Source organism: Ligilactobacillus aviarius subsp. aviarius DSM 20655 (assembly GCF_001436315.1).
In the GTDB taxonomy this organism is placed as follows: Bacteria; Bacillota; Bacilli; order Lactobacillales; family Lactobacillaceae; genus Ligilactobacillus; species Ligilactobacillus aviarius.
In genome coordinates, this window is the sequence record NZ_AYZA01000022.1 from 58,118 (window position 1) to 115,788 (window position 57,671).

Annotated in this window: 62 protein-coding genes, 2 tRNA genes and 1 pseudogene (2 of these 65 running past the window's edge); 51 read left to right on the top strand and 14 right to left on the bottom strand. The window is 39.9% G+C overall.

Annotated elements, in window-relative coordinates; all coding sequences use genetic code 11:
- Window positions 1-393: the 5' portion of a helix-turn-helix domain-containing protein gene (locus FC33_RS05710; RefSeq protein WP_057827656.1), read on the bottom strand. The gene continues 372 nt to the left of window position 1, outside the view; 393 of the gene's 765 nt are visible here — the first part of the coding sequence; it begins with the start codon at window positions 391-393; the stop codon falls past the left edge of the window.
- Window positions 394-515: 122 nt separating this feature from the next.
- Between FC33_RS05710 and FC33_RS05715 the strand changes: the two genes are divergently transcribed.
- The 21 genes and pseudogenes from FC33_RS05715 to FC33_RS05795 all read left to right on the top strand — a co-directional run bounded on the left by FC33_RS05715 (window position 516) and on the right by FC33_RS05795 (window position 16,990).
- Window positions 516-734: a helix-turn-helix domain-containing protein gene (locus tag FC33_RS05715; protein ID WP_235803897.1), complete on the top strand. Its 219-nt coding sequence runs from the start codon at window positions 516-518 to the stop codon at window positions 732-734.
- Between the two features lie 13 nt (window positions 735-747).
- Window positions 748-1,119 carry a Rha family transcriptional regulator gene (locus FC33_RS08480; RefSeq protein ID WP_235803898.1) on the top strand — a complete coding sequence of 124 codons (372 nt, stop codon included), beginning with the start codon at window positions 748-750 and terminating at the stop codon, window positions 1,117-1,119.
- A 53-nt stretch (window positions 1,120-1,172) separates the two neighbouring features.
- Complete coding sequence (locus FC33_RS08485; protein WP_235803899.1) at window positions 1,173-1,394, top strand: hypothetical protein; 222 nt, start codon at window positions 1,173-1,175, stop codon at window positions 1,392-1,394.
- Window positions 1,395-1,411: 17 nt separating this feature from the next.
- A complete protein-coding gene (locus tag FC33_RS08525) occupies window positions 1,412-1,546 on the top strand; it encodes a hypothetical protein (protein ID WP_268888912.1) in 135 nt (44 codons plus the stop codon).
- Window positions 1,547-1,569: 23 nt separating this feature from the next.
- The gene (locus tag FC33_RS05725) at window positions 1,570-1,845 is read left to right on the top strand and encodes a helix-turn-helix domain-containing protein (protein ID WP_057827658.1); all 276 of its coding nucleotides are present in this window, start codon (window positions 1,570-1,572) and stop codon (window positions 1,843-1,845) included.
- Window positions 1,846-1,991: 146 nt separating this feature from the next.
- Window positions 1,992-2,180 (top strand): hypothetical protein, encoded by a 189-nt coding sequence (locus FC33_RS05730; protein WP_057827659.1) that lies wholly within the window; start codon window positions 1,992-1,994, stop codon window positions 2,178-2,180.
- On the top strand, window positions 2,180-2,968 hold the full coding sequence (locus FC33_RS05735) for a bifunctional DNA primase/polymerase (RefSeq protein ID WP_057827660.1): 789 nt from the start codon (window positions 2,180-2,182) through the stop codon (window positions 2,966-2,968). Before FC33_RS05730 ends, FC33_RS05735 begins: the two co-directional genes overlap by 1 nt.
- Window positions 2,968-4,521 (top strand): DNA primase family protein, encoded by a 1,554-nt coding sequence (locus FC33_RS05740; protein WP_057827661.1) that lies wholly within the window; start codon window positions 2,968-2,970, stop codon window positions 4,519-4,521. Before FC33_RS05735 ends, FC33_RS05740 begins: the two co-directional genes overlap by 1 nt.
- A 286-nt stretch (window positions 4,522-4,807) precedes the next feature.
- Window positions 4,808-5,035 (top strand): sporulation protein Cse60, encoded by a 228-nt coding sequence (locus FC33_RS05745; RefSeq protein WP_057827662.1) that lies wholly within the window; start codon window positions 4,808-4,810, stop codon window positions 5,033-5,035.
- A complete protein-coding gene (locus tag FC33_RS05750; RefSeq protein WP_057827663.1) occupies window positions 5,022-5,270 on the top strand; it encodes a hypothetical protein in 249 nt (82 codons plus the stop codon). Before FC33_RS05745 ends, FC33_RS05750 begins: the two co-directional genes overlap by 14 nt.
- A gap of 323 nt (window positions 5,271-5,593) precedes the next feature.
- The gene (locus FC33_RS05755) at window positions 5,594-8,839 is read left to right on the top strand and encodes an SNF2-related protein (RefSeq protein WP_057827664.1); all 3,246 of its coding nucleotides are present in this window, start codon (window positions 5,594-5,596) and stop codon (window positions 8,837-8,839) included.
- Window positions 8,820-9,193, top strand: a pseudogene (locus FC33_RS05760) (TnpV protein). The gene FC33_RS05755 and the pseudogene FC33_RS05760 overlap by 20 nt, the downstream one beginning before the upstream one ends.
- Window positions 9,194-9,560: 367 nt before the next feature.
- Entirely contained in the window at window positions 9,561-11,480 is a 1,920-nt protein-coding gene (gene tet(O), locus FC33_RS05765) for a tetracycline resistance ribosomal protection protein Tet(O) (RefSeq protein WP_057827665.1), read from the top strand.
- Between the two features lie 54 nt (window positions 11,481-11,534).
- Window positions 11,535-11,705, top strand: coding sequence for a cysteine-rich KTR domain-containing protein (locus tag FC33_RS08205; protein ID WP_004614788.1), 171 nt, complete (start codon window positions 11,535-11,537; stop codon window positions 11,703-11,705).
- A gap of 487 nt (window positions 11,706-12,192) precedes the next feature.
- A complete protein-coding gene (locus FC33_RS05770; RefSeq protein ID WP_000241709.1) occupies window positions 12,193-12,705 on the top strand; it encodes a sigma-70 family RNA polymerase sigma factor in 513 nt (170 codons plus the stop codon).
- Window positions 12,706-12,799: 94 nt separating this feature from the next.
- Window positions 12,800-13,225, top strand: a complete 426-nt coding sequence (locus FC33_RS05775) for an RNA polymerase sigma factor (protein WP_000323895.1) — start codon at window positions 12,800-12,802, stop codon at window positions 13,223-13,225.
- A gap of 83 nt (window positions 13,226-13,308) precedes the next feature.
- On the top strand, window positions 13,309-13,479 hold the full coding sequence (locus FC33_RS08595) for a hypothetical protein (RefSeq protein ID WP_000331638.1): 171 nt from the start codon (window positions 13,309-13,311) through the stop codon (window positions 13,477-13,479).
- 90 nt (window positions 13,480-13,569) lie between these two features.
- Window positions 13,570-14,061 (top strand): RNA polymerase sigma factor, encoded by a 492-nt coding sequence (locus FC33_RS08600; protein WP_235803900.1) that lies wholly within the window; start codon window positions 13,570-13,572, stop codon window positions 14,059-14,061.
- Window positions 14,004-14,153: an AAA family ATPase gene (locus tag FC33_RS08605; protein WP_268888913.1), complete on the top strand. Its 150-nt coding sequence runs from the start codon at window positions 14,004-14,006 to the stop codon at window positions 14,151-14,153. Before FC33_RS08600 ends, FC33_RS08605 begins: the two co-directional genes overlap by 58 nt.
- Window positions 14,154-14,190: 37 nt before the next feature.
- Window positions 14,191-14,952: an AAA family ATPase gene (locus FC33_RS05785; protein ID WP_268888914.1), complete on the top strand. Its 762-nt coding sequence runs from the start codon at window positions 14,191-14,193 to the stop codon at window positions 14,950-14,952.
- An 814-nt stretch (window positions 14,953-15,766) separates the two neighbouring features.
- A complete protein-coding gene (locus FC33_RS05795; protein WP_004897277.1) occupies window positions 15,767-16,990 on the top strand; it encodes an IS110 family RNA-guided transposase in 1,224 nt (407 codons plus the stop codon).
- A gap of 651 nt (window positions 16,991-17,641) precedes the next feature.
- Here FC33_RS05795 and FC33_RS05800 read toward each other — a convergent pair.
- A tRNA-Gln gene (locus FC33_RS05800) sits at window positions 17,642-17,714 on the bottom strand.
- 138 nt (window positions 17,715-17,852) lie between these two features.
- On the opposite strand from FC33_RS05800, the gene FC33_RS05805 reads away from it, so the two are divergent.
- Window positions 17,853-18,119, top strand: coding sequence for a hypothetical protein (locus FC33_RS05805; protein WP_057827666.1), 267 nt, complete (start codon window positions 17,853-17,855; stop codon window positions 18,117-18,119).
- 44 nt (window positions 18,120-18,163) lie between these two features.
- Here the strand turns inward: FC33_RS05805 and FC33_RS05810 are convergent, their stop codons facing one another.
- Window positions 18,164-18,496 (bottom strand): hypothetical protein, encoded by a 333-nt coding sequence (locus FC33_RS05810; protein WP_057827667.1) that lies wholly within the window; start codon window positions 18,494-18,496, stop codon window positions 18,164-18,166.
- Between the two features lie 128 nt (window positions 18,497-18,624).
- On the opposite strand from FC33_RS05810, the gene FC33_RS05815 reads away from it, so the two are divergent.
- The 5 genes from FC33_RS05815 to FC33_RS05835 all read left to right on the top strand — a co-directional run bounded on the left by FC33_RS05815 (window position 18,625) and on the right by FC33_RS05835 (window position 23,463).
- On the top strand, window positions 18,625-19,308 hold the full coding sequence (locus FC33_RS05815) for a histidine phosphatase family protein (RefSeq protein ID WP_057827668.1): 684 nt from the start codon (window positions 18,625-18,627) through the stop codon (window positions 19,306-19,308).
- Window positions 19,289-20,278, top strand: a complete 990-nt coding sequence (locus FC33_RS05820; RefSeq protein ID WP_057827669.1) for a serine hydrolase domain-containing protein — start codon at window positions 19,289-19,291, stop codon at window positions 20,276-20,278. Before FC33_RS05815 ends, FC33_RS05820 begins: the two co-directional genes overlap by 20 nt.
- Window positions 20,279-20,348: 70 nt before the next feature.
- Window positions 20,349-21,314, top strand: coding sequence for a mannose-6-phosphate isomerase, class I (gene manA, locus FC33_RS05825; protein WP_057827670.1), 966 nt, complete (start codon window positions 20,349-20,351; stop codon window positions 21,312-21,314).
- Between the two features lie 133 nt (window positions 21,315-21,447).
- Entirely contained in the window at window positions 21,448-22,743 is a 1,296-nt protein-coding gene (locus tag FC33_RS05830) for an extracellular solute-binding protein (protein WP_057827671.1), read from the top strand.
- Window positions 22,744-22,818: 75 nt separating this feature from the next.
- Entirely contained in the window at window positions 22,819-23,463 is a 645-nt protein-coding gene (locus FC33_RS05835) for a hypothetical protein (RefSeq protein ID WP_057827672.1), read from the top strand.
- A 52-nt stretch (window positions 23,464-23,515) separates the two neighbouring features.
- Here FC33_RS05835 and clpP read toward each other — a convergent pair whose 3' ends face one another.
- A complete protein-coding gene (gene clpP, locus FC33_RS05840; RefSeq protein ID WP_057827673.1) occupies window positions 23,516-24,109 on the bottom strand; it encodes an ATP-dependent Clp endopeptidase proteolytic subunit ClpP in 594 nt (197 codons plus the stop codon).
- A gap of 240 nt (window positions 24,110-24,349) precedes the next feature.
- Between clpP and FC33_RS05845 the strand changes: the two genes are divergently transcribed.
- Window positions 24,350-25,759, top strand: a complete 1,410-nt coding sequence (locus tag FC33_RS05845; protein ID WP_081037073.1) for an MFS transporter — start codon at window positions 24,350-24,352, stop codon at window positions 25,757-25,759.
- A 138-nt stretch (window positions 25,760-25,897) separates the two neighbouring features.
- Window positions 25,898-27,118, top strand: a complete 1,221-nt coding sequence (locus FC33_RS05850) for an MFS transporter (RefSeq protein WP_057827674.1) — start codon at window positions 25,898-25,900, stop codon at window positions 27,116-27,118.
- Window positions 27,119-27,175: 57 nt separating this feature from the next.
- Here the strand turns inward: FC33_RS05850 and FC33_RS05855 are convergent, their stop codons facing one another.
- Window positions 27,176-27,424 carry a hypothetical protein gene (locus FC33_RS05855; RefSeq protein WP_057827675.1) on the bottom strand — a complete coding sequence of 83 codons (249 nt, stop codon included), beginning with the start codon at window positions 27,422-27,424 and terminating at the stop codon, window positions 27,176-27,178.
- Between the two features lie 280 nt (window positions 27,425-27,704).
- Between FC33_RS05855 and FC33_RS05860 the strand changes: the two genes are divergently transcribed.
- Entirely contained in the window at window positions 27,705-28,013 is a 309-nt protein-coding gene (locus tag FC33_RS05860) for a hypothetical protein (protein WP_057827676.1), read from the top strand.
- A 61-nt stretch (window positions 28,014-28,074) separates the two neighbouring features.
- Here FC33_RS05860 and FC33_RS05865 read toward each other — a convergent pair whose 3' ends face one another.
- Complete coding sequence (locus FC33_RS05865; protein ID WP_057827677.1) at window positions 28,075-29,427, bottom strand: SNIPE associated domain-containing protein; 1,353 nt, start codon at window positions 29,425-29,427, stop codon at window positions 28,075-28,077.
- Between the two features lie 271 nt (window positions 29,428-29,698).
- Here FC33_RS05865 and fba point away from each other — a divergent pair, with 271 nt between their 5' ends.
- A complete protein-coding gene (gene fba / locus FC33_RS05870) occupies window positions 29,699-30,565 on the top strand; it encodes a class II fructose-1,6-bisphosphate aldolase (protein WP_057827678.1) in 867 nt (288 codons plus the stop codon).
- 135 nt (window positions 30,566-30,700) lie between these two features.
- On the opposite strand, the gene asnB is transcribed toward fba, so the two are convergent.
- Window positions 30,701-32,590, bottom strand: a complete 1,890-nt coding sequence (gene asnB / locus FC33_RS05875; protein ID WP_057827679.1) for an asparagine synthase (glutamine-hydrolyzing) — start codon at window positions 32,588-32,590, stop codon at window positions 30,701-30,703.
- 183 nt (window positions 32,591-32,773) lie between these two features.
- On the opposite strand from asnB, the gene zapA reads away from it, so the two are divergent.
- The 5 genes from zapA (at window position 32,774) to FC33_RS05900 (ending at window position 38,055) form a co-directional block, all read left to right on the top strand.
- Window positions 32,774-33,031: a cell division protein ZapA gene (zapA, locus tag FC33_RS05880; RefSeq protein WP_057827680.1), complete on the top strand. Its 258-nt coding sequence runs from the start codon at window positions 32,774-32,776 to the stop codon at window positions 33,029-33,031.
- A gap of 8 nt (window positions 33,032-33,039) precedes the next feature.
- Window positions 33,040-33,549 (top strand): CvpA family protein, encoded by a 510-nt coding sequence (locus FC33_RS05885; protein WP_057827681.1) that lies wholly within the window; start codon window positions 33,040-33,042, stop codon window positions 33,547-33,549.
- Window positions 33,550-33,563: 14 nt separating this feature from the next.
- Window positions 33,564-35,924, top strand: a complete 2,361-nt coding sequence (locus FC33_RS05890) for an endonuclease MutS2 (protein WP_057827682.1) — start codon at window positions 33,564-33,566, stop codon at window positions 35,922-35,924.
- Window positions 35,925-36,032: 108 nt separating this feature from the next.
- Complete coding sequence (locus FC33_RS05895; RefSeq protein WP_057827683.1) at window positions 36,033-37,016, top strand: ribonuclease Z; 984 nt, start codon at window positions 36,033-36,035, stop codon at window positions 37,014-37,016.
- 226 nt (window positions 37,017-37,242) lie between these two features.
- Window positions 37,243-38,055, top strand: a complete 813-nt coding sequence (locus tag FC33_RS05900; protein WP_057827684.1) for a hypothetical protein — start codon at window positions 37,243-37,245, stop codon at window positions 38,053-38,055.
- 289 nt (window positions 38,056-38,344) lie between these two features.
- Here the strand turns inward: FC33_RS05900 and FC33_RS05905 are convergent, their stop codons facing one another.
- Together FC33_RS05905 and FC33_RS05910 are read right to left on the bottom strand one after the other, a co-directional pair.
- Window positions 38,345-39,076 carry an IclR family transcriptional regulator gene (locus tag FC33_RS05905; protein WP_057827685.1) on the bottom strand — a complete coding sequence of 244 codons (732 nt, stop codon included), beginning with the start codon at window positions 39,074-39,076 and terminating at the stop codon, window positions 38,345-38,347.
- Between the two features lie 187 nt (window positions 39,077-39,263).
- Complete coding sequence (locus FC33_RS05910) at window positions 39,264-39,797, bottom strand: DUF2507 domain-containing protein (RefSeq protein ID WP_081037067.1); 534 nt, start codon at window positions 39,795-39,797, stop codon at window positions 39,264-39,266.
- Between the two features lie 119 nt (window positions 39,798-39,916).
- Between FC33_RS05910 and FC33_RS05915 the strand changes: the two genes are divergently transcribed.
- The 9 genes from FC33_RS05915 (at window position 39,917) to FC33_RS05950 (ending at window position 44,160) form a co-directional block, all read left to right on the top strand.
- Window positions 39,917-40,519 carry an XTP/dITP diphosphatase gene (locus FC33_RS05915; RefSeq protein ID WP_057827686.1) on the top strand — a complete coding sequence of 201 codons (603 nt, stop codon included), beginning with the start codon at window positions 39,917-39,919 and terminating at the stop codon, window positions 40,517-40,519.
- Window positions 40,520-40,535: 16 nt separating this feature from the next.
- Window positions 40,536-40,727: a hypothetical protein gene (locus FC33_RS08500; protein WP_143453719.1), complete on the top strand. Its 192-nt coding sequence runs from the start codon at window positions 40,536-40,538 to the stop codon at window positions 40,725-40,727.
- Window positions 40,728-40,771: 44 nt separating this feature from the next.
- A tRNA-Glu gene (locus FC33_RS05920) sits at window positions 40,772-40,844 on the top strand.
- A gap of 118 nt (window positions 40,845-40,962) precedes the next feature.
- On the top strand, window positions 40,963-41,259 hold the full coding sequence (locus tag FC33_RS05925; protein WP_057827687.1) for a hypothetical protein: 297 nt from the start codon (window positions 40,963-40,965) through the stop codon (window positions 41,257-41,259).
- A gap of 215 nt (window positions 41,260-41,474) precedes the next feature.
- Window positions 41,475-41,753 carry an IreB family regulatory phosphoprotein gene (locus tag FC33_RS05930; RefSeq protein WP_057827688.1) on the top strand — a complete coding sequence of 93 codons (279 nt, stop codon included), beginning with the start codon at window positions 41,475-41,477 and terminating at the stop codon, window positions 41,751-41,753.
- Complete coding sequence (gene ruvX / locus FC33_RS05935) at window positions 41,741-42,184, top strand: Holliday junction resolvase RuvX (RefSeq protein WP_225354675.1); 444 nt, start codon at window positions 41,741-41,743, stop codon at window positions 42,182-42,184. The genes FC33_RS05930 and ruvX overlap by 13 nt, the downstream gene beginning before the upstream one ends.
- 9 nt (window positions 42,185-42,193) lie before the next feature.
- A complete protein-coding gene (locus FC33_RS05940) occupies window positions 42,194-42,502 on the top strand; it encodes a DUF1292 domain-containing protein (protein WP_057827690.1) in 309 nt (102 codons plus the stop codon).
- A 273-nt stretch (window positions 42,503-42,775) separates the two neighbouring features.
- Window positions 42,776-43,552 carry a sulfite exporter TauE/SafE family protein gene (locus FC33_RS05945; protein ID WP_057827691.1) on the top strand — a complete coding sequence of 259 codons (777 nt, stop codon included), beginning with the start codon at window positions 42,776-42,778 and terminating at the stop codon, window positions 43,550-43,552.
- Between the two features lie 59 nt (window positions 43,553-43,611).
- Entirely contained in the window at window positions 43,612-44,160 is a 549-nt protein-coding gene (locus tag FC33_RS05950) for a DNA-3-methyladenine glycosylase I (protein WP_057827692.1), read from the top strand.
- A gap of 59 nt (window positions 44,161-44,219) precedes the next feature.
- On the opposite strand, the gene FC33_RS05955 is transcribed toward FC33_RS05950, so the two are convergent.
- From FC33_RS05955 to FC33_RS05965, 3 genes are all read right to left on the bottom strand, one after another.
- Window positions 44,220-44,726 (bottom strand): universal stress protein, encoded by a 507-nt coding sequence (locus FC33_RS05955; RefSeq protein WP_057827693.1) that lies wholly within the window; start codon window positions 44,724-44,726, stop codon window positions 44,220-44,222.
- Window positions 44,727-44,792: 66 nt separating this feature from the next.
- Window positions 44,793-45,086 (bottom strand): hypothetical protein, encoded by a 294-nt coding sequence (locus tag FC33_RS05960; RefSeq protein WP_057827694.1) that lies wholly within the window; start codon window positions 45,084-45,086, stop codon window positions 44,793-44,795.
- 307 nt (window positions 45,087-45,393) lie between these two features.
- Window positions 45,394-46,689, bottom strand: a complete 1,296-nt coding sequence (locus tag FC33_RS05965) for a replication-associated recombination protein A (protein ID WP_081037068.1) — start codon at window positions 46,687-46,689, stop codon at window positions 45,394-45,396.
- Between the two features lie 113 nt (window positions 46,690-46,802).
- Here FC33_RS05965 and FC33_RS05970 point away from each other — a divergent pair, with 113 nt between their 5' ends.
- Window positions 46,803-48,806, top strand: coding sequence for a hypothetical protein (locus FC33_RS05970; RefSeq protein ID WP_057827695.1), 2,004 nt, complete (start codon window positions 46,803-46,805; stop codon window positions 48,804-48,806).
- A 23-nt stretch (window positions 48,807-48,829) separates the two neighbouring features.
- Here the strand turns inward: FC33_RS05970 and FC33_RS05975 are convergent, their stop codons facing one another.
- Window positions 48,830-49,297, bottom strand: a complete 468-nt coding sequence (locus tag FC33_RS05975) for a YueI family protein (protein ID WP_057827696.1) — start codon at window positions 49,295-49,297, stop codon at window positions 48,830-48,832.
- 90 nt (window positions 49,298-49,387) lie between these two features.
- Entirely contained in the window at window positions 49,388-49,993 is a 606-nt protein-coding gene (gene rpsD / locus FC33_RS05980) for a 30S ribosomal protein S4 (protein ID WP_057827697.1), read from the bottom strand.
- A gap of 347 nt (window positions 49,994-50,340) precedes the next feature.
- Between rpsD and ezrA the strand changes: the two genes are divergently transcribed.
- The 5 genes from ezrA to FC33_RS06005 form a co-directional block, all read left to right on the top strand.
- Window positions 50,341-52,059 (top strand): septation ring formation regulator EzrA, encoded by a 1,719-nt coding sequence (gene ezrA / locus FC33_RS05985; protein WP_057827698.1) that lies wholly within the window; start codon window positions 50,341-50,343, stop codon window positions 52,057-52,059.
- A 170-nt stretch (window positions 52,060-52,229) separates the two neighbouring features.
- On the top strand, window positions 52,230-53,378 hold the full coding sequence (locus tag FC33_RS05990) for a cysteine desulfurase family protein (protein WP_057827699.1): 1,149 nt from the start codon (window positions 52,230-52,232) through the stop codon (window positions 53,376-53,378).
- A 12-nt stretch (window positions 53,379-53,390) separates the two neighbouring features.
- Window positions 53,391-54,608: a tRNA uracil 4-sulfurtransferase ThiI gene (thiI, locus tag FC33_RS05995; RefSeq protein ID WP_057827700.1), complete on the top strand. Its 1,218-nt coding sequence runs from the start codon at window positions 53,391-53,393 to the stop codon at window positions 54,606-54,608.
- A gap of 320 nt (window positions 54,609-54,928) precedes the next feature.
- Complete coding sequence (locus FC33_RS06000; protein ID WP_057827701.1) at window positions 54,929-57,595, top strand: valine--tRNA ligase; 2,667 nt, start codon at window positions 54,929-54,931, stop codon at window positions 57,593-57,595.
- A 74-nt stretch (window positions 57,596-57,669) separates the two neighbouring features.
- On the top strand, window positions 57,670-57,671 hold a 2-nt sliver of the coding sequence (locus tag FC33_RS06005; protein ID WP_057827702.1) for a bifunctional folylpolyglutamate synthase/dihydrofolate synthase. It continues 1,327 nt past the right edge of the window; a 2-nt sliver of its 1,329-nt coding sequence is all that appears in the window; its start codon straddles the right edge of the window (only 2 of its three bases are visible, at window positions 57,670-57,671); the stop codon falls past the right edge of the window.

The window sequence follows — 57,671 nt, forward strand, 5'->3', positions numbered from 1 at the left end:
GTTGTCTTTAATCTCTTCATACGGTAAAACTTTGTTATCCTTAACTACTATTTTTTTTAAATTTAAAACTTCTAGTAATAAACCACTTTCTAGAAAACGTTGTAATCGTCCATCTGATCCATGAGAAATGTTATTTTCTATAATATTTTTTACAGATTTATAAATGGCTTTATAAGCAATGCCTTCTAATTCTTTTGTAGAAAATCCAATTCCTAAAACATAACTAGCAGGCATATTAAAAATAGTTGCTAACTTTTCTTGTAATTCCTTTTTTGGAATTCTCTTACCTTTTTCATAATTTGCAACGGCTTGTTGGCTTATATCTAATAAATCCGCAAGTTTCTTTTGGGTAATGCCTTTTTCAATGCGTAATTCTCGTATTCTTGTACACAAAAGTTTTCGCTCCTTTCTCAAATATTTTAAGATATTTTCTCGTTAAATACAACAATATTGTTGTTGACTTTCATAAAAATAAATACTACACTTTCGTTGTACAACTAAAAAGTTGTTAGGAGGTGAAATTATTGAAGCTTACTAATTCTCAAATTCTAGCTCTTAAACGTAAACGAGGAGAGTTAAATATCTCAGTATTAGAAATGTCAAGAGAAACCGGCGTTAGTCGTTGGACTTTAGATAAGATTTTCAAAGGCGAAAAAACAAACATTCATAAATCAACTTTTGATAAGTTAAACGATTGGCTTATTAATCAACTAGACGTACTCAAAGAACAGTAAGGAGGATGCAGCTATGAATGAATTAGTATTCAAAACCACCGCATTAAGTACCGCTGAACCATATACAACAAGCGAGGTTATTGCGGAATATAGCGAGAATAGCCACCACGCAATACAACAGCTAATAAGCAAGAATAAAGATAATTTAGAAGAGTTTGGAATTCTCGCATTTGAAATGCGTAAATTAAAACCCGGACGAGGCGCAAAAGCAAAAATTTATCACCTAAACGAACAGCAAGCCACCTTTTTAATTACGTTGCTGAAAAATACGCCGAATGTAGTGGCTTTCAAATTTGAACTTACACGGCAATTCTATGCAACTTGTAAAGAGTACAAGAACGCCATTCATTACGGCTTGAAGATAAAAGTAAACGCAAAACTTTAACGGATACAATCAAAGAATGGAATTTTAAAGACAAGTACCCGCAACCGTATTCAATGCTTACTAACTTACTTTGTAAAAATGCTACTGGTTCATCTTGTAAGCAACTTAAAGAAAAACGTGGGGCGGATGCATCCGTTACTGAATTAATGACAGTTGAAGAGTTAGAAACGTATCAACAGGCGGAAAATAAAGTAATTGCCATGTTATCACTTAACGCTGATTATCAACAAATTAAGGCGTTATTAAACGGCGGAACGTTACAAGTGGCAATTTAAAGAAAGGATATTAAGTAATGGAAATTAAAGATCTCGAACCACAATTAAAGAAAATCATTAAATTAAATCCTAAAGAATGGAAGAAACAAGTAAATCCTTTGGAATGGGACACAAAAGGATTTAAACAGTATTTATTAAGTTTAGCTGAGTAGAAAAATAGAAAGGAAAGATACACATGTTTCAAATTGTATTAGATCAGACTCAAAAAGAAGAATTAGGAAAAGATATTTATACGACTGTAACGAATGCAATTAATAAGGCACGACAAGAAGAACAGCATGCAAAACCTTACCTTAATAAAAAGGAAATGGCGCAATGGTTAGGTGTTTCAGTAGATACCGTTAATAAGTTTATTCATAACGGATTACCTGTTGCGAATATTGGAGGAATGAAGCTGATCGGTAAAGAAACCACAATTAAATTTTTAAAGGAACATGAAGAGTTTTTATAAAACAAAAAAGCCGTTTAAATAAACGACTTAATCATCAATAAAAATAAGAGTTTGCCCGCTCTTATAGTTTCAAGAATAAAGAACGTAAAACGTGCTTTATGTGATTATCATATCACATTTAAAGCCATTGGAAAGGACTTTTAAAAGTGATTAAGGATTTAGAAAAGATGATAGGTAGTTGCTTTTGTATAGAACAAGCAACATTGTTAGAAACATTATTAATTATTATTGTGCTGATTGCATCCAGTTATGCAATCTTTAAAGGCTATGGCGTAGTAGCTTTAATAATTTGGTATTTAACTCGCTATTTTACACGTAAGGCGGGTGTTAAGTGATGAATACTAAAGAACAAGCTTTAAACTTAGCAAGTCAAGGCTTTAAAGTCTTTCAATTATCGCATAATAGCAAGATACCGCTTAAAAATACCCATGGTTATAAGGATGCCACTAATAATATTGATGAGATTAGAAACACATTCAAACCATTTAATAATTTGGGCATTGGGTTGTCAGTCAATCATTTAGTATTGGTTGATCTTGATGTAAATAACAGTGACCAACTAAAAGACGTATTAGGTGAGCTAAATAAACGTCGTTATGATTTACCACAAACATACACCGAACGGACAAAAAGCGGTGGCACTCATCTCATTTATAAGACTGATAGGACGTTAAAACCTACTAATAAAACGTTATTTAGTTTAGGCAACCATACAGGCGCAGAGATCCGCACGGACGGCGTTATTATTGCTCCTTCTTGCGTTGCTGAACACGTTTATAAACCATTGAATAATATTAGCTTAAAAGACGTTACAAACGCTCCTGGATGGATATATAGCGCATTGGAACGTAAAGAAAACAATGATTTTAATTACAAAGTGAAAGCACCAACGCAGAAATATTATACAGGTCAGAAACTGGATGCAATCGCTCAAGGTGTTGGGAATGGCAATCGCAATAATTGGCTAACTGGCGTTGTCGGTTGGTTATTCGGGACGGGTGCAGATCCTGAAACAGTTTACCAGTTTGCACACTCGATAAATTTAACGTTTGTCAGTCCGCCGTTACCTGATAAGGAAGTCAATAATATTTTTAAAAGTATATTAGAAAGGATAGCGAAGTGATGCAAGAACTAGATAATGAAACAAAGCAACGCATGGAAAAGTTGCGCAAGATGCAACAAGCAAGCAATAAACCTCCTAAAACTAATCAAGAATTATTTAGCAGATTAAAGCAAGCTGGAAAAGCGAAACGCAAAGAAAAAGAGACCGTTATACAAAGCGGTATTCATAAAGGAGAAATAAAGCGACCACGCCTAACATTTAGGGAAATCACTAATATCGTTGAGCAATACGCAATTTTTAGAGTCATTGGGGACGATGAAGAAGAACAAAGCAAAGCCCCTCTATATTGGTACAACCTAAACAAAGGCGTTTACGTGAAAGACGATACCGAAATTAAGCAACTAATCAATTACGTAGATAATCAAGCAACCGACAAAGCGATTAGTGAAGTTTATAATAAACTCTTTCTTGAAAGTAAACGAGTACCACGGACACACAATAACAATCTAGTAATTGTAAACAATGGAATTTTTGATAAATCGCAAAATAAGCTACTTCCATTCAGCCCTGATTATGTATTCACTACTAAAATCGCTACAAATTATAATCCGGATGCATCCAGTGAGCCAGTTTTTAACGGTTGGTCGGTTTCTAAGTGGTTTGATGAAATCGCAGACGGTCAAGAAGATAAATTAAAATTATTATGGCAAATTATAACGGCTAGTATTGACGCTAATATATCGCATGAAAGTGCTATTTTTTTAATTGATGACGGACAGGGAAGAACGGGGAAAAGTACATTTGAAAATTTAATCATGAATTTAGTAGGTAAAAATAACTGTGGGCAATTAAAACTGATTGAGTTTGAAGATGATTTTAAACTAGCTTTAGTTGATAGCAAGGCAGTTATTATTGGCGATGATAATGACCCGAATAGCTTTAATGAAGATAGTAGTAAGTTTAAGTCTTTAACCACTGGAGAAACGATTTTGATTAATCCTAAAGGAATGAAGCCATATTATAACCGCTTTAATAGCTTAATCATTCAATCAATGAATGGCATACCACGATTTAAAGATAGTACAGACGCACATTTAAGACGTTTTAGGATCGTTAAATTTAATCATCAATACGAAGCCACGTCCGAAAATAGAAAAATCAAAGATGATTATATTAATCGTAAAGAATTGCTTGAATGGTTGCTATATAAAGCGTTGCATAGCAAAACGGTAACAACATTTATTCAAAGCAACGAAAGTATAAATGCCACTCAAGAAATCAAAGAAGATAATGACCCCGTTTATTATTTTATCAATAAATATTTTGCTGATTTGGAAAGCACACGTATACCAAGTACATTTTTATTTAATTATTTTATGGCTTGCATGGATGCGGAAAATAACCATTCAAGAATTAAACAACGGACGTTTACTTTAAGAGCGCAAAAGATTTTGAAAGCTAAGGGGTGGGAATATACACCAACACCGAAATTAAAGCCCCTTAAATATTGGAACGGTAAAGATCAGCAAAAACTTGATGAGTTGAGAAACGGCCAACTTTATTTATGTAATGTTGACCCTGAAAAATATCAACGAGTATTTTATAGTGAATAACTTACGTAAACTTACGAATGAAAAACAATGCGTAAGTAACTTGAACCGTTGGGAGAGTAAGGGAACTTTCGTTACTTACGGTACTTACATATATGTATATATATAGAAAATAATAAATAACACGTAAATATACTATATAGGGAATTGGGACATATCCGAAAAATGTAAGTTGCGTAGGTTATGCTTTGTAAATGTTGATATATAGGCGTTTTAACGACTATCGCAATAAAAACACAACTGTAAGTCGATAAACAAACGAAAGTTAAAAAAGAAAGGTCGATAAACCATGATCCAAGTAAAAGAATTTTCAGATACATTTTTTTATAGCCGTGAAACGAGGAAAAGTAGCGGTCAGAGTTTAGAAAAGAATATCAATCAATTTCTGAAAGATAATCCAGATATTACGTTAATTGATATTAAATACAGTCAGGCGATTAATGGTTGCACTGATGATATTGATTCAACATCACACGCATTGGTTATTTATGAGGTAAACGGCAATGAGAGTAATTAAATACGTGGATAAAAACACGATAGAAAATATTAAGAGCAATGTTAAGAATAAAGAAGAACAGATCAACATTTTAATTAAGTTACTTGAATGGTGTAATCATGAACATTTATTAATCTTCAATAAGAAACACAAAACACGCAAAGAATTAAAACGCCTTAAAGTTTTGGAAGAACGACAAAAAGTATTAGCTGATATGGCTATGGAATTAACTGATGAGTTGAAAGTAAAGCGATGATTAATTTTCTGATGATTTTAGGTTGGTGTTTCGTTGCATCCATATTAATGAGTTACCTATTTAAAAAGTGCCTAGAATGGCAAACGGTAGCGTTTAATACGGTGGTTAGTATTATCATTCTTGGACTGATTAAACTGTTGTAGGCAACAAAAGCAGTTGATACGTATGATCTTGCTGTTGGTAATGTTCCATTTGGTCGATACGGAGTTAATGATCCGAAATTTAACCGTCTGAACCTTTCTATCCATAATTATTTCTTCGTAAAGGCTCTGGACGAAGTACGACCTGGTGGTTTGGTCTGCTTCTTAACCTCCCGGTACACGATGGATTCGAAGGATTCGAAGGTAAGAAAGTATCTTGCGGAGCGGGCTAATCTTGTGTCTGCCATTCGATTCCCACAGGATGCTTTCCAGCAGACAGCAAATGCGGAAGTCGTTTCTGATCTTTTGATTTTTCAGAAGAAAGACCGACCGGAAGTTTTATCGGAGTATCCGAATTGGGTCAGCCTTGGACTTACCGAGGATGATCTTCCGATCAATGAGTATTTTCTCGATCACCCGGATCATGTATTTGGCACTCTTTCTACAAAATCTGGTCCTTTCGGACCAGATTTGGCTGTATTGCCAGGTGAAAAATCATTGGGAGAGCTGTTTTCCAATATTACGGTACCTCATGTATATGCTCCCTCAGTACGCCCTGTTGTCATTGAGGATACGGAGCATCCTGGTGCTGTACCTGCTGATCCGTCTTTACGGGATTATAGCTATGGTATTATCGATGGAAAGCTCTACTATCGCGAGGGGGATACTATGTATCCTCCCGCTGTCGGGGCTACTCCGGAAAAACGGATTCGCTCTATGATTGATCTGGCATCGAAGATGCACAAGGTGATTGATCTGCAAATGGAGGATGCCGAAGATCAAGAGGTTGAAGCAGCTCAGAAGGAACTGAATTCGGCATATGATACGTTTGTGAAATCGTATGATCGGATAAACAGTACGGCAAACGGACGTGCTTTTTCCCAGGATTCGGATTATTTCTTGATTTGTGGCCTGGAGAATCTGGATGCCAAAGGAAACTTCGTTTCCAAGGCAGATATTTTTTCTAAGCGTACCATCAGTCCAACTAAGGCTGCTGTCCATTGTGAAACTGCGGAAGATGCTATGGTCGAATCCTTCCGAAGCCTAGGTCACATAGATCTTTCCTTTATGAATGATCTGCTTGGTTGGGGAGAGAACGGAAAAGATAAGATTGTGAAAGACCTTTCTGGTGTGATTTACCGGAATCCGTCTTTTGACAGTTCGGATTGGTATGATGGTTGGGAATCTTCGGATCAGTATCTTTCCGGGAATGTCAGAACGAAGTTGGAAGATGCGGAAAAAGCAGCAGAATCTGATCCGAGATATACGGGAAATGTAGAAGCTTTGAAGGCCGTACAACCGGAGCCGATTGAAGCATCGGAAATCTCCATTCGTCTGGGTGCAACATGGATTAAGAAGTCCTACTATAAGGACTTCATGGATGAATTATTCGACCTGCATGGTTGGCAGAGAAGAGATCATGAGATTCTTTTTGAACCAATGACAGGACGATGGAGTATTACGGAGAAAAATCATTTTAGTTACGACAACGTCGCAGTCTATGAGACCTACGGCACACAAAGGAAGAATGCCGGCTATATCCTGGAAGATTGCCTTAATCTTTCCGCTACGGTTGTATACGATACCGATGGGCATGGAAACCGTTGGAAGAATGAGAAGGAAACGCAGCTTGCTCAGATGAAGCAGGAAGAAATGAAGAGAGCCTTTGCGGATTGGATTCTGAAAGATCCGGATCGGAGAAAGGATTTGACCGATACCTATAATCGGCTGTTCAATAGTACCAGAGAACGGACTTTTGATGGATCGTATCTGAAAGATCATCTTCCCGGCATCAATCGTTCCATTCAGCTACGTCCGCATCAGCTCGCTGCCGTATCAAGAACGCTTCTTTCCGGGAATACACTACTAGCTCATGCAGTTGGTGCAGGAAAGACGTTCGAAATGATCGCCTCCGCTATGGAAGCGAAACGGCTTGGGCTGTGCCATAAATCCATGTTTGTAGTTCCGAATCATTTGGTGGAGCAGTGGGGCAAGGATTTCCTGCTTCTCTATCCCGGAGCAAATATTCTTGTGGCCGATAAGAAAACATTTGCAAAGAACAATCGCAAGAAGTTCACGGCTCGGATTGCTGCGGGAGATTATGATGCTGTGATTATCGGTCACAGTCAGTTTGAAATGATACCGATGAGTAAGGAAGTACAGACGGAATACTTCAACCGTGAAATCGATTCGGCTATGGAAGCGATGGAACAGGCAAAATCGGATTATAGTGATGCTTCGCAGAGAAGATTCACTATTCAGCAGCTACAGATGTTTATTAAGTCGATGCAGACACGTTTGAATAAGATCCTTGATAAAGGCTCAAAGGATGATGTCATTAACTTTGAAAAGCTCGGCATCGACCGACTCTACGTGGATGAAGCTCACAATTATAAGAATCTGTATTTTTACTCGAAGCTCTCCAGAGTTCCGGGAGTGAATTCCGGTTCGGATACGGCAAAGACACTTGATCTGGCCATGAAGGTTTCGTATCTGAATCAACTAACAAATTATAAAGGAGTGATTTTTGCAACCGGCACTCCGGTTTCCAACTCGGTATCGGAGTGCTATACCATGATGAAATATCTGGAGCCACAGATTCTGGAGCAGAACGGATTCAACAATTTCGATGCCTGGGCAACGACATTCGGAGAAGTGACTACGGCGATGGAGCTTGCCCCGGAAGGAAACGGATTCCGCATGAAACAGCGTTTTGCCAAGTTTTACAATGTACCGGAGCTGATGAAAATCTTCCGTGAAGTATCGGATATCAAAGTATCCGAGGATTTGCAGCTGGATGTACCGGAAGCGGAGCGGGAAACGATTGTTGCAAAGCCAAGCCAGGACCAAAAACGATTGATGAAAGACCTGTCCGACCGGGCTAAGGCAATCCATCAGCATATCGTTGATTCTTCGGAAGATAATATGCTGAAAATCACGACAGACGGACGAAAGATCGGACTTGATCCAAGACTTTTCGATCCGAATTCTTTCGATGATCCGGAATCCAAGGTCAATCTGGCGGTTGATAAAATCTATTCCATTTGGACGGATACACAAAAAGATAAGCTCACTCAGATGGTATTCTGCGATTTTTCTGTTCCCGGAAAGGAGGGATTCAATGTTTATGACGATATGAAGAATAAGCTGATCGCAAAGGGTATTCCTGCGGAAGAGATTGCCTTTATTCATTCGGCAAACACCGATGCGAAAAAGGAACAGCTTTTTTCCCAGGTTCGTGCCGGGAATGTCAGAATTTTGTTTGGTTCAACGGCAAAGATGGGTGAAGGCACAAACTGCCAGGATCGGCTGATTGCTCTGCATCACCTGGATGCTCCCTGGAAGCCTTCGGATGTAGGACGGATTTTGCGGACATTCAAAATAAAAAAGAATGTGGAGGTAACAGACAATGGCAAAATCATTATTTGAGGAACTGGGCGGCAAATACGAAAGGCAGGGGATTATTTGATACCGTGCTTAACTGTACCCGCCGAAGAAGAACAGGCAATAGGCATCTGGGGGCAACGGCATTTAGATTATCTAAAACAGTACCGTAAAGTTACATACACCAATCTTCTTACAAGCGGCAGGCTAAACGCCTACCTTGCCGACATCAACAGACAGGCACAGGAACGCTTTGAAAGGCTCATAGAGGGTATGAAACAGGCACAGGGCATAACGGAACAGCTAAAGGCAGAAAACGCCTTAGAATGGACAGGATGCCTCAATAACATAAGGGCTTGTGCGAGGGAGATTGTGGAAAAGGAAATTATTTTTGCATAAACAGATGATTAGTGGCAGGGGGAAATCCTGCCGCTTTTTCTGCTTTAGTTTGTCAGCTTGACAAATAAAGGGTTAAGGAATATAATTAGATTCAGTATTGTACAAGGAGTTAATAAATATGCGGCAAGGTATTCTTAAATAAACTGTTAATTTGATAGTGGGAACAAAAAGTAGCAGTCCCCGTTTCACTTTTAATATGGGGCTTAGTTTTTTGTACCCAGTTTAAGAATACTTTTATCATGTAATTTTATATGCCCGAAAACATATAAGTGTTTTGGGGCTATTGGAGTTATTTACCCAGTGATAGGAGTATTTATCACTGGGTATTTTTATGCCCTTTTTTGGGTGTTGATAGGAGGAAAATCACATGAAAATAATTAACTTAGGCATTCTGGGTCACGTTGACGCAGGAAAGACAACATTAACGGAAAGTTTATTGTATACCAGTGGTGCAATTGCAGAACTAGGGAGCGTAGATGAAGGCACAACAAGGACAGATACAATGAATTTGGAGCGTCAAAGGGGAATCACTATCCAGACAGCAGTGACATCTTTTCAGTGGGAGGATGTAAAAGTCAACATTATAGATACGCCAGGCCATATGGATTTTTTGGCGGAAGTATACCGTTCTTTATCCGTATTAGACGGAGCAGTATTATTAGTTTCTGCAAAGGATGGCATACAGGCACAGACCCGTATACTGTTTCATGCACTACAGAAAATGAAGATTCCGACAATTTTTTTCATCAATAAAATTGACCAAGAGGGGATTGATTTGCCAATGGTATATCGGGAAATGAAAGCAAAGCTTTCTTCGGAAATTATAGTGAAGCAAAAGGTTGGGCAGCATCCCCATATAAATGTAACGGACAATGACGATATGGAACAGTGGGATGCGGTAATTATGGGAAACGATGAACTATTAGAGAAATATATGTCAGGGAAACCGTTTAAAATGTCAGAACTGGAACAGGAAGAAAACAGGAGATTCCAAAACGGAACGTTATTTCCCGTTTATCACGGAAGCGCTAAAAACAATCTGGGGATTCGGCAGCTTATAGAAGTAATTGCCAGTAAATTTTATTCATCAACGCCTGAAGGTCAATCTGAACTATGCGGGCAGGTTTTTAAGATTGAATATTCAGAGAAAAGGCGGCGTTTTGTTTATGTGCGTATATATAGCGGAACATTGCATTTGAGGGATGTTATTAGAATATCTGAAAAAGAGAAAATAAAAATCACAGAGATGTATGTTCCGACAAACGGTGAATTATATTCATCCGATACAGCCTGCTCTGGTGATATTGTAATTTTACCAAATGATGTTTTGCAGCTAAACAGTATTTTGGGGAACGAAATACTGTTGCCGCAGAGAAAATTTATTGAAAATCCTCTCCCTATGCTCCAAACAACGATTGCAGTAAAGAAATCTGAACAGCGGGAAATATTGCTTGGGGCACTTACAGAAATTTCAGATTGCGACCCTCTTTTAAAATATTATGTGGATCCTACAACGCATGAGATTATACTTTCTTTTTTGGGGAATGTGCAGATGGAAGTCATTTGTGCCATCCTTAAGGAAAAATATCATGTGGAGGCAGAAATAAAAGAGCCTACTGTTATATATATGGAAAGACCGCTTAGAAAAGCAGAATATACCATCCACATAGAAGTCCCGCCAAATCCTTTCTGGGCTTCTGTCGGGTTGTCCATAGAGCCGCTCCCTATTGGAAGCGGAGTGCAGTATGAAAGCAGAGTTTCACTTGGATATTTAAATCAATCGTTCCAAAATGCGGTTAAGGAGGGGGTTCTTTATGGCTGCGAGCAGGGGCTGTATGGATGGAAAGTGACAGACTGTAAAATCTGTTTTGAATATGGATTGTATTATAGTCCTGTAAGTACCCCCGCAGACTTTCGGCTGCTTTCCCCTATCGTATTGGAGCAGGCTTTAAAAAAAGCAGGGACAGAACTATTAGAGCCATATCTCCACTTTGAAATTTATGCACCGCAGGAATATCTCTCACGGGCGTATCATGATGCTCCAAGGTATTGTGCAGATATTGTAAGTACTCAGATAAAGAATGACGAGGTCATTCTGAAAGGAGAAATCCCTGCTAGATGTATTCAAGAATACAGGAACGATTTAACTTATTTCACAAATGGGCAGGGAGTCTGCTTGACAGAGTTAAAAGGATACCAGCCAGCTATTGGTAAATTTATTTGCCAACCCCGCCGCCCGAATAGCCGTATAGATAAGGTTCGGCATATGTTCAACAAGTTAGCTTAACAGCTTGCAAAAGTCATATAAAATGAGATTTGAAAGGATTAGAGACTAATTATGATGAAATGCGAATGGATATTGTGTCCTGTTTGTGGGAGCAAAACCCGTAATAAAATTAGGAAGGACACTGTTTTGGAGAATTATCCCCTTTATTGTCCAAAATGCAGACAAGAAAGATTGATTAAAGTTGACAACTTGAAGATAACTGTCATCAAAGAGCCAGACGCTTAAGACGCAGAGCCGATGAAATTGTGGAACAATTCACGAATCATCGGCTCTTTTTGTTTCGTATTTGAAAGAACAAACTCACCAAATAAAAAAAACGATATTCGGGTGGGTTATTTTGTTATACCCTAAATTACCCTCTGAATTTGTTTTTAAATTTGGAGGGATTTTTTTATGTCCTTTTTTCGGGCAGTTATCTATCTGCTCATACGAAGCAAAATTTATCAATACATAGCATATCAGAGAACGGCAGGAAACCAGTTAAAAAAATTTCTGCCAGTGCAACGGTACTTCTCACCTTGAAAGTAGAAGTACAATCTCCATACAATAGAATTACTATTTCCTATAACCGTAAAGGTCACAGAGCCTTTGCGGTTTTTCTTTTGTCGATTTTTGTTGGAAAGTGCCGTAGGGCTGTTTCTGATATGCGGTGTCGTTCTCCGCCTCTCCATCTGGATTTTTTACATTTCAAAAATTCAGATGGGAGGTATTTATGGTGAAATATGCACCAAGAAAGGTATATATCAGAGAAAGTGGCGGCTATGTGGAATTATCCTACACGGAGTTCTGCCGTTGCAGGGAATCCGACCAGACCTATATGGACAAGCTGTTTATCCCCATTCAAGGCTGTCTGCTTGAAGTCGTGAGGGAGCAATACACAGACTTCTACCGTGACAAGGAACGGTGGCGTTATCTGCAAAAATTAGATACAAAGAATAGACTGCTATCTCTCGACGGATTTACGGACAGCGAGGGGAATCCTCTGGACTTTATCACTGATGAAGCGGTGGACATTGCAGAAACCGTTGTCAATGCGGTCATGGTGGACAGGCTGAAAGCCGCCCTGCCTTTGCTGTCGGATAGTGAACAGGAGCTGATACAGGCAATCTTTTTTGACGGACTTTCCGAGCGTGAAGTCGGGGCGAGGTTGGGCATAACCCAGAGCGTTGTAAACAAACGCAAAGCCAGAATCCTAATAAAACTAAGAAAGATAATAGAAAATTAAAATTTAAGGCGTTCAGCCCCCTTGTTTTTTCCTTTGGGAAGATGAGGGGGCTTTTCTCTGCCCTCTCAATCAATTCTGATTGGAGGAAGTAAGAATGGCATACAACCACGGACGGGAGGACAGGAAATGGCGTATCTGGAAAGAAGCGGAGGAAAAGCTGCTGCGTGAGTGCGGCGTTGATGAAGCGACCATTGAGCAGATACGCATGGCGGACAGGGCAGACTTCAATTCCAACAGGCGGTTTTACCGATGGACGAATGACGTTGCGGAATATCTTGAGGACATGGCAGGCAGGGAGCGGCAGGCGGAAGTGGGTACGGTTGCGGAGTTACTGGAAGAGATTGAGAGCGAAAATCTCTATCAAGTATTAGTCACGGTGGACGGGCGTACCTTGAAAATCGTCCTGCTGAAAATGCAGGGGTATTCCACAAAGGAGATTGCCCCGCTTGTGCATTTGACGACTGGTGCCATCTATGCGAGGTTAGACCATCTGCGGAAGAAGCTGCGGAAAATTTTATAGCTTCTAAAACAGCCTGCCATCCTGCGGGCTACTGGGTGAGGGATGGAAATCCCCTCACTCATTTTTTGCAGGAGGACAACAGGATGGCATACAGGGTTAAGGCATACACGCTTCGGGAGGAATCCACGGAAAGCGGCACAAGGTATTTTATCAGCTTTAAGGACGGGCAGGGCAAATCCCACGAGTTGGAAGTGTCGGAACAGTTCTTTATGGAGTTTCGGCAGATGGAGCGCAGGAACAGGAATCTTTTCTAATGGGACGAGCGGCACAGGGAGTTTAACGAGGTATGGGACGAAACCCTTTACAGACGGGCGTTGCGTGTGCCTAAGAGCCTTGATGAACGCATGGTTAAGGAAGAACGGAATGAAACGCTCTATAAGGCGGTTGGGAGCCTTCCAGAGATACAAAGGCGGCGTTTCCTGCTCTACTACGAGTATGAGTTCAATTTTTACCAAATCGCCGCTATGGAGCATTGCACCGCTTCGGCAATACAGAAATCTGTTGCGATTGCAAAGGAGAAAGTAAAGGCGGAAATTGAAGAAATATCTCCAACCGTGACCGACACCGCCCGAAAAAGAAATCTGTTTTTTATTTGTGTGGGATTGGCGGCATTACATACTCTCACTTTTTTCCGTGGGAGTAAATCTATTTTTAAGGAGGTCAACGCCTATGTGCAACGAAAACAAAGACACCGCCCGAAAGGAGGAAAGCCATGCAGAAGTTACAGACAGTCAACGCCGAAACGCTCCTTTATGAACCGCTTGAGAAACCATCCTTTGTGGTGGACAGCCTTATCCCGACAGGCTTATCGCTGTTCTGCGGCTCACAGAAGATAGGCAAAAGCTGGCTCATGCTGAAGCTATGCTTATGCGTGTCGCAGGGAATCCCTTTATGGGATATGCCGACAATGGAGGGCGCTCTGCCTTGAGGACACGTTCTGCCGCATACAGGACAGGTTATTTCGTTTGACGGACGAAGCAAGCGGGCGGCTCCACTTTGCCGTGGCAAGCTGCAAGCTGTCAGACGGTCTTATCGTGCAGCTTGAAGATTATCTGAAAGATTACCCAGACAGCAGGCTCATTGTCATTGATACCTTGCAGAAAGTCCGTACAGCTTCAAAAGACAATGCCTATGCAAGCGACTATGGGGACATCTCCCTCATCAAAGACTTTGCCGACAGGCACTCTCTGGCGGTCATTGTCGTACACCACATCCGAAAGCAGAATGACAGCGACGTGTTCAACAAGGTGTCTGGGACGACAGGATTAACGGGGAGTGCGGACGCTACCTTTGTTCTGGAAAAGGAGAAACGTGCGTCTGACACCGCCAAGCTGTATGTGACGGGCAGGGACACGCCTTATCAGGAATACACGCTGCGTTTCCGTGATTGCCGTTGGGAGCTTGTGGAGCGGAAAACGAAGGAGCAGCTTGCGAAAGAAACGATACCAGATGTCCTTTTTCGGTTGGTGGATTTTATGAGGGATAAGGAAGAATGGATAGGCACGGCAACGGAACTGTTAGCCGCTATGGGGGAAACGGAAACCATACCCACGGTGATTACGAAATGGCTGAATGAATACCGCACCACATTTTTAAGCGAGAACCGTATCTGCTACCAGTACAGCCGCAGGAAAGACGGCAGGCGGATTGCCCTTGCAAGGAGGGCGGGTGACAGCGGTGATGGTGGTGACAGCGATATTAGGATACCCCCCTGTTACTGTCATTGACGCTTAAAGCCATGTAAAGCTGGCGGCTCTGCCCTGCGGGTGACAGCAGTGACGGTGGTGACAGTGATTTTAGGATACCCTGCCGCTGTCATCCCTACGGGAGAACACCCCGTAAACGCAAAATGCAGGCGTGAGATTTACTCGCCCTTTTCGGTCGTGTAAAACCACCCCTGCGGTCAGAAAAATCATTCCGATTTTTCCGACTGCGTTTACAGGGTGTAACACACTACACTTTGCCCTGCAAAGTCGTGTGCCAGACGTTCCCTCTGGACTCCCTTAAGGCAGGGCTGTGCCCTGCTATCCTACGCCTTACGGCTTCGGATAAAAGAATGGCGGCATGACGGTGACGGCTCTTGCGAGGGGGGTATCCCAAAAACACCGTCATCATCGACATGACCGTCATGCAGGGGGTGAGGGTGACAGTTGCGGCAGTCGGCAGGGGGTATCCCAAAACTGCTGTCACCACCGTCACCGCTGTCACCCCAAAGGACGGTCACCCGCCGAAAGAAAGGAGGAATCCGCCTATGCCTTATGCAATCCTGCGTTTCCAGAAACGAAACATACTAATCTAGTGTTGGATGATTACTCGACGGAGTAGTCGTTCAACACTTTTTCTTTTACTATGTAAAGTGGAGATGAAGCCAATGCCGTGACTGCTTTGGACACATGATGTCGTAAACAAAACTGGCAGCTTCACCATTCAATTGTGAATCTCGTCTAAGTATGTTGGCTGTTAAAGTCCTGTTGAGAAAATTAGATCTGATTGGATTAGATGGAGGCAGCTCATCTCCAAGTAAAGCGGAGGTTTATTCTTATGGATTTATTGAAAACTGTTTTTGGTATTGATGTTAGCAGCCGGAAGTCTAACGTATGCATTATGGTCAATGGCCAAAAAGTTGATGACTATGCCATCTCCAACGATATGGTAGGCTTCAATCAGTTGCTAGATGACCTTAAGCAGGTTACTAAACCGCAGATTATCTTTGAAGCAACTGGTGTCTATTCCAGAAGACTCCAGGCGTTTTTGGACATGCACGAATTGCGCTATGTCATGATGAACCCGCTGGAAGCCAAAAGAAAGACAAAGGATGACCTGCACCAGAACAAGACCGATAAGCTTGATGCCTTGTACCTTGCCAAGCTGCAGTCTGAGCACCCGCAACGGCTGGCCTACGTTCAAAGCAAAGAATATCAAGAATTGATGGCCAATAACCGCATCTATGAGCAGGCTTCGCACGATCTGATAACCAACAGGAATAGACTGCACAAAGCCATTCAGCTCACTTTCCCAGAGATTGAGCACTTAATGGTTAACCCGAGAGGGAAAAACTACTGGAGTATTGTTCTCAGATTCCCACACCCTGATATCGTATTAGAAACAAAAGAAGCCGATATCATCGACTTCTTAAAAGGCTTATCTGGTATTGGTAAAAAGCGCGCTAACGACATAATGCAAAGTCTTATTCGTTTGGCTAAAGTCGCATGCCCAGCTGTCAAAAAGGACAGTGCACATATTCGTGGCCTCGAAATGGCCATTAACAATATTCTGAGCGCTGAAGAGGCGTGCCAGACAGCTTTAAAGGAGATGACCAAGCTCGCTCCCAAGCGGGATCTGGAGATCCTCACAAGCATTCCAGGCATCGGCGAAAATACCGCTCTAAGAATCATTAGTGAGCTTGGGGATATCAGACGTTTTAACAACCCTAGCCAATTAAATGCCTTCGTTGGCGTTGACCCTCAAGTTTATGAATCTGGCAACCTCACGGCCCACCTGTCAATTTCAAAGCGTGGGACAGCTATCGGCAGAAAGGTGCTGTACTTGGCAATCAACCAAATTCAGTCGGCTAAGAAAGCGGGAAACCCTTCTCATATTGCGGATTATTACGAGAAACGAAAACGGTCTTCTGAGACTGCAAGTCACAAGAAGGCCGCTATCGCATCGATCCATAAATTATTACGGACGATCTTCGCTTTAATTAAGAATGATCAATTATATAGCTATGACGTAGCCAAACATAACCAAAGACTTTTGTCATAAAAATTGATCCAATAGATATTATAACAGCCTCTTTTTTGAAATTACAGAAGGTGGCTGTATTTATCATGCCCTAAATCAGATATTTAACTCGATTCTCCGGGAGCCATTTCCCGATTAGGCCTGTATTTCAAAATAAAATTGCTTAAAATCGTTGATAACACTTGACTTAGAGTAGAAAGAAATTAGTAGATTAAAAAATGTTGTCAATGGAATATTTGGTTTTACTCACGTTCAGTCTTAATTGATTGACGTGAGTTTTTTTGTGCTTATTTTTACCGTATAGCCACTTAAAATTACACTAACCAGTGTAAAAACGTCTTTAAAACTAAAATATAGCTTTGATATTTGAATAAAATAAAAAAACGTATTGCTAAAACATAGTTAGAAATCTTAAAAATGTTAAACATGTAAATTGATTATATTATTTAATTCTTGAAATTATAGGAACGGGCAAACGTATTTTTTAGGGTCTCTTTATTTGTAGATAAGCTACTGAAATCATTGATATTATAATGTTTTGATTTTTGTTTCAGGGTCTCTCTTAGGGTCTCTTTAATATCTTTTTGTACCTTTTAGTATCAAAATGATAAAAATAAAAAAGCCATAAACTCAACGTTTATAGCCTTTAAACCGTGTATATATCACTGTAAGTTGGGTATACTGGATTCGAACCAGTACATTAAGGATTCAGAGTCCTCTGCCTTACCAATTTGGCTAATACCCAATAAACCTGACCTTCTTATCTTATTAAACTTTAAAATGAATGTCAAGAACCAATAAAGTGATTTTAAAATAAAATTTTTCTTTAAAAAATCCCATGATTCGGTATAATAAGTTCAAAAGATGAAAAGGGGATTGAAAGATGCATAAGGTTCTGATTGTGATGCATGATCACGCCCATGATGATTACTATCGAATGAACAAGGTTGAGTTTGAAGCTCTTCCGGCCGTTGGACAGTATCTTTATAATACTGACGGTTTAGTTTATCAGGTTGAAGAAGTTACGAATTTTGCCGGTTACGTATCAAGTAAAGGCGCAGTGGCACTCGTTGTTATTCATCAAGTTGAAAAAGAATTGCCGGTTAACAATTTATATGGATTAAATATTGAAGAAGATTTGGATGATTAAAAAGCGCAGCTGCGAGATGATCGCAGTTGCGCTTTTATTTCTTACTATTCAAATGACAATTCAACTAGGTAAGCCTTCTCCTTTAACAAGTGAGCAGTTGTTGCCCAAACTTCATCAAAATTTGGACGCGGCTTACCGGTTGCCTCCCAATAATCAGCAAATAAATTGGGATGGGATTTAATAAATTCATTCGGGAGACGGTTGACCATCAATTTATTTGATGGGAAGTAAAAATCGGCGTGCTCAACAGAAGTTGTATCCGGAATAAAGACCTGAACAACGTTTTTATACGGCGATTTGATTGCGATTATTAATTCGGGATGTGTTTCAATTTTTTTAAGCACATCGTAAATTGGTTCAAATTCAAACTCAATCAACGTGAAACCTTCTCTCAATGATATATTTCCATTTTAACAGGAAAATTCAAAAAAGGTAATTAAGTTTATTCATAAAAACGTTTTTAATCGGTATAATTAACAGTAGATCATGTGAGAGGAGAGTTTAGATGGCAACGGTTCATTTTTATCTGGTCCGTCATGGACAAACAAAATTAAATCGCGCTGCACGGTTACAGGGTATTACCGACTCTCCTTTAACGGCAAAGGGGATCCGGATGGCTAAACGTTTGGGATACGAATTGCGCAAGCTGGAATTTCGGGTAGTTTACACCAGTGATTTGAAACGGACCCAGGCAACCGCTAAATATATTTTAGAGGAAAATCAACGCAAGATTCCTCCAATTTATCGTGATCCGGATTTGCGTGAAATGAGTTTCGGTCAGTTTGAAGAAGCCAAGAACATGAAATTGATTCCGCAAGCGTTGCGGACCCTTGGGTTGAAGAAAATCATTCGGGCTTTCTTGAACGAGGAGCATGTTAGCGAATTGATTCGGCTGTTTCGGACGATGGACGGAACGGAAGAGATTGAAAATGCAGCGCAGTTAAATACCCGATTTCGTAGAGCGTTGCGCATGATTGGCGATGAATACCAAGACCGCGAATGCAATATTTTGATTGTTACTCATGGGTTGATTTTATCAAATTTCATTGAAAGTCTTTACGGTGAAGTGCCGTTATTTTTGGTTGATAATTCGCGGGCAAGTTTAGTTGATTATCAAAACGGCGAATTCAAAATCAGATATGTAAATCAGTTGAGACAGGAGGATCCAGATGAAGGCAGACGCAGTTAAGGCGCGAATGATGCAGATGGTTGATGAACAGATCGCTCCCGGAGTGTCCTACGCTCATTTGCACGATGGGCAAGTGGAAACGATGGTCTATGGCAAAGCAGCCCTGGTCCCGCAAGTTCAACCGCTGCGGTGGGGAATGTTGTACGATATGGCCTCATTAACTAAAGTTGTTGGAACAACAACGATGATTTTGAAAATGATCGAGCAGGAAATGCTTGCTCTTGATGATCGGGTTGCAGATCATATTCCGCTTTTTAACGATCAGCGGGTAACGATACGGCATTTATTAACGCATACATCCGCAATTTCAGGATACATTCCGCACCGCAACCAATTACCGCCGGACAAGTTACTTGCCGCCCTTGATTCGCTTTCGGTGGGCGATTGGTTTGATCAAAAAGTCGTGTATACTGATGTCGGCTTGATCATGCTTGGACAAACAATTGAGAAATTTTACCAAGCACCGGTTCAAACGGTAATCCAAAATGAAGTTTTGATTCCGCTTGGATTAACTGAAAGTACCTTTGATCCGGTCAAGGAAAATTGTGTTCCCACGGAAATGACGGCTGATCGGGGGTTGATCCAAGGCGAAGTCCATGATCCCAAGGCCTTTATTTTGAAGGAGCATTGTGGTTCCGCCGGCCTTTTTATGCCGCTTAATGACTTGATCAAGTTTGCGCAGTGGATCTTAGGAATTACAGATAATGATCTTTTACAACGTTCAACGATTGATTCCCTTTTCAAAGATTGGACAACGCATCATTTAGGGAGATCGCTTGGATGGGATCTCCGTATTTCGCCGGATCAAACGCCGTGGATCTATCATACGGGATATACCGGGACGTACATTTTACTAAGCAAGGCGCGGCAAGAAGGACTGATCGTCTTGACGAACCGGGTTCATCCAACCGCGGATAACCAGGCATTTCTTGACTTCCGGGATCAATTAGTTGCGGATTTTATTGAATAGATAGCGTTTACATTTAACGCTCTTCTTGATAGAATTAAGGTAAATCTGATCAGTGAAGAAGGAATTATGAATGGCAGAACCAATGTTTTTGAAACCATATTTTCAGGAAAAAATGTGGGGCGGCGATAAGTTAGCAACAGAATTTGGCTATCAAATTCCAAGTGACCATACCGGGGAATGCTGGGCGATCTCTGCTCATCCGCATGGGCCCGCAACGGTCGAAAACGGTAAATATAAGGGAATGACCCTTAACCAAGTCTGGAAAGACCACCGGGAAGTTTTCGGGAATGCTCAAGGGGATGTTTTCCCGTTACTGACAAAAATTTTAGATGCTAAAATTGATTTATCAGTGCAGGTTCACCCAGATGATGCGTATGCTGAAGAACACGAACATGAATTGGGCAAGACGGAATGCTGGTACGTGATCGAAGCTGACGAAGGCGCAATGATGTACTATGGGCATAATGCTCAAAGCCGTGAAGAATTTGCGGAAATGATTCAAAAAGGCGAATGGGATAAGTTATTGCGGAAAATTCCGGTTCATGCCGGTGATTTCTTGTACGTTCCAAGCGGGACCGTTCACGCGGTCGGCAAGGGCATTATGGTGCTTGAAACCCAACAAAGCTCCGACACTACATACCGGATGTATGATTTTGACCGAGTGGATGCTTCAACCGGCAAAAAACGTGATTTGCACATTCAACAATCAATTGATTGCGCAATGATTCCGCACAAGGATCCAAAATTGAATCAAAAGCACTATCAAGTTGGTGATGTAGCGGTGACTCAATTCGTTTCAACTGAATTTTTTGCAGTTTATGAATGGAAGGTTAACGGCGGTCAAGGAACGTTTAATCGGGGAACAGCCCCGTATACCTTGGTTTCGGTTCTTGACGGTGAAGGCCAGATCGAAGTTGACGGCAAAGTATATGATTTGAAGAAGGGCATGCACTTTATTTTACCGTATGACGTTAAAGAATGGACAGTTCGCGGGAAGATGCAGATTATTGCATCAGAACCGGGTGAAAAAGCATAGTTAATATAATTAGAGTAAGGCTGTGATGGTCTTACTTTTTTTGTTAAAGTCTTTTTTGAAAATTCCCTTTTAAATGAAATAAGTTGTATACTTAACTATGTATTCTTTATATAAGGAGATTAATACATAAGTTATGAAAAAGAGAAATTGGCGGCTGGGAACCATTCTTGGGTTAGCAGTTGCGATGTTAACTGTTTTTGCACTTGGTTCTAACCGACCAAAACAGGGGCCTTTCGCGGTCCATGCAGATGATGTTTCTACCAAAACGGGAAAGAAGACAACGATCACGTTTTGGAATGCAATGAGCGGAAGTGCTTCGACTGCATTGAAGCAGATGACGGCTGACTTTGAAAAAGCTCATCCGAATATCGAAGTCAAGCTTGAAAATCAAGGCGATTATTCTGATTTGCAAGGCAAATTAAATTCAACCATGCAAAATCCTTCAAACTTGCCAACGATCACACAAGCTTATCCGCAATGGTTGTACACGGCTGTAACTAACGGCCAATTAGTTGACTTAAAGCCATATTTTGATAATTCGAAGATTGGTTTTGGTTCAATCCAACGGTCAAACATTGCCAAACCATTCCTTGAAGGGGCAACTATTAAGGGAAAACAATATGGGGTTCCGTTTAACAAGTCGACGGAAGTCTTATTCTACAACCCAGATCTTTTGAAGAAGTACGGGGTTAAGGTTCCCAAGACGATGGCTCAATTAAAGCAAGCTTCAAAGGAAATCTATGAAAAGTCAAATCATAAAGTTGTTGGGGCGGGCTTTGATGCGTTGAATAACTATTACGTCATTGGAATGAAGGGCTACGGCGATTCATTCACATCGAAATTGAACTTTGATTCAAAAGATTCAAAGAAAGTCATCAACTACTATGCTGATGGGGTTAAGGATGGTTACTTCCAAATTGCCGGCGCTCAAAAGTACATGTATCTTCCATTTACGAACGGGAAAGTTGCAATGTTTGTCGGCTCATCATCATCAGAACAATACATTAAGCCAACGCATGCCAACTATGCGGTTGCTGCCCGTCCAAGCAAGAACAACTTGCAACAAGGGACGGACATTTACATGTTCAAGAATGCCAGCAAGGCTCAACGGACAGCGGCGTTTGAATACATGAAGTTCTTAACCGAACCAAAACAACAGTTATACTGGGCAAAGACGACGGGTTACATGCCGGTCAATAACCAGGTTTTGAAGAGTGACAGTTACAAGAACCTTGCAGGGACAAAGGTTCCGCAAATCTTGTCAAATTCAACTGAAAACATGTTTACGATGCCAGTCGTTAAGAATTCAAATACGGCATTCGTTCAATTGAATCAAATTATGCAAGATATTTTGACTCATCCAAATAATAATCGAAATCAATTGATTAAACAAAATGCTCAAAAGTTAAAGAGTGCATGGAATCAATAACAAAAACTTCCTTCTGGAATAACCGGAAGGAAGTTTTTTTAGTGTTAAAATTAAGAAAAAGAGGGGGAGAAATACATGAAATCCAAAGATTCAAAATTTACCCGATATTTGAAATACGGACGTATGAGTGTTCAGGGCGAGAAGAAAAAACATTCAATTTCGATTTACTATGATACGCAAGAACATCGCTTTGTAAAATTTCACGCGTCAGCAAAAACTTCTAGAAAAATGTTGATTTATAACATGATTGTTTTAGGAATTGTTCTGCTTTTGGTTTGCTGGGATGAATTAATTTCGTGGGTTACCCCATACTGTTATTCAATTAACACCAAAGAAACGGCGCTGATGCAATGGCTAAACTCATTTGAATGGAAGTTTCATTGGTGGCTGGGAATCCTTGCGGGAGTGCTTGCAATTGGATGGTATTTGCTTAACCGCCATGTGGATCCGAATGAATTCGAAGATCCAGTCGGACTAAAAGAAGTTGTAGATTCTAACAAGGATTACGTTTTTATGTTTATCGTCATGCTGCTGTTTGATTGCTTTTTCATTTGGCTGATTTATAGTGATTCGGATTACCCGTTTCCCAATTTAGGACTAAGCGATGTGTTCACGGTTTTCTTGGTAATTCTTTTTACAATTTATTTTTTGTGTATCATCGTTGAAAGCATGATTGCGTATTGTAAATATTTATGGAATGTGAAAATTAGGAAAAAATAAAAGCATCTTTTCGGACAATTTCCGAAAAGATGCCTTTTTGTTAGGCAATCGCCTATTTCATTTTCTTCTTGTTTTCCATGATTCCATCGATTAAACCATAATCAACGGCTTCTTGAGCAGTCATGAAGTTATCCCGATCAGTGTCGGCGTTGATCTTCTTGATTGATTGACCAGTGTGATCAGCAAGAATTTGGTTGATCAACTTGCGGGTCTTAAGAATGTGTTCAGCTGCAATTTGAATTTCAGTTGATTGACCTTGAGCACCGCCAAGTGGTTGGTGAATCATAATTTCTGAGTTTGGCAATGCAAACCGTTTGCCTTTTGCTCCAGCGGTTGCAAGGATTGATGCCATTGATGCAGCCATGCCCATTACGATTGTTTGAACATCAGCGTTAACGAAGTTCATGGTGTCGTAAATTGCAAGCCCAGCTGAAACAGAACCACCGGGTGAGTTAATGTACATGTAAATATCTTTTTCTGAATCTTGGGCATCAAGGAAAAGTAATTGGGCGATAATGGCATTTGCCATGTCGTCGTTGATTTCACCTGATACCATAATGATCCGGTCCTTTAACAAACGGGAGTAAATGTCATAAGCCCGTTCGCCTTGACCAGATTGTTCAATAACTGTTGGAACTAAATTCATGAGAATTTGCCTCCTTAAAATAAAGTAACTAGTTTGAGTTTAGCACACAAAACTGATTGATTACATTCTAACCCTTTGGTCAAAAAAGGTCAAATAATAAATTAAATGGAGATAAAGCCCGCAATTAAAAGATTTTAAAAAAATAATGAATCGAATATGATAAAAATATGTCAAAAAGATTATAAAATGATTAAAAAGAATGGTATACTTAATTTAACGTTAATTAAAGGAGATGGCGAAATGTCAGGAATGCCCGCGTTAAATGACCCGGCGCTTCATTGGGAAAGCCGGTATAAACGGAACTGTTTTGTGTACATTGTAATTTATGGTTTATTAGGTGCGGTTACAGGGATCACCAATAATACATTGGTTTCATACCTTGACCTTGCTGCGCCGAAAGTTGTTACTGGACTGAATATTTATACTGCGATTGGATCAGTTTTAATGGCAATTATGCTGATTTACATTCACAAGACCGGATACAAGAAAGTTTTGGTCGTTGCACCAATTTTAACGATTGCAACGATGCTAGCAATGATTTTTACTGAAAATACACAAATTATTGCGATTTCATATGCATTATTAACCGCTGGGGTCGGAATTTACGATTTCATGTACCCATTAATGTATTCGGTTTACGTTCCGCGGAAAATTCGGACATTCATGATGTCAGCCGTAATGATCACTAACCTGGTTACCCAAGCGGTTGTAACGTTCTTTGGCGGAAAGGTTGTTGTTTGGGTCTTCAGTAAGATTATGGGAATCGGTTATGACAAGGCTTCGGTTTTATCAGGAAACCAAGCCCACATGACTGGCAGCACATTACATAACTACATCACATCATACAAGTCAGTGATCTACATTGCGATTGGCTTTACTGTCTTGGCATTTATTTGCTCATTGTTCTTGAAGGAACGGCCAAGCGACTACACAGAAACGGAAGCTGAACTTGCTGAACGGAAAGCTAAGAAGGCCGTTAACTTTAAGATGTTGGCTCAAAAGGACATTGTCTTATTCGTTACGTTCCTTGCTTTGATTCGGGTAGGGGCATACTTGGTAACACCATACTTCCCAATTTACCTGAACAACTTCTTACACATCCAACGGGGAACCGTTTCAACGATTATTACTTTGCAAACCTTTGCGATGTTGATTGGTTATACATTTGCACCGTGGTTGGAAAAGAAACTTGGTTCAATAGTTTCAATTTCAGTCATGACGCTTTCATGTACGCCATTGATGCTGCTGATGGCGAAGGGGAACATCTTCGGCAGCAACGTGGCAATTGCAATCGGAATTGTTTTGTTCCTCCGTTCAGGCTTGGCCAACGCTTCAATGCCGGTCCAACAGTCATTGCAAATGGCGCTTGTCCCGAAAAACTTACGGCCCGCATTTAGTTCACTAACAACGATCGTCAATGCGGTTGTCGGAATTGGGGTTGGATTATTTACATCATTGTTCTTACTGAAAGATCCATCAGGCTATGCGATTGCATACTATATTGCAGCGGCCTTCTATATCATTGCATGTATTCTTCTCTTGATCTTAAAGAAGAAATACAACCGCATCATGGAAAAAGAATCTGAAGAAGAAAAAATCGAACGCAAGCAAGAAGAACAAGCGGAGAAAAAAGAAGAACGGGAAGCTTAATACAAAGAAGGAAATGGCAACTGCTATTTCCTTCTTTGTAATTTGATTTTTTTAATAATTAGCGTAAAATATTCTCCTAGTATGACTTAAGTCAAAATAAACGATGCCTGTGAGCATTAATTTTGGAGGAAGATATTTATGGATAACTCAAAACCAACCAGTCTCAGTAAGGATCAAAAGCGTGTAATTGCGTCTACTGCGACTGGTTTTTCTTTTGAAAACATGGACTTTAACTTCATGTCTTTCGCTTTGACTTCCGTAATTGCCAGTTTGGGAATTACGACGACTCAAGCCGGGATGATCAACACGATTACCAACCTTGGAATGTTGCTTGGGGGATTGATTTTTGGAATCCTGAGCGATAAGTACGGCCGGGTAAAGATTTTCTCATATACGATCTTTATTTTTGCCGGCGCAACAGCGTTAATGTACTTTGCAAATAGCTTTACGATGGTTTGCATTTTGCGGTTCCTCGTCGGTTTTGGTGAAGGTGGGGAATACGGTGCTGGAATGGCAATGATCGGCGAGTATTTCTCAGCTAAGCGGTATGGTCGGGTAACGGCGATTGCAAGTATCGGCGGCCAACTTGGGGGCATCATTGCTGCGATTTTATCGGCATTGATCTTACCGCACTTTGGTTGGCACGTCTTATTCTTAGTCGGGGTCTTCCCAGTGATCTTAGCATTCTTTATTCGGCGGAATTTAAAGGAAAGTCCGACGTTCTTGAATAACCAAAAGAAAGCAGACAAGCCGAAAGTTTCATTCTCACGGTTGTTTGAAACTCCTCAACTTGCCGGGCGAACGATTGGTTTGATTTTCATGCTGATCGTGCAAACAGGTGGTTACTACGGCCTGATGAACTGGCTTCCAACCATCGTACAAAAGCAACTCGGGATTACTGTTCGCGGATCATCATTATGGATGGTGGCAACGATTATCGGAATGTGCATCGGGATGCTTGTTTTCGGAAATATCTTAGATTACTTTGGTCCGCGGAAGTCATTTGGCTGCTTCTTAATTGGAGCTGCATTTGTGATTTATGCGTTGATTCAAGCCCGCAACATGATCGAGTTGGTTATTTTAGGAGCGATTGTCGGTTTCTTCGCAAACGGAATGTACGGTGGTTATGGTGCTATTATGACATACCTGTACCCAGCTGACATTTCAGCAACTGCGAATAACCTGATCATGAATGTCGGAAAAGCGGTCGGAAGTTTTTCAACGATTGTAATCGGCTTTTTGATGAGCAAGTATTCAATGAATGTCGTAATGGGCTTCTTATCGGTGATGTATCTTTTAAGTTTTGTTGTAATGCTGCTGATTCCTGGATTAAAAGAAATGGGAAAGAAGAAAGTATAATCGGAAAATCTGAATATAATAAAAAGGCTGCGTCTTAGTTGCGACGCAGTCTTATTTTTAACCTCGAAAATAATTTAAAAAGTAATTAATAACCCGAAAAATCAGGTAAATAATCGCACAAATTACGAAGAGTTTTAAAATAATGTACAGGATCGGAATGTACCATAATTCAGTTTTAAAAAGCGCGAAAACGGGGTGGATTCGATGGTAAATTCCAGTATGCGGATTTAACCCAATCAAAAGTTGAATTCCAAAAATGATGACCCCAAGAATGACGCTGAGTTTGAATTGTTTATGGTTAATCAATATGATCCCTCCCTCACGAGTTTCATTATAATATGAAAGGGTTTGAAAGAGAATATTAAATTCAAAATCGCAACCGAATTTTAAAATCAAAAATTTTTGACTATATTATTGACAACGCTTACATAGTGATATATATTATCAGTGTAAGGTATTTAATAATTTACCTTCTAATCAATTCTCTTTCTCTCTTATGCCGAGGTTGTGACAGTTGTCATAGCCTCTTTTTTATTGATTAATTTTTTTGTACACTGGAATTAGGAATTTAAATGGAGGGATTGCCATGAAGAGTCACGAAACGTTAACGTTGATTGAAGAAATTACGCGCAATGATGGTTCGCGGTATTTTGAAATTTCAAACATTGTTCAAAATGGCCGGGCTGAACTGGCTGCAATTCGCGGTTTTATTAAAGAAGTGCGAATTGTTCAATTAAACATTCCGCGTTCCAAAAATGTGATTGCATACGAAAACTACATCAACGAAAATTTTGAAATGCCGGAAGAAAACTTTGACCATTTTGAAGAGTGGAAGCGGACGCCAGAAATGGAAGAGGTCGTTGAAAATATCTTGCATGAAAATCATGTTGCTTAAATTATAAAAGCGTTAATCTTGGTAGAACCTACTCGAGATTAGCGCTTTTATTTTAATAATATTAATTTTTAGAATTTAGTATTTTTTGGCTTTCATAGAACTCTTCAGCAGCAGGCAATTCATTAAAATCGAAGGTTAGATTTTGATAGTTCTTTAGTGCATTTTTTATATCATCGATGGTTATATTGAAATATTCTTTACGATGATTTACTTGGTTAATGCGTTTATCATTAAATTTATTATGTAATTCAGATTCAAGTTTATATGCATTATCGCTAAATATTAATGCATGAACGTCAAATTTAAATGGAACTGATGCACTTCCAAGTTCATTAATACGATCAAGAGGATTTAGACGGCGTGTAACGCCAATTTTGAATACATTTTTTCCAAATGAACCAATGTTGGAAATTATATAAACATAGCCGGCCGTTGGATTTTCTGCTCGATTGTTTAATTTTTCCTTTTTTTCCTGTATTTCAGAAAGTTTGTTTTGTAATTTAGAAAGCTGTTCCTTTAAGGAAAGAATTTCATTTTCATCTTTTGAATTGTCTATTTTTTCTTGCACTTCTTTTTCGGCCTGAGCAAAGTGTTGCTCATCTTTCTCATATTTTTTGCGCTCACTAGCTAATTCACGTTGAAGCGCTTTTTCCTCACGTTCGCGTTCTCTTTCTTCACGAAGTTGTTCTTTTTCTTCTTCCTTTTTTAGGGCATATTCTAGTGCAATATGGGCTTCATTAATTTTACTATCTAGGTAGTCTTCGGATATTCTAACACTGTTAGACTCCATTAATTTGTTTAATTGTTCATATGACCTTAAAATTCTTTTTTCAATGGTTTCTATATTTGATTTGGTTACTTTATTGATTGCAGCTTCACATTCTCCATTGAAAGCACGAAGCATAATTTTTATATTTTTCTTTTGCATTGCTTTTCCTTTTGCAACGCTATTATTTAAAGTCATTTGAGTAGTAACAATTCCTGTCTTGTTTTCTCTTATCATTTCTTTTTGATTGGCACGTTCAGTAAGTAATTTTGCTTTATAGGCACTAGAATTAGCAAATTTATATCTTGGTTTATATAGCCCAAATGACTCCATATTAACTTCATCTTTAATTGAAACTAATTGATTTTCTAAATCGTTGATTTGACTATTTATTTCTTGTTCATCGTTTGAAAGAGATTGAATTTCATTTTTTCTTGATAAGATTGCTGACTCTAAATCAGATAGTTCTTTTTCTTTTTTATTTATTTTAATTTCCAGATCGATTGGTTTTAATTGTTTAACAGAAAGTTTTAAATTAGCTGTTTCTTTCAAACTTTGATTTTCTTCTTCAAGTCTTTGAATTGTTTCAGCATTTTGTTGGATAGTTGTTTTAAATTGCTTGATTTTGAAAAAATCTTTAAAAGACATTAGTTCCTCCTTGAAATTATAAAATTTGGATTAGGTGAAAATATGATCTAATTTTATCATATTTTGATGTATTTTTTAGATTTAAAATCTTATTGTAGTTATAGAAATAAAATCTATATAGTAAAAGATATTGAGAGAAAAAGCTTTCAGAAAATAGCTTAATATGTTCATAACACCCATTAATGGCAATATGGTAAATGAAAAGGGATTGTGGTAAAATAATGGCGTACTCGGAAGAGTAATTACATGTATATTTTTAGGAGGCTGTTTTATGTCAGTATTCGTAAATGGTAACGCAATCTACAACGATGCTCGTAAGGGTCACTACGCTGTTGGTGCGTTCAACACAAATAACTTGGAATGGACACGTGCTATTCTTCAAGCTGCCCAAGAAACAAACACACCTGTTTTAATTCAATGCTCAATGGGTGCTGCTAAGTACATGGGTGACTATAAGTTAGTTAAGAACTTAGTAGAAAACGAAATGCGTGTTATGAACATCACAGTTCCAGTTATCATGCACTTAGATCACGGTAACTATGAAGCTGCTAAGGAATGCATTAAGGCTGGCTACTCATCAGTTATGTTTGATGGCCACGACTTACCATTCGAAGAAAACTTAGAAAAGACAAAGGAAATTGTTAAGTTAGCTCACGAACGCGGCATTTCTGTTGAAGCCGAAGTTGGTTCAATCGGTGGTACAGAAGACGGTGTCACAGGTGCCGGCGAATTAGCTAGTGTTGAAGAAGCTAAGACAATGGCTGCAACAGGCGTTGACTACTTAGCATGTGGAATTGGTAACATCCACGGCAAGTACCCAGAAAACTGGCAAGGTCTTAACTTCGACCGTTTGAAGGAAATTGCTGACGCTGTTGATACACCATTAGTATTACACGGTGGTTCAGGTATCCCTCAAGAACAAATCGAAAAAGCAATTAGCATGGGTATCTCAAAGGTTAACATCAACACAGAAAACCAACTTGCCTTTGCTGCTGCAACTCGTAAGTACATCGAAGCAGGTAAGGATGAAGAAGGTAAAGGTTACGACCCTCGTAAGTTACTTGCTCCTGGTACACAAGCAGTCGTTGATACAGTTAAGGAAATCATCGGCTGGCTTGGGACACCATCAATTAAATAATCGATTATTAATTGACATAAATAAAAAAGCTGCGATTTTAAGTCGCGGCTTTTTTGTTGTCTTTGATTTGAGGATAAATTAAACATAAAAATTAAGGTCACGGGATAAACCCATGACCTTAATTCAATTATTCAATTAAATTTCTTCAACAGCTGGTTTTTCACCATCATTGATGAAGTATACCTTGTACCATGTTAAGAACGTGTAAACATTCCAAATTTGCTTCCGGCTGTCGTTCTTACCATCATAGTAATCATCGAGCATCTTAAGCAATTTGTCTTGCTTGAAGAATTCCTTAACGTAATCTTGTGAGAATTCATTCCGCACGATCTTGTAGTACTTTTCTTCGTGTAACCAGTCCCGAATAGGAGTTGGGAAACCAAGTTTTTCACGGTTGTACCATTCTTTTGGTAAGTGGCGTTTAGCAGCTTGCCGGAATGCATACTTCGTGTTCTTTGAGTTGATCATGTACTTGGTTGGAACCTTTTCTGAAACCTTGGCAACTTCGACATCAAGGATCGGAACCCGGGCTTCAAGGGAAGCGGCCATTGTCATCTTATCAGCCTTTAATAAGATATCGCCAGGCATGAAGTGGTGCAAGTCAAGGTATTGCATCTTCCGGATTTCAGCAGTTTGGTCTTCAACCTTTTCGTATGTTGGGCCAATGATTTGTTGAATCGTTGGTGCGTCTTGATAATCGGCTTGCAAGAATTCGGTTGCTTCTTCCGGTTCAAAGACCCGTGAATCACCGATGAAGAAATCTTCAGCAGGGGCGATTGATGTGTACAAGTGAGCCTTGCCGTGGAAGTTCTTATCCCGAATTGAATCAGCAATTTTCTTCCGGGCCTTGCGTGGCAACTTCTTTAATGCTTCAGCAATCAACCGGATCATCCGTGACTTGGTCCAGAAACCGTATGCTTGGTAACCACCGAATAATTCGTCAGCACCTTCACCACTCATGACCACCTTAACATCCTTGGCAGCAAGTTTTGACAAGAAGAACAATGGAATGCATGAGAAGTTTGAATCTGGTTCATCAAGGAAGTATTGAATTTGAGCAAAGTGACTGAATGCGTCATTGGCATCAATCGTTTCGGACTTCATGTTTGTTCCTAATTCCTTTGCCAAATCTTCCGCATCGTTGATTTCGTTAACCTTTCCGCGGTCAAAACCAACTGAGTATGTTGTATGTGGCTTCAGAACTGAAGCAACGTAACTTGAGTCAACTCCACTTGAAAGGAAAGCTCCGGTTTTAACTTCCTTATCAGTGATTGAGTGGGCCTTTACTGATTCAACAACGGCATTGTCGATTTCATCAGTAATTTCACCTAATGATTCGTTTGAAGGTTGAGCCTTGTAATCGAAGTATTGGTGAATGTCCATTGTCCCATCACGATAGATGAAGTAATGACCTTCCTTCAATTTATATACACCCTTGAAGAATGTTTCATTCAATGCTGAGTATTGGAATGTCATGAACGGTTTCAAGGCTTGCTTATTAAGTTCTTTCTTAAAGCCTGGGTGACGCAAGAAACTCTTGATTTCAGAACCATACATGAAGGTATCACCCATTTGAGTGTAGTAAAATGGCTTGATTCCGAATGGATCACGCGCACCAAAAAGTTCCTTTGTCTTGAAGTCGTAAATTACGAATGCAAACATTCCGCGTAATTTTTTCAAAATGTCTGTTCCGTATTCTTCATACCCGTGAAGGATAACTTCCGTGTCAGTATGCGTTGTAAATTCGTGTCCAGCAGCAACAAGTTCATCACGGAGTTCTTGGAAGTTATAAATTTCACCGTTAAATGTGATGACCTTTGATTTGTCTTCGTTAAAAATCGGTTGCTTACCTTCGTGGACATCGATAATGCTTAACCGCCGCATTCCGATGGCAACATTTTCGTCAACGACTTGACCGCCGCTATCGGGACCACGGTGTTTGATTGCATCCATCATTTTAGTTAAAATGGGGCGTTTTTCATCAGCACCCATTGAATCATTTATGAATCCTGTAATTCCACACATAATCAAATTCCTTTCTTATATATGAACGAATTATATCGCTATTACTGTAAATAATAAAGCAAATTTCAATTGTTGCAACCATTAAATCGAAATCTTGGCGATTTATTAAGGAACTTCGGCCGTCTTTTAACGGCGAAATATGCTAAAATATCAATATTAAGTGATTGAAAGGACGGAATTGATATGGCAGAGGGAAAACGCCGGTTTAAGGTTCAAATTGACGGCGAAGAATTTACGATTATTGGGAAGAGTACCCCTGAACACATGAATGCGGTAATGGAAGTTGCAAACCAAGAATTGGCAACGATCAAAAAAATGATGCCATCCCTTTCGGAAAAGAAGGCCGCATTACTTTTAGCAATCAACGCAGTTTCAGATCAATTGGAAAAGCAGGAAGAATTAGATAAATTGCAACGGAAGATTGAAGATCAAACAAACTAGGTGATTAAATGTTAACGTTAATTATCGTTTTATTGTTGATTTTAGCTTTTCGATTTGGACTTAAACGCGGTCTTTTAATGACCCTTTTAAGTGTTGCGGGCTATGTCATTGTTTTTTTACTTGCAGTCTTTTTAGCCAAACCGATGGGCGCAGCTTTAGCAACGATGATGCCGGCACTCTGGAAAAATTCGATTTTTTCAGGAATGTTTTATAACGTGCTTGCATTTTGGATCATTGCAATTGTCGGCAGTATTATTTATCGCTTTTTAGCACGGACAGTCAACGGAATTACCAAGTTACCATTAATTTCGCAGGTTAACGCCTTGGCGGGGGCAGCCTTATCAACGATTTTAATGTACGTGGTAATTTTCTTTGCGCTGTTATTGATGGCAGCGTGGCCAAGTCAAAACGTGCGGGCCACGGTTCAACAATCGCCGGTTGCTGAATGGATTTTAAAGAAAACACCAGTGATCTCACAGCAGATAATGAATGATTATAATGATCAAAATCAATTCTAGAAGGGAGGAGCAGCATGAATAGCAAAATTTTAAAGACATTAGAGTACGACAAAATTCGGCAACAAATCGCGGAATACACGGTAACTGAAAATGGTAAGAAGCTTGTTGAACGGATGAAACCGCAAAGCGATTATGACCGAATTGATGAATTATTAGACGAAACCCAGGACGGAGCAGATATTTTGCGGTTGAAGGGCGGAATTCCAATGCCAAAACTGCTTGATATTCGAATGCAGTTGAAACGCCTTGAAATTGGTGCAACCTTGAACGGCAAGGAACTTGCGATGATTGCAAAGGTTTTACGGGCAACGAACGCCGTTAAGGCTTTTTTCCGCGAATTGCTTGATGATGAAGTGGTTTTACAGCGTCTTTATGATTTAAATGATCAGCTTGAAACTTTACCGGATGTTGCCAAACGGTTATTAAATTCAATCGAAGGCGACGGGCATGTGACGGACGATGCGTCGAGCTTATTAAAGAGTTTACGACGGCAAATTGAAAATACGGAAGCCGAGATTCGGGATAAACTTTCAAGCCTGACGCGCGGAAGCAAGTCAAAATATTTAAGCGATTCGCTGGTTACGATTCGGAACGACCGTTATGTAATTCCGGTCAAAGCTGAAAATCGCGGTCAATTTGGCGGGGTCGTTCACGATCAAAGTGCTTCAGGGCAAACCCTATTTATCGAACCGCAAGCAATTGTCGATTTGAATAACCGGTTGAAGCAGCAACAATTAGCTGAAAAAGAAGAAATTCAACGGATTTTGCGCGAATTGTCCGAACTGATCGCCCCGTATACGAATGAACTTTCTGAAAATGCGTGGATTTTAGGCCGGATGGACTTTATTAATGCCAAGGCCCAGTATGCTCACGAAATTAAGGCAACGTTGCCGGAAATTTCAGCTGAAAATGACATTTATTTGCGCCAAGCATGGCACCCGCTCCTTGATCCGAAGACGGTGGTTAAAAATGACATTTCGCTTGGCAAAGATTATCAGGCAATCGTCATCACCGGACCCAACACTGGTGGGAAAACCATCACGTTAAAGACCTTAGGATTGATTCAATTGATGGGACAATCTGGCCTATTTATCCCAGCAGCTGAAGAAAGTCGGATCGGTGTTTTTGATGAAGTGTTTGCTGACATTGGTGATGAACAGTCGATTGAACAAAGTTTGAGTACCTTTTCATCACACATGACCAACATTGTTGATATTTTGAAGCATATTACTTCCCAATCACTGGTTTTATTCGATGAATTAGGTGCCGGAACTGATCCGCAGGAAGGAGCAGCTTTGGCGATTGCGATTTTGGATGCCGTGGGGGCTGAAGGAAGTTATGTCGTGGCAACGACCCACTATCCCGAATTGAAGGCTTATGGTTATGAACGGCCGCAAACAATTAACGCGTCAATGGAGTTTGATAGTGAAACTTTACAACCGACATATCATCTGTTGATTGGAATTCCAGGACGCAGTAACGCATTCGACATTTCGCAACGCCTTGGATTGCCGGAAATGATCGTTCAGTCTGCCCGGCAATTAGTGGCGCAAGACAGCCAAGACTTAAATGAAATGATTGCTGATTTGGTCAAAAAACGGCATGATGCAGAAGAAAAGCAGGTCTTTTTCAAGAAACATTTGAAAGAAGCCGAAAAATTGCATCATGATTTGGAAAAGGGCTTTGAAAAATTTGAAAGCCAAAAAGAAAATCAGTTGAATCATGCTAAACAACAGGCTAACCAAATCGTAAACGATGCTCAACGCAAGGCAGATCAGATCATTGCCGATTTACGGAAAATGCGGACGCAAAGTGCAAGTGCCGTTAAGGAGAATGAATTGGTCGATGCGAAAACGAAGCTGAATAAGTTGGAACAGCCAATTAACCTTAAAAAGAACAAGGTTTTGCGGCGGGCTAAAAGCCAAAAAGAATTTCATGTTGACGATGACGTGCTGGTCAAATCATACGGTCAGCGGGGAGTCTTGCTCCGGAAAGTTGATGACCATCATTGGGAAGTTCAGCTTGGAATTTTGAAGATGAAAATTGATACGGATGATCTTGAAAAGGTTAAGGTTGATGATCAACCCGCAACGCATGCCAATGTAAGTGTTAAGCGCAGTACGTCATCAGGACTATCAACGAGTCTTGATCTTCGGGGACAGACAAAAGAAGAAGCTTTGATGAGTGTTGACCGATACATCGATTCAGCATTGCTTGCTGGTTATCCATCAGTAACGATTATTCATGGAAAGGGAACGGGAGCTTTACAACAAGCGATCAAACAGTACCTTTCAACGAACCCATCCGTCAAGAGCTTTAATTATGCATCGCCGAATGCGGGTGGCGATGGCGCAACGATTGTGAACTTTAAGTGAAGGTGTGATTTGATCACACCTTCTTTTTTTCAATGCTTTATCTTGTACTTTTTCATTAAAAAAGCGTAACTTAATAATTGGAAATGAATATAGGAAGAGGTAAGATGAATGATTGATGTTACTTTACTTGGAACGGGTGGCAGTATTCCGCTTCCAGATCGTTACTTATCATCAGCAATTATTGAATATAAAGGCCGGAAAATTTTGATGGATGCCGGTGAAGGAACTGGCGTTTCAATGCGGGCTGTTCGGAGCGGATTCAAATCTCTTGATGTAATTTGCATTACGCACCTGCATGGGGATCACGTTATTGGGTTACAAGGAATTTTAGGAACGACCAGCAATACTGGCCGGACAGAACCAATCACGATCATTGGGCCAAAAGGAATCAAAGATGTTATGAAAGGCTTCCGGGTCATCATGCCGTGGTTAAATTACGACATTAACATTATTGAAGACCCAACTCCAGGTGAACCAATTGTAATCAACAACAAGTACATTCACGGTGAATTGTCAATTTCAGCTTTGCCAGTTAAGCATACACGGCCGAACTTTGCATACCGGGTTGACTTAAAACGGGAACCAAAATTTGACCCGCAAAAGGCAAAGGCTAACGAAGTTCCACAACGCATCTGGGGGGATTTGCAACGCGGTCAAAAACCAGTTGAATACGAAGGCAAGACCTACACTCCAGACATGGTTCTTGGCGAAGCACGGAAAGGCATGCGGGTCAGCTGGGTAACTGATACGCGGCCAACCCCTGAAATCCCAGGATTCATTGAAGGTTCAGATTTACTTTTGAGCTGTGCAAACTTCGGTTCAAATGACGATACCGAAAAGGCAAAGAACAAGATGCACATGACATTTGCTGAAGCAGCAACGCAAGCAAAGAAGGGCCACGTTAAGGAAATGGTCTTGACCCACTTCTCACAAGCAATGCGTGATCCTGAAAAGTATGTGAAGAACGCAACGGATATCTTCCCGAACACGGTTATCGGAAAGGATCACATGCACTTTACATTAAATTACGATCAAGACTTTGCTGAACCAACAATGATTGAAGAAAAAGCTGATACAAAAGAAAATGATTAATTTCGATTAAAGCAAAAAATGCGGTAGTTAGAGATGACTATCGCATTTTTTAATATTAATACTTTTTGGCACATAAAATGCGAATTATATTTCGAATAATGATCATTTTTGTTAATATAAATTAAAAGGAGAATTTAAAGGAGATTAAAAAAATATGGTTTGTATATTGGCGGCTCTAATATCGTCAACTTCTAGAGGTGTAATTAGTGTAATCGATCGCTATCAAATGGGTTATCGTAAAGGAAATTTACTGGTTGTTAACTTTATTAATAATATCTTAGCAACGTTTTTGGCAACGTTGGTTCTTATTGTTTTACAGCATGTAGTTTCATTGGATTTTTTGTTATTGCCACAACAATGGTTCAGAATAATTATTTATGCATTGCTAGTACAACTTGTTGCATATGGTTATAGTTATTTATACCGTCACTTACCGTTAATTGATGCGGTAATTTCAGGAAAGATTTCGGATCTGTTTATTCCGATTGCGTTAGCCTTTACAACTTCTTATTTTAGTTTTAAACAATATTCTGTTTCAGTGATTTCAACTTTACTAGTTGGCTTACTTGCTTTTTCTCCTAGTACTAAAAAGACTAATTTTAAAACGTGGGTGAGGGGAATCTTAGTGATTGTGCCATTGTTGACGATTCAGTCGGCTTTCTCTCCGCTTTTGGTTGATCGTATTCATGGAATCCCAGAATTAATGGGTTTTACGATCATCACAATTTATTTGCGCCTTGTGATTTCGTTTATTTCATTATTCACACGTCCAAAAAACAAATTGATCAATAAAGAGTCAATGAAAATTGGAAAAACGGTGGTGGCAGTTTACGGATTACGTTCAGTGCTTACGATCGCGGCTCAAATATCATTTACGATTGCAACGTCTTCCAAAACATCTGGCATTGCATGGGTTCTTTTAAACATGACATCACTTTACGGTGTTGTTTTTGGAAGTTGGATTCTCAAAGAAAAAATTGGAAAGTTTGATGTTCTTGTACTTTTAGTTGTAACGGTGATGACTTTGTTGACGAGATAGATTTTTGAAAATAAAAAAAACTAACTGTGAATTAACAGTTAGGCTGAAAGTTATTAGGTTAAGATGGACCTTTACTTTTTCAAATTTCGGATACGGCAATTACACTTTTTAATTTTAATATTTCATTGTCAAATTCTTCTTTTAATTCTAGATTCTTGAGTTGTTCATCTAAATAATTTTTAAATTGGATATTACTTATAATTACTCTTTTCTTATATTAAGCATGCTGAAAATAATTTTTGATATTGTTAATGCAAATCTTAATTGTAATTATACAGTCCAAATATAATTAGAACAATCGATTACTAATAGTTAATGCTGTTGTTTTCATCTGATGGGCAAGCGTTTTAATCATTGAACGTTTCAATTCATTTGTGTTACCAGCCATTCCAAGAGTAGCAACACATTTACCCTTTACAATTATTGGAACACCGACACAACGGTGGCCTATTTGAGTTTCTTCATCATCGATGACATACCCTTGATCATGAATAATTTGAAGATTACTTATGAATGTGTTCATATCGGTTATTGAATTAACCGTACTTTTTCTCAAGTGGATTTTGCGAAGCATTTTAAGTAATTCATCGATGTCAAGATAAGCTAGCGCACATTTCCCCATTGCATTGGTATTCAAGGGACGTTTTTCGCCAAGAATTTTATAATCTTCAGGGTGATCCTTTCGGGAAATTATTTGTGAATAGGTAATGTTTTCACCGGTAGGAATACCAATATATGCGGATAGATTAAATTTTTCTACTAGAGGTTTTATGTACGGAATTACAGACCAATCTAAAATTTTATTGTCAGGTTGAAGTAGATTAAAATTACAATTCATATAGTATTTGTTGTCAGATTTACACACTATTTCGTATTCGCATAGGGTATACAGTAACCTAAAAGCAGTGGTTTTACTTATTCCAGTTTTACTAGAAACTTCGGCTAATGAAAGTCCATCCGAATCAGCTAAAAATAGTAATATGTCAAGCCCTTTAGCGAGTGTTTTTGAAATATAATCCATGTAATTCACCTCATTGAGATGTTATAACACTTCAAATAAATATCAAAATTTTTGTATTAAATTTCATTATGTGAAACAAAATTTGAGAAATTTTTCTTTACTTTAATGTTTATTGAATAAACGATGGAATTTTAAACGGTATAAAAAATAATGCCGTTCTCTTTCAAGAATGGCATTAATTTTATCATTAATCTTCTTTATCAGAATCAACCTTTTGGGCTTCTTTTTGAATTTTATCAAATTCAATCATTGAGAATGGCTCGACATCCGTGCTTTCTGGTTGAACGGGGGCATGTGAATCAATGATGACGTTGATGGTAACAACGTCCTTTTTGTCGTCTGTCTTTTCGACCTTTGCTTCAGTGGTGAAGTTGCTATGTAACTGGAACGTTTCAGCGATAAAGCCGGCTTCAAGTTGGAAGTCGGGCTTTTCCGTTGCGCCAAACCGGACCTTGACCGGTTCACCGCTTAATTCAAAGGTGTGTTCTTCTTTCTTTGACTTGGTGTGGGTCAATGTTCCCCAACCGGCATATTCAAAGAACAAACGCAAATCATTATCGGTTGCAAGCAATAATTTACGCGCCAAAAGTTTTCCGGCCCAATACATGATATCGTCGTTATTACCAACAAGTGATGGAATCAAAACGTCGCGCAAAAGTTCACTGCCGAGTGTGGTTCCGGTTTGATGACCTAATACTTGATTATAAAAGTCTTTTTTCATAATTAAGCTCCTCTAAACTTATCGTTATGTCTAATTATACCTTTTTAAAGGTAAAAATTCTTACTAATTTGGAAAATCAATGATAGAATAAGGATAAATTTAAGAGATGGGGAATCAAAATGCCGAAGATTTTAATTGCAACCAAAAATCCAGGAAAAGCACGTGAATATCGCAAAATCTTTGAACCAAAGGGCTTTGAAGTGACAACGTTGTTGGATCTTGATGCGGATCAAGTTCCAGCAATTGATGAAAATGGGAGTAGCTTTGCTGAAAATGCATTAATTAAGGCAAATGCCCTAATGAATGTTACGCATGCGACGGTTTTAGCTGACGATTCAGGATTATGTGTTGACGCCTTGGATGGGGCACCGGGAATTCATTCAGCTCGGTATGCGGGAGACCATGATGATGTTGCAAACCGCAAAAAATTGCTTGAAGCATTAGAAGGTGTTCCGGCAGATAAATGGACAGCTCATTTTCACACATCAATCGTGGTTGTTCATCCTGACAAGGCACCGCTTGAAGTCAGTGGTGAAGCATTTGGTCGGATTCTTGATCACGAAACCGGCAGTGATGGGTTCGGCTATGATCCGTTGTTTTATTCAAACGATTTGCAAAAGTCATTTGCCGAAGTTTCCGTTGACGAAAAGAATCGGGTCAGTCATCGGGGCAAAGCAGTGAAGAAATTAATGGCTGAGTTCGATAATTGGTGGCAAGATTAATTAAGGAATGAATTGAATGCGACACGAAATTGAAAATCTCAAACTGCGAATGATCAAGTGGAGTATTTTTACCATTATTATTTTAGTAATGAGTGAACTTTTTAAGATTAAGTTATTCTTGGTGATTGGGTGTTTGAGTTTAGGTTGGTGTCTGATATTATTTGCAATGTTTATTTATTTTTCGTTGCGGCATTTTTATGATAAGTGAGCTTGATTTTTATTAACGACAGGGTATAATAGAGAAAGTAACTTTGCCCGTTGGTCAAATTGGTTAAGACGTCGCCCTCTCAAGGCGGAGTTGCGGGTTCGATCCCCGTACGGGTGATATACTCTGAGAATGCTCGTGTTTATGAGCATTTTTCTTATATCAAGAACCAAATCTTAGTTTATTGAACGATAACTTGGTATAATAAAGGAGTAAAAGGCAGATAAGGAGGAATAACATGCTAAAGAAAACAAAACATTTCTTAAGAGCCCATGGCGTTGACTATGAAAAAGAGCACGTTAATCCATTAATTGTGCCTGAAAAAGTGTATGTTTTAAAGTTTGGCAAAAAAGGCGAAAAGCTTAATAACCGCTTTATTGTAGATCACACGTATACATGGACCGGACGCATTCGGATCAATAAGATTATTCTCCGCTTACATGGGCAACACCACCCGCGGGAATTTAATAGCGAAACAGATTTGTTATTATATTTGAAAAAGCATGCCAAGTCATTTGCAAAGGCAAATGCTTAATTAGCATGACTGATGAAAGTTATGAAAGACAGGTTTTCGATTTAAACGAGAGCTTGTCTTTTTGTTTCAATATTTAAATCTGAATTGCGAATTTAAATGATAGGGATGATTTTTCATTTCTGTTACATTTGGCAATTTTAGTCAAAATCATTTGAGGTAGTTTGGGGAGTTTAGTAAAATAAAGGCATTAGATAATAATTACGGAGGTGTTCTGGATGGCATCATCAGATAAGACGGTTTTCTTTGATTATAACGAAGGGGAACAAAAAGAAATTCATCAAACGTTACAAACGGTATACAATGCACTTGAAGAAAAGGGATATAATCCAATCAATCAAATTGTTGGGTATCTGATTTCAGGTGATCCGGCATACATTCCCCGAGCTGATAATGCGCGGAACTTAATTCGAAAATTTGAACGGGACGAAATTATTGAAGAGTTAGTTCGTTCATACCTTGATAGAGAGGATATGAAGATCAATTGGCACGAATAATGGGACTCGATGTCGGTTCAAAAACGGTCGGGGTCGCTGTAAGTGATCAATTGGGCTGGACAGCACAGGGAGTAGAGATCGTTCGAATCAATGAAGACGAAGAAGTTTTCGGCTTAGACCGGGTCGTTGAGCTTGCAAAGGAAAAACAAGTTGTCGGGTTTGTGATCGGTTTACCTAAAAACATGAATAATACTTGCGGCCCGCGGGTTGAAGCTGCTCAAAATTATGGTAAGATGTTACAGGCAAAGATCAATTTGCCAATTGATTTCCAAGATGAACGGTTAACGACGGTTGAGGCCCAACGGATGCTGATTGAAGAGGCGGATGCATCGCGGAAGAAACGTTATCAGGTAATCGATAAACTGGCAGCAACGTTGATCTTGCAAAACTATTTAGATCGCAAGGGCAAACTGGTAGACTTACTAAAGTGAGGTAAAGGAATGGCAAAAAATAATCAAAACCAATCAAATGATGATAATTTGATCACATTAGTTGATGATAAGGGAAATGAAAGTTTGTATGAAATTTTATTCACGTTTGAATCTGAAGATTACGGCAAATCATATATTCTTTTAATTCCAGCTGGTTCAGAACCAGAAGAACAGGTTGATGTGCTTGCCTTTGCATTTGATCCGGATGAAAACGGCGATGCAAAGGATGCAGAACTTTACGACATTGAAAGTGATGAAGAATGGGACATGGTCGAAGGCGTCCTTGATACATTCTTAAACGACGAAAATATGCAATAGCTATGTTCAATTAATCGTAAAGAGGTTGTGACGTAAGTCGCAGCCTTTTTGTTATATCCGCATAATCGGGTTTCAAAACAAACGAGCTGAGTGGTGACGCGTAGCTAATTCGAAAAGTTCCGAATCTATGCTACGCGATTCGTTCGCTTTTCTGCTTCCACCACGCTCGTTTTTACTGTTTTGTCACACCTTCTTTTTTAGTAGCCTAAAAATTAATTTTTAAATGTGGTAAAATATTAGCGTTAATTTTTTAATTAATGTGAGGGAAGAGATATGATTAGTTTACTTAAGTTAGTATTATTTTTGATTCCAGCAGGCTTTCTTGCCGGAATTTCAAGCAGTGCAGCAGGGTTGGCATCGCTTGTTTCGTACCCAGCGTTATTAATGGTCGGTTTGCCGCCGGTAATGGCCAACGTTACGAATACATATTCGTTATTATCGTCTGGATTCAGTTCGATTATTGCTTCGAAGCAGGAATTGAATGGTAAGAAAAAACAAATTTGGCAAATCTTACCGTTATCAATTTTAGGAGTGATTTTAGGGGCGCTATTGCTGTTCTGGGTTCCGTCGACAATTTTCAAGAAAATCGTTCCATTTTTTATTATGTTTGCGGGGATTATGGTTCTCGTACCAAACATGCGTCAAAAGGCGGTTGTCGTTGATGAACAAGTTAGTGTCGGTAAACGGCTTGCGGTTTATTTAGGAATTTTTCTTGAAGGCATCTACACTGGATATTTTGGTGCTGGTGGCGGGGTTGTCTTATTGGCACTTTTGATCGTCATTAACCGCCAAAATACCTTTGCAGTCAATAATGCATTAAAGAATTTTACGTTGGCGTTTGCAAATGTAATCGGCGCGGTTGTTTATCTTTTTAAGGCGCCGATTTTATGGAAGTATGTTATTCCGTTGGCGATTGGATTATGGTTTGGCGGCCTGGTTGGACCGAAAATCGTCCGGGTCGTGTCTGATCGCAAAATGCGGATCGTGTGCTGCATTTTATCATGGATTCTCGGAATCTCATTATTTTTACAAGCATATCATTTAATTTAGGAAAACTGATCGCAAGTTTGCGGTCCGTTTTGCGTATTTAAAGGTGAGGTGATGTAAAAATGAGATGTTCATGGGCAGAAAATGGGAAGCAAAGCATGATTGATTTTCATGATCATGAATGGGGCAAGCCGCAACATGATGACCAGCGTTTATTTGAGCTGCTTTCGTTGATGACTTTTCAAGCAGGATTGCAATGGCAATTGATTTTGAATCGGCGTCACGTTTTAAAACGGGTATTTAATGACTTTGATGTCCCGTCAGTGGCGGCAATGACGGAACGCGAGATTGAAGAAATGGTCCAAGTTGAGCAAATGATTGCGAATCGCAGAAAAATTCGGGCAGTTATTCATAATGCCCGGGTTTTAGATCAGCTTCATGAAAAGGAAATCTTGCTTGATCAAATCGTATGGGGTTTAACCAAGAATCAAGTAGTTGATCATCGGTGGCAGTGTGCGGAACAGATTCCATCTCAAAATTTACTTTCAGTTCAACTAGCACGTCAAATGAAAAATTATGGGTTTACATTTGTCGGCCCGAAAAACATGTATGCTTATTTAGAAACCGTCGGGGTGATCAATGATCATTTGATTAGTTGTGAATGGCGGTAAAAAATAAAAGGTTGGAATCACATTCAATTGCGATTCCAACCTTCTTTTAGTTTATTCAATTATAATCCTTCACGCCGATTAGCTTTAATTAAATCTTTTGTTAAAGCTGGTTTGTTTTCAAGATCAGTCCGAACAACCAGCACATCACATTGAGCTGTCCGCGTTACGTATTCTGTAACGGAACCGATTAAGATCCGTTCAACGGCATTTAATCCGGTAGCACCGATCATGATCAAATCAATATTTTTTTCGTCCGGGATATCTTTAGCGATGATTACCTTTGGAGCCCCATATTCAACTGAAAAGTCAACGTTTTTCACACCGGCTTTTTTCGCTTCATCAGCATATCCGCTTAATGTTTTCTTCGCCGTTTCGGTAACCTGTTCAACCATTGTGGTATCAAAACTTGAAATGTTTTGGAAAGCCCGGGTATCAACAACGTGAACGAGGTGTAACGATGTGTCTTCACCGTTCCGCTTAGCAACGTTAATGGCTTTCTTGAATGCCAATTCTGATTCATATGAACCGTCAATTGGGACTAAAATACTTTTATAACTTTGTAACATTGATAATCACCTTCCTATCCTCAACCTCATTCTACAAAATTTATCTAGAAAAAGAAAGCGAAATCATTAATTTGAGAAAAGATAAATTAACAAGGTGAAAGTCATGATGGTTGCAAGGATGACATCGATTACAATCATCCATAAAAATGGAACGAGATTTGCCATGAAACTTGTAAACAAAGTTGCAAGCCCAGCGACCATCAAACATCCGCCTAAAACAGCAAGGGTGGTTGAAAGGGATGGTTTATCAGCCGGTGAGAAAACCAGAAATTTTTTCTTCCGGTGTGTCCAGAGGTAGCCTCCAAGAAACATAATGATCAAGCTTAAGATAATAACTAAAATGCGGGTAATAAGTGACATTCAAACTCCTCCAACTAATCAATTTTCTTTGAATTATTATATCAAAAAAGGATGTGACTGTTCACATCCTCGTTGCTCCATTAGTGCCGTTAATCGTCTCTTGTAGTTGAACCCGCAATGTTAGCAGGGACGGATCACTTAAGATGGCTTTTGGTTCTCAAGTGAAATGAGCCTGCCAGCCACCAAATATCGTGATCCTCATGTCTAAAAGTGTTCGGTCAACCTTACATTGATGAGACAATGCGTACACCATAGAAATATTCTGACAGTATCTTAACACGCTTAAAATCTTTTTTCAAATTAGAAACTACTCATTCTTTGCCGGCGGGCGTCCCTTAAATTTTTCAAGACGGTAATACTGTTCCGCAAGGGCTTTTTCATAACGCCCGTTCTCTTTCGGAAGGTAGTAATGCCGATTTTTGATCTTGTCAGGAAGATATTGCTGTTTGACCCAGTCGTGCGGGTAGTCATGCGGATATTTGTATCCAACACCATGCCCAAGTTTTTCAGCTCCCTGATAGTGCGGATCCTTAAGCCAATCCGGAATTTCACCGTAATTTCCTTGGTGCAGGTCATCAAGGGCTTTGTCGATTGCACTGATTGCGGAGTTTGATTTGGGGGATAAGCATAAGTCAATGACTGCTTCAGCAAGCGGAATTCGGGCTTCCGGAAATCCAACTTTTTCAGCGGCAATCACGGCTGCCACGGTTCGTGCAGCCGCTTGCGGGTTCGCTAAACCAACATCTTCATATGCGATTACTAAAAGGCGGCGGGTCACGCTTGGAAGGTCGTCAGTATCGGCCATGCGTGCCAAATAATGTAAAGCGGCATCAACATCGGATCCGCGAATCGATTTTTGAAAGGCGGAAACGACATTGTAGTGGGCATCGCCATTTTTATCATGGACTAATGCTTTGCGTTGAACGCATTCCTCAGCAATTTTCAACGTGATATGGATTTCACCGTCATCGTTTGTAGGCGTCGATTTAACTGCAAGTTCAAGCGCATTCAGCGAACTACGCAGATCACCGTGCGTCGCATTTGCGAGGTGTTCGAGGGCGGCGTCATCAAGGTCAACGTTAAATGATCCTAAGCCGTTTTTCTCATCGTGAAGCGCACGTTTTAAGGCTTGGCGAATGTCGGCTGCGGTTAACGGCTTAAGTTCAAAAATTTGAGTCCGGCTTCGAATTGCGGGATTAATTGCGATGTATGGATTTTCAGTCGTTGCTCCGATCAGAATAATCTGCCCGCTTTCAAGGTGGGACAAAAGAAAATCCTGCTTTGGCTTGGTTAAACGATGAATTTCATCTAACATCAAAATGACGGTTCCGCTCATTTTAGCTTCAGCAACGACTTGTTCAAGCGCTTTTTTTGAATCCGTCGCGGCATTCAATTTCCGGAAGGCATATTTAGTTGATCCGGCAATTGCGCTTGCAATACTGGTTTTTCCCGTTCCGGGCGGTCCATAAAGAATCATTGACGAAAGCAGTTTAGCGTCGACCATCCGGCGAATAATTTTTCCGGGGCCGACCAAGTGTTGCTGCCCGACGATTTCATCAAGGTTTTGCGGGCGCATCCGGTACGCTAATGGATGAAATGCCATGATGTCATTTCCTTTCAGTAATTTTCTAGTATTATAGCACTTTTAAAGGGTACCCGTTAAACATAAAATTGAGTATAATTATAGTAAAATCAAGGATAACAGGATGAATTAACATGAAATTAGATGAAATTGGAAAAACGATCAATGAAGAAGGACTAATTGACGTTTTAAATAATTTTAAGTACTCAATGAGGCAGACTTACCTTGTTGTTGATGAAAATGGCAATGCGGTCAATGACATCGCATCGATGATCGATGAAAATCAATATTTGCATATTAATGGAAACCACATTGAACTTGTTCAACCGCGAGCATATCGGCTTAAACGGTTGAAACAGGAAGTTCAACTTCAATTACGGTTTTTGAAACATCAATTAGCAACCCATGGATTCAAATTATGGCCGCTGGCAGCTGATGAAAACAGCGGCTTGACGATTTCAATCCAACTTCCAGAACAACTCTTTTTGGAACTTTATCAGCGCAAATTCAAGCAATACAAGATTGATTACTATGATTTTCGAAATCAAATTTACTTGAAACTTGCTCAAGGATTTGAATTGAGTCAGCCACTTTTAACCTACCTTACAGGATCATCGTTAGCGTTTTTTAATGATCTTGATGGGCGGACGCGACGGTCGATCTTAACGTTTGATCTTTTAAACGGGATTCAAGAATTTCAACCGGATTTTCGGACGGTTAAAAGTTATTTCGGGACAAAAAATGCGCTTGGAAAGGTTAAACTTGAAGGACAATTTGATCATCAACAGGGTATCACGGCGTTAACGCTTCGAAAATTAGACTTTAACCCGGATAGTCAATTAGGAATTGGACCGAATATTCTGAACTTGATTGATGTAATGGTTGGATACTTTTTAATGAATGAAGGCGTGGCAAACGACCAGTTGATGGCTCAAATTAAGGCTTCACGGGAATTAGATCGTAAAATTGCAGCCGCAAGTCCTTTCCGGAAGATTGATGAAATGGCGAAGTTTAAGCCGTTAATTGATAACTTGAATCACTTCGCGGTTGATTTTAATTACGGCGAAAATTGGAACGGAACCGTTGAAGCAATCAAAGCTAGACTGGAAGACGGAATGCAGACCTTGGCGGCACGCTTACTGCGGGAACAAGGCAGTCAGTCGCTTTTAAAGTTTTTGCTTGCGAAGACCCATGCCGGAACGACCAAAGGGCAATCATCGAAGTTATCAGCAAATTCAATGCGGATTTTACAGGCTGCATTTGAAGCGGGAATGGATTACCAGGTAATCGATAATGACCAGGACATTGTTGAAATTAACGGTCATTATGTCTGGAACGGCTTGCAAAGCGATTTGGATCAGGCGGTAATGGCAAAACTTTGGGATAACAAAGAATTGGCAAAGCAATTGGTCGGGAACCTTGCAATTCAAATCCAACCTTCATGGAAAATTGCAACGGTTGACCAGGTAATTCGGCTTTATCCGATGATTAAAGAAAAGGCCATCGTTCTTAAAAATGCGAATGGACACTCTGATGCCCACGGAATTTTGTATCGGATGGCACCAAGTAAAAAGGAATTTGTGGAAAGTGTCGGGGTGATGTTGAAGCAAACTTCACAAGTTTTGATTGAACAGGTTTCAACGGGCTCAACTTACCAGGCATTGATCTTGAATGGAAAAGTTGCCAGTTTAATTGAACGGGTTCCGGAAAATGTTGTTGGTGACGGGCGGAAAACATTAAAACAATTGATTGAAAATAAAAAGTTTGAACTTGGCCGCAATGAACGGAAGACGTTAATGATGCAGGGATTGACGTTGGATCAAGTTATTCCGCGTGGAATCCAAGTATTACTCCGTTATGATTCATTTACCGGTTCACACTTCCAAAGTGTAGATGCATTGAATGATGCGGACCAGACGTACATTCAATTACTCGAAAAGATTGCGACCCAGCTTCAAATGCGTGATGGATTCATTGATATGATTTTTAGCAATATTTATCAACCATATTCAGAAGAACATCCTGAATTAGCGGTCTTCTTAGGCGCCCATGCAAGCGGAGCACTTCAACCGCATGAAAAAATGGCGTTGAATCAGCAACGCGATATCGCGGCAGAAGTTGTTGCCCAATTCAAATAAAGGTTTGGCGAAATGCCAAACCTTTATTTTTTGTGGAATAAATCCTTTAACGAAAAGTGATGTTTTGAATCTTTTTCATTTGTTGGAGCAGGGGAGGCATTACTCAGCGGATAGCGGAGGGCAACATCAACCACTTCAGTATGAATTGCTTGATGCGGAGCGGCAATCACGACCGCCAAATCGGAAGCGGCATGAGGGAGGGTTAAATCAGAACTGCAGGTAAATGCCGCATTGGCTGAATTGGCAATTTGAATTAGCCGGCTTAATTGATCCTGATCAACACTGCCATTGATCGTCATTCGGTATTCAGGATGCTCTTCAAGTTCCTGTTGGATCGCCGGATAATACTTTTCAGAATTCAGCTGCGCAAACGTTACGGTTAGATCGACCCGTTCGCGAAAGGTGCCAAGATATTTGCGCTGTTCATCAGGTTTTAATTTCGGGGTCCCATACATTCCCTTATTGAGATGTTCTTGTAATTCATCAGTCATGGTTCAACCTCCTTTAAGTATCGCTATTATATCAGATAAAAAAAGAAGGCTGCAATTGTTGCAGCCTTCCATTTAATAATTGATAAATTATTAAAGTTTGTTGTAGTATTCAACGATAAGTGATTCGTCGATGTTAGCATCTAATTCGTCACGTTCTGGTAAACGAACTAATGTACCTTCCATCTTGTCTTCGTCAAATGATACGAATGGAGCACGACCAACAACGGCTTCCAAAGCATCCTTAACGATTTGTAAGTTCTTTGAACGTTCACGTAATGAAATTACTTGACCTGGTTGAACTTCGTATGATGGAATGTCAACGCGCTTGCCATCAACGGTAATATGACCGTGGTTAACAAGTTGACGTGCTTGACGACGAGTTGTTGCTAAACCTAAACGGTAAACAACATTGTCTAAGCGTTGTTCCAAAAGGATCATGAAGTTATCACCGTGTTTACCTTCACGGATCTTGCCGGCACGCTTAAATGTGTTAGCAAATTGACGTTCTGTCATGCCGTACATCATACGTAACTTTTGCTTTTCACGCAATTGCATACCGTATTCTGATAACTTCCGACGGCTTTGACCGTGTTGACCTGGGGCGTATGGACGCCGTGCTAATTCTTTACCTGAGCCTGTAAGGGAGATTCCTAAACGACGTGAAACCTTCCATGATGGACCTGTATAACGAGACATAATATCGTTCCTCCAAAAATGTATTTTTTATGGAGTAAAATAACGGTGCAGACTTAGTATTCGTGCAGTTGATTTTAGACGTTCGCTTTTGCAGCCGAAAAGTTACTTGCAGAACCAAAATGGCAACCAACTGTTGACGTTCTTACCGTCTACTGCTGCATTATTTTACACAATTGCCATTGTACCGGTCTGCAGCATGAAAGTCAATGGCTGACTTTGAATTTATTTATAATTAAACATTTTAATAGGAATGCCCGTTTATATGGTATAATTATGGAGAATGAAATTAGTGGTTATTTTAAATAAGAATTGATTCAAATAATTGTACGGATGAAGGATGGGATTTTATGGTTATCTTTTTGATTTCACTAATTATTATTGCGTTAGTGATCTACTTAGGGGTGTACTTGTTTAAACGCCATAAAGCAAAGCAGATTGAGGTTTACCAAGCAAAGGTAAATGAAATCACGGGAAATTCACTTGAAAAAGAACTGGCTGAAATTAGTAAATTGAATTTATCGGGTGACAGCTTAACCGAATTTGAAAAGGTTGATAAGGATTACCGGGAAATCATCAACCGCAAACTTCCTGAAATTTCAGAATTGTTGAATGATTTGCGTGAATTGAACCAGCACTATCAATTTGGACGAATCAATCATGAATTGAAAGATGTTGACGAAAAGTTAAGCGGAACCGCTGCTCAATTTGAAAAGATCAAGGAAGAATTGAAGAATATCCGCAAAGTTACGGAAGAACATCAAAAAGCAGTTGAAGAATTAAGCGAAAAGTATAAGGATCTGCGGAAGACACTTCTTGCTAAGAGCTTTTCATTTGGTCCAAGCAGTGACAAACTTGAAGAACAACTTGGCGAATTGGAACAGCAGTTCAACGATTATACGAAGTTAATGGAAAGCGGCGATTACGTTAAATCAGCAAAACCACTTTCAGATTTACAAGATGCAACCGCTGAAATGGAAGAAAAGGTGGAAAAGATTCCGCCAATCTTTAAAAACTTAAAGAGCGTTTTCCCTGATCAACTCAAGGAATTAAACAGCGCTGTTGATCAGCTGTTAAAGGAAAAGTATGTTTTCCACGAAGATTTGAAAAAGAAACTTGCTGATCTCCAAAAGATGGTCGATAAGAACTTCGAAAACCTAAAGAAGGTCGATTTGAAGAATGCAACGAAGCTTGATGAAAAGCTCACAACGGATATCGACAAGGTATATGATGAAATTGATCAAGAATATCGGGCACGCAAGGTTGTTGAAAAGAACTACAACTACTATCAAGACTTTGTTGAGCATGCAGAACGACAAGAACATGAACTCCTGATTGACTTGGATCGGTTATCGCAAAATTATGAATTGACGCATAATGAATTTGAGGATGCCCATGACCTTCAAGTTCAAATTCAGGCAATTCGGAAAGACTTTGATAACTTTACGAAGCAACGCTCAGAAGGCGTGATCTATTCCGATGAATTGAAACGGCAAAAAGATAACATTGATAAGCTGACAAAGATTGAAAAGAAGCAAAAAGAAATCAATGACGGGGTTTCAAATCTTTGGAAAGAAGAAAAGGAAGCCCAAAAGGCCGTCCAAGGATTCGACCTTGAAATTCACCGGATGCGCCGGGATGTTGAAAAGTTGAATTTACCTGGGCTTTCACGGGAATATACGGATTATTTCTTTAAGGTGAGCGATGAAATCGAAAACCTTGATGATGCACTTGGTCAAATTCAAATCAATATGGATGAAATTACGAAGGCATTGATCAATACGCAATCTGATTTAGATGTTTTAGGTGATAAGACCAAAGAAATCATTGATTGCGCAACGTTGTCTGAAGAATTCTTACAATATGCCAACCGTTACCGGACCCGGTATCCGGAAGTTGAAGAAGCATACAAGAAGGCAAGTCAACTATTCAATAAAGAATACAATTACGTTGATGCACTTGATACGATTTCAAATGCAGTTGAAGAGGTTGAACCGGGAGCATATAAACGAATTACCGATGATTATGAATCACGGGAACAAGCTCAACGGCAATATCCAATGAATTAAAAAATTGCGGCATTTGCCGCAATTTTTTTGTATTGAAAGGTTAACGGATAATCGGTTGAATCAAGGCTGACGCCGTTTTTCCCTTTACAAAAAATTAGTAAGATGATTAAATTAGTTACGAGTCGTACCAGAATAAATGTAAATAAAATTTTAACGGAAAGGATAATTCGATGATATATTTTGATAACAGTGCAACCACCAAAATGGATCCGTCAGTTTTGCAAACGTATGACGCGGTTTGTCAAAATATCTGGGGAAATTCATCATCGCTTCACTCATGGGGCGAAAAGGCTTTTAACCTCCTTGAACAGTCACGGAAGCAAATTGCTGATTTGATGGATTGTTATCCGGATGAGATCTATTTTACAAGTGGTGGAACAGAAAGTGATAATTGGGCAATTAAGGGAACCGCAATGGAAAAACGCCCATACGGAAAGCACATTATTACGTCAAGCGTTGAACATGCTGCTGTCATGAATAGCATGAAACACCTTGAAAAAATGGGTTTTGATGTGACTTATCTGCCGGTCGATGATGAAGGCCGGGTTTCACCCGAAGATGTGCGTAAGGCAATTCGGAAAGATACGATTTTAGTTTCAATTATGGCAATTAATAACGAAATTGGAACGATTCAGCCAATTGAAGAAATTGCTGAAATTTTAAATGATTATCCGAAGATTCATTTTCACGTTGATTCTGTTCAAGCAATTGGCAAGGGGGTCGAAAAGCTGATTCGGAATCCGCGGGTCGATTTCCTTGCATTTTCAGGTCATAAATTCCATGCGCCGCGGGGAACAGGTTTTATGTACAAAAAGCGCGGCCGGATGGTTCAACCGCTGATCGATGGCGGTGGCCAGGAAAAGAATTTACGGGGTGGAACGGAAAACCTGCCAGCAATTGCCGGAATGGCTAAGGCGCTTCGGCTTTTGATGGAAGATGAAGATCAAAAGGTTGCCCATCAACGGGCAATTAAAGATCGAATTTATCAGCATATCAGTCAATTTGATAAAGTGCATATTTTCTCAAAGAATGATGAAACGTTTGCGCCGCATATTTTATGCTTCACAATTGATGGCGTTCGCGGTGAATCGATCGTACATGCCTTTGAAAAATATAATATCTATATTTCAACGACGAGCGCTTGTTCATCAAAGAAGGGTGACATTGCGGGAACATTAGCTGCAATGAAGGTTCCTGAAAAGATTGCAACGTCAGCGGTTCGGGTCAGTCTTGATGAACATAATACCCTTGAAGAAGCGGATGAATTCAATCGCGTTTTCGATAAATTATATGAAGAATTTAAAATGATCAACTCATAATGGAGGACTTTGATGCAGTATTCAGAAATTATGGTTCGCTACGGTGAACTTTCAACGAAAGGAAAGAACCGCAAAAATTTTATTGACCGGTTAGGATACAATGTTCGCCAAGCATTGCATGAATTTCCAGATTTAAAAATTGCGGCCCATCGTGATCGGATGCATATCCAATTAAACGGTGAAGATTCAGAAAAGGTAATGGCCCGGTTAGGCCAAGTTTTTGGAATTCAAAACTTTTCGCCATCTGTAAAAGTTGAACGGGATGTTAAAAAAGTTCAAGCAATGGCAATTGAAATGATGAAGGAAAAATATCATCCCGGATTAACGTTTAAGATCAATACCCGGCGTTCAGATCATAAGTTTAAGTATGATACAAATGCGATGAATGATCTTTTAGGCGGCACGATTTTACAGGCCTTTGACGATATTCACGTTAAAATGAAAGATCCAGATGTAACGTTGAGATGTGAAGTCCGGCCGGATGGAATTTTCCTATCATATGGAAAAATCAATGGTGCTGGCGGATTGCCGGTTGGAACGGCAGGTAAGGCAATGTTGATGTTATCTGGCGGGATCGACTCACCAGTTGCAGGTTACCTTGCAATGAAGCGGGGAGTTGCCATTGAAATGGTCCACTTTTTCAGCCCGCCATATACCAGTGAACAAGCATTGAATAAGGCAAAGCAATTAACTGCCAAATTGGCACCGTATGTTGGAACGATCAAATTTATTCAGGTTCCATTTACGGAAATCCAAGAAACGATTAAACATGAAGTCCCAGAAGGATATTTGATGACGATTCAACGGCGCTTTATGTTGCGGCTAGCCGAAAAGATTGCCAAAATGCGGAAAGGGCTTGCCATTTTTAACGGTGAAGCCTTAGGTCAAGTTGCGTCGCAAACGCTTGAAAGTATGGCAGCAATCAATGATGTCACCACAATGCCGGTTTTACGACCAGTTCTTTCAATGGATAAGAACGAAATCATTGAAATCGCTCAAAAAATCGACACGTTTGACTTATCGATCCAACCATTTGAAGACTGCTGTACCGTTTTTGCACCGCCAGCTCCAAAGACTAAGCCGCGGATCGATCGGGCACGTCAATATGAAGAACGCTTAGATGTTGATGGCCTGATCCAACGGGCAATGGATGGCATTCAAATTACTGAGATCAACAGTTCAGATGAATTTATGAACGCAAATGAAGAAAGCTTTGCCGAACTCCTGTAATCTGCTTGACGATTATTGAATTGCAGATTAGAATACAACTATAAGCAGAGAACAAGAGGGATATTCGATGTTCATTTTCCAGAGAAGACGGCGGTTGCGAAAGTCGAAATGAACCGGGTATTTGTAGCTTGGGAGCTGTTATTCTGAACGGATATTAAGAATAACCGGACTGGCTGACAGTTCGTTATCATTAATCAGCTAAGCGGAAAGTGAATTAGTTCACTTTCAATTTAGGTGGTACCACGGCATTGTCGTCCTATGTGACGGCAATGCTTTTTTATATCCGCCAGTAAAAATTTAAAAGTGAAAGGAATCGACCGATGAGAGAAATCGATATGTCAACCAAGTACGATCCAAAAGAGGTTGAACCGGGTCGTTACGAAAAATGGGTTAAAGATGGCGTTTTTAAGCCAAGTGGCGATAAAAAGGCTAAGCCGTATTCAATTGTTATTCCCCCGCCAAATGTTACCGGAAAGCTGCATTTAGGCCATGCATGGGATAACACGTTACAAGATATGCTGATTCGGCAAAAACGGATGCAAGGTTACGACACATTATGGGTTCCAGGAACTGACCACGCGGGAATTGCAACTCAAGCAAAGGTTGAAGCTCAATTGCGTGAAGAAGGCGTTACCCGTTACGACCTTGGCCGTGAAAAATTTGTGGAAAAGGTTTGGGATTGGGTTCACGAATACAGTGACATTATCCACAAACAATGGGCAAAGATGGGAATCTCTGTTGATTATGACCGCGAACGGTTTACTTTAGACGATGGATTATCAAAGGCTGTTCGGAAAGTCTTTGTTGATTTATACAATAAAGGCTTGATCTACCGGGGCGAATACATCATTAACTGGGATCCGCAAGCTCGGACTGCCCTATCAGATATTGAAGTTATCCACCAAGATGACGAAGGGGCATTTTACCACGTTAAATATCCATTTGTTGATGAAGACTACACCTTCAACGGCAAACACTACATTGAAATTGCAACGACCCGGCCGGAAACAATGTTTGGGGACGTTGCGGTTGCGGTCAACCCAAGTGATGAACGGTACAAGGAATTAGTCGGCAAGGAAGTTGTATTGCCGCTCCAAGGTCGGCACATTCCAATTATTGCTGATCAATACGTTGATCCAGAATTTGGAACCGGAATGGTTAAGATCACTCCTGCCCACGACCCGAACGACTTTAAAGTTGGTAACCGGCATAACTTGAAGCGCATCAACACAATGAATGAAGATGCAACGATGAATGAAAATGCTGGCAAGTATGAAGGCATGGATCGGTTTGAAGCCCGGAAGGCAATCGTTAAGGATCTTCAAGACGAAGGTTACATGTTGAAGATCGAACCAATCGTTCACAGTGTTGGTCACTCAGAACGGACCGGAGTTCAAGTTGAAGCCCGGTTGTCAACGCAATGGTTCGTTAAGATGAAGCCGTTAGCTGAAATGGCATTGAAGAACCAAAAAGATGGCGACAAGGTCAACTTTGTTCCAAAGCGGTTTGAACATACCTGGAACCAATGGATGGAAAACATCCACGACTGGGTTATCTCACGTCAATTATGGTGGGGTCACCGGATTCCAGCATGGTATAACAAGCAAACCGGCGAAACATATGTTGGCATGGAAGCTCCTGAAGATGCCGAAAACTGGGAACAAGATCCAGATGTTTTAGATACATGGTTCAGTAGTGCATTATGGCCATTTTCAACAATGGGCTGGCCAGATACGGATGCCGAAGACTTTAAGCGTTACTTCCCAACAAGTACTTTAGTTACAGGATACGATATCATCTTCTTCTGGGTATCACGGATGATTTTCCAAAGTCTTGAATTTACTGGCAAGACACCATTTAAGAACGTTGTTTTGCACGGTTTGATTCGGGATGAACAAGGTCGGAAGATGAGTAAGTCACTTGGAAACGGAATCGATCCAATGGACGTTATCGATAAGTATGGAACGGACGCATTACGGTGGTTCTTAACAACTGGTTCAACGCCAGGTCAAGATATTCGCTTCTCATACCAAAAAATGGATGGCGCATGGAACTTTATTAACAAGATTTGGAATGCCAGCCGGTTCGTAATCATGAACCTTGATGAAGATACCAAGGCTGAATTACCACCGAAGGAAGAATGGCAATTAGCTGATAAATGGATCATCAGCCGGTTGAACGACACAGTCAAAGATGTTATTCACTTCTTTGATACCTTTGAATTTGGTGAAGCTGGCCGGGCAATGTACAACTTTATCTGGAATGACTTCTGTGATTGGTACATTGAAATGGCTAAGGAAAACTTGAATGGTTCTGATGAAAAGTTAAAGAAGAACACCCAAGCAATTCTTTGCTATGTACTTGACCAAACATTACGGCTCCTTCACCCAGTAATTCCATTTGTAACCGAAAAGATCTGGTTAACGATGCCGCATGAAGGCAAATCAATCGTGGTTGCAAAGTATCCTGAAATTCACGCTGAATTTGATGATCAAGATGCTGAACGGCAAATGGAAAACTTGATTGAATTGATCAAGTCTGTTCGGAACAGCCGGGCAGAAGTAAATGCTCCAATGTCATCGGCAATTGATATTTTAATTAAGACGAAGGACGACGAAACCAAGAAGATCTTCGAAGACAATGTTGATTACATTCAACGTTTCTGTCATCCAAAACACTTAGAAATCAATGCGGATGTTGAAGCTCCTGCATTGGCAATGACATCGGTGATCACCGGGGCCGAAGTTTATTTACCGCTTGCTGATTTGATTGATTTGAACGAAGAAATCAAACGGCTTCAAGGCGAAGCAGCTAAACTTGAAAAGGAAGTTGCACGCGGTGAAAAGAAACTGGGCAATGAAAAGTTTGTTGCCAATGCACCAGAAGCAGTGGTTGGTAAGGAACGTGAAAAACTTGCGAACTACAAGGAAAAACTTGCATCAACCAATGATCGGATCAGCCAATTACAAGCTGAATTGGATAAATAATTTGAAAGAGAAGATTGAAGTTCAATCTTCTCTTTTTATATAATGAAGGAAATGATACAAGAAGGGGATTCAGCGT

Bases quoted from the DNA above. Each gene is read 5' to 3' on its own strand.
- FC33_RS08480 (WP_235803898.1), top strand. From the start codon at position 748: ATGAATGAATTAGTATTCAAAACCACCGCATTAAGTACCGCTGAACCA.
- FC33_RS08485 (WP_235803899.1), top strand. From the start codon at position 1,173: ATGCTTACTAACTTACTTTGTAAAAATGCTACTGGTTCATCTTGTAAG.
- FC33_RS08525 (WP_268888912.1), top strand. From the start codon at position 1,412: ATGGAAATTAAAGATCTCGAACCACAATTAAAGAAAATCATTAAATTA.
- FC33_RS05725 (WP_057827658.1), top strand. From the start codon at position 1,570: ATGTTTCAAATTGTATTAGATCAGACTCAAAAAGAAGAATTAGGAAAA.
- FC33_RS05735 (WP_057827660.1), top strand. From the start codon at position 2,180: ATGAATACTAAAGAACAAGCTTTAAACTTAGCAAGTCAAGGCTTTAAA.
- FC33_RS05740 (WP_057827661.1), top strand. From the start codon at position 2,968: ATGCAAGAACTAGATAATGAAACAAAGCAACGCATGGAAAAGTTGCGC.
- FC33_RS05745 (WP_057827662.1), top strand. From the start codon at position 4,808: ATGATCCAAGTAAAAGAATTTTCAGATACATTTTTTTATAGCCGTGAA.
- FC33_RS05750 (WP_057827663.1), top strand. From the start codon at position 5,022: ATGAGAGTAATTAAATACGTGGATAAAAACACGATAGAAAATATTAAG.
- FC33_RS05755 (WP_057827664.1), top strand. From the start codon at position 5,594: ATGGATTCGAAGGATTCGAAGGTAAGAAAGTATCTTGCGGAGCGGGCT.
- FC33_RS08205 (WP_004614788.1), top strand. From the start codon at position 11,535: ATGAAATGCGAATGGATATTGTGTCCTGTTTGTGGGAGCAAAACCCGT.
- FC33_RS05770 (WP_000241709.1), top strand. From the start codon at position 12,193: ATGGTGAAATATGCACCAAGAAAGGTATATATCAGAGAAAGTGGCGGC.
- FC33_RS05775 (WP_000323895.1), top strand. From the start codon at position 12,800: ATGGCATACAACCACGGACGGGAGGACAGGAAATGGCGTATCTGGAAA.
- FC33_RS08595 (WP_000331638.1), top strand. From the start codon at position 13,309: ATGGCATACAGGGTTAAGGCATACACGCTTCGGGAGGAATCCACGGAA.
- FC33_RS08600 (WP_235803900.1), top strand. From the start codon at position 13,570: ATGGTTAAGGAAGAACGGAATGAAACGCTCTATAAGGCGGTTGGGAGC.
- FC33_RS05795 (WP_004897277.1), top strand. From the start codon at position 15,767: ATGGATTTATTGAAAACTGTTTTTGGTATTGATGTTAGCAGCCGGAAG.
- FC33_RS05805 (WP_057827666.1), top strand. From the start codon at position 17,853: ATGCATAAGGTTCTGATTGTGATGCATGATCACGCCCATGATGATTAC.
- FC33_RS05815 (WP_057827668.1), top strand. From the start codon at position 18,625: ATGGCAACGGTTCATTTTTATCTGGTCCGTCATGGACAAACAAAATTA.
- FC33_RS05820 (WP_057827669.1), top strand. From the start codon at position 19,289: ATGAAGGCAGACGCAGTTAAGGCGCGAATGATGCAGATGGTTGATGAA.
- manA (WP_057827670.1), top strand. From the start codon at position 20,349: ATGGCAGAACCAATGTTTTTGAAACCATATTTTCAGGAAAAAATGTGG.
- FC33_RS05830 (WP_057827671.1), top strand. From the start codon at position 21,448: ATGAAAAAGAGAAATTGGCGGCTGGGAACCATTCTTGGGTTAGCAGTT.
- FC33_RS05835 (WP_057827672.1), top strand. From the start codon at position 22,819: ATGAAATCCAAAGATTCAAAATTTACCCGATATTTGAAATACGGACGT.
- clpP (WP_057827673.1), bottom strand. From the start codon at position 24,109: ATGAATTTAGTTCCAACAGTTATTGAACAATCTGGTCAAGGCGAACGG.
- FC33_RS05845 (WP_081037073.1), top strand. From the start codon at position 24,350: ATGTCAGGAATGCCCGCGTTAAATGACCCGGCGCTTCATTGGGAAAGC.
- FC33_RS05850 (WP_057827674.1), top strand. From the start codon at position 25,898: ATGGATAACTCAAAACCAACCAGTCTCAGTAAGGATCAAAAGCGTGTA.
- FC33_RS05860 (WP_057827676.1), top strand. From the start codon at position 27,705: ATGAAGAGTCACGAAACGTTAACGTTGATTGAAGAAATTACGCGCAAT.
- FC33_RS05865 (WP_057827677.1), bottom strand. From the start codon at position 29,427: ATGTCTTTTAAAGATTTTTTCAAAATCAAGCAATTTAAAACAACTATC.
- fba (WP_057827678.1), top strand. From the start codon at position 29,699: ATGTCAGTATTCGTAAATGGTAACGCAATCTACAACGATGCTCGTAAG.
- asnB (WP_057827679.1), bottom strand. From the start codon at position 32,590: ATGTGTGGAATTACAGGATTCATAAATGATTCAATGGGTGCTGATGAA.
- zapA (WP_057827680.1), top strand. From the start codon at position 32,774: ATGGCAGAGGGAAAACGCCGGTTTAAGGTTCAAATTGACGGCGAAGAA.
- FC33_RS05885 (WP_057827681.1), top strand. From the start codon at position 33,040: ATGTTAACGTTAATTATCGTTTTATTGTTGATTTTAGCTTTTCGATTT.
- FC33_RS05890 (WP_057827682.1), top strand. From the start codon at position 33,564: ATGAATAGCAAAATTTTAAAGACATTAGAGTACGACAAAATTCGGCAA.
- FC33_RS05895 (WP_057827683.1), top strand. From the start codon at position 36,033: ATGATTGATGTTACTTTACTTGGAACGGGTGGCAGTATTCCGCTTCCA.
- FC33_RS05900 (WP_057827684.1), top strand. From the start codon at position 37,243: ATGGGTTATCGTAAAGGAAATTTACTGGTTGTTAACTTTATTAATAAT.
- FC33_RS05905 (WP_057827685.1), bottom strand. From the start codon at position 39,076: ATGGATTATATTTCAAAAACACTCGCTAAAGGGCTTGACATATTACTA.
- FC33_RS05910 (WP_081037067.1), bottom strand. From the start codon at position 39,797: ATGAAAAAAGACTTTTATAATCAAGTATTAGGTCATCAAACCGGAACC.
- FC33_RS05915 (WP_057827686.1), top strand. From the start codon at position 39,917: ATGCCGAAGATTTTAATTGCAACCAAAAATCCAGGAAAAGCACGTGAA.
- FC33_RS08500 (WP_143453719.1), top strand. From the start codon at position 40,536: ATGCGACACGAAATTGAAAATCTCAAACTGCGAATGATCAAGTGGAGT.
- FC33_RS05925 (WP_057827687.1), top strand. From the start codon at position 40,963: ATGCTAAAGAAAACAAAACATTTCTTAAGAGCCCATGGCGTTGACTAT.
- FC33_RS05930 (WP_057827688.1), top strand. From the start codon at position 41,475: ATGGCATCATCAGATAAGACGGTTTTCTTTGATTATAACGAAGGGGAA.
- FC33_RS05940 (WP_057827690.1), top strand. From the start codon at position 42,194: ATGGCAAAAAATAATCAAAACCAATCAAATGATGATAATTTGATCACA.
- FC33_RS05945 (WP_057827691.1), top strand. From the start codon at position 42,776: ATGATTAGTTTACTTAAGTTAGTATTATTTTTGATTCCAGCAGGCTTT.
- FC33_RS05950 (WP_057827692.1), top strand. From the start codon at position 43,612: ATGAGATGTTCATGGGCAGAAAATGGGAAGCAAAGCATGATTGATTTT.
- FC33_RS05955 (WP_057827693.1), bottom strand. From the start codon at position 44,726: ATGTTACAAAGTTATAAAAGTATTTTAGTCCCAATTGACGGTTCATAT.
- FC33_RS05960 (WP_057827694.1), bottom strand. From the start codon at position 45,086: ATGTCACTTATTACCCGCATTTTAGTTATTATCTTAAGCTTGATCATT.
- FC33_RS05965 (WP_081037068.1), bottom strand. From the start codon at position 46,689: ATGGCATTTCATCCATTAGCGTACCGGATGCGCCCGCAAAACCTTGAT.
- FC33_RS05970 (WP_057827695.1), top strand. From the start codon at position 46,803: ATGAAATTAGATGAAATTGGAAAAACGATCAATGAAGAAGGACTAATT.
- FC33_RS05975 (WP_057827696.1), bottom strand. From the start codon at position 49,297: ATGACTGATGAATTACAAGAACATCTCAATAAGGGAATGTATGGGACC.
- rpsD (WP_057827697.1), bottom strand. From the start codon at position 49,993: ATGTCTCGTTATACAGGTCCATCATGGAAGGTTTCACGTCGTTTAGGA.
- ezrA (WP_057827698.1), top strand. From the start codon at position 50,341: ATGGTTATCTTTTTGATTTCACTAATTATTATTGCGTTAGTGATCTAC.
- FC33_RS05990 (WP_057827699.1), top strand. From the start codon at position 52,230: ATGATATATTTTGATAACAGTGCAACCACCAAAATGGATCCGTCAGTT.
- thiI (WP_057827700.1), top strand. From the start codon at position 53,391: ATGCAGTATTCAGAAATTATGGTTCGCTACGGTGAACTTTCAACGAAA.
- FC33_RS06000 (WP_057827701.1), top strand. From the start codon at position 54,929: ATGAGAGAAATCGATATGTCAACCAAGTACGATCCAAAAGAGGTTGAA.